Raw genomic sequence first — 54,997 nt, 5'->3', positions numbered from 1 at the left:
TCGAGCGCCTTTGCGCTTACGAAGCTGCCGTAGAGCAGGAACAGGCTGACCAACACGACAATGGTGCCTGCCTGGTGGAGGTAATACTGAACCTTGGCCAGACTACTGGTCAGGTTGCCCAGCCAGACTTTATGGCACAGGGCGTAGGCCATGGAGATCACAAACCCGATCAGCATGATATGCGCGTGGGTGACGTGTTGAATGTGGTTATGACTGGCCGCCATATGAATGCCCAGCAGCATGCCAACGATGGCATAGCCCAGGGCTGTCATCATGAATTTCCGGTCCATGTTTCATCCTTCCCTGAAAAATAAAAAGCATAATCCGCTTTAGGAAGAATGGGTATAACCGCATTTTTCAATAGGCCCAAACGGTTGTATTGCCGCCCCGGGACAAAGTACAGCAACATTGATCTGTGTCTATACCCCCCCTTTCGAGCGCTGTTAGCGTGAAGCATGAATTAATCCCGGAGGTGGATCATGCGTATCGTTTGGGGTCCGCAATACGAACTGGATATCCTGGTCATCGACCAGCAGCACAAACGCATAGTGGAATTCATCAATGCGCTGGATAAATTGGTTGGTCAGCCCGATGCCTACCTGGGCGTAGCCCGGATTCTGTATGATCTGGTCGACTACACTGAATCGCATTTCAGCTTTGAAGAAGCGCTCATGGAACGGGCGGGCTATAAGGAGCTGGACGACCATCACAATGTGCACCGCAAATTTACCATGCGGATTGAATCGCTACTGCGAAGTACGGAGAAAGGGGAAGATGTGGCCGAAGCCCTGCTGCAGTTGCTGGAAAAGTGGTTGTTGCATCATATCCTGGAAGAGGATCGCGCTTACGCCGATGAAGTGCGCGACTTTATCAACAGCATCGGCCGTGAGCGGCTGGGAGGCTGGGTGAATGAGAATGTCCGCAAACACTTCCGGGTAACCTGACCGGGAAACGTTTGCGGAGTGTTATTACCCCTTCTGCTTTGATGCCCAGATCGCCAGTTTGTGCTGGATGGCAGGTTGCGAAACCTGATCTTCCGGCAGGGGCTGGATCACCCCGTCATGCACCAGCAATCGATAGATATACAACAGTTTCTCCGATGCTGAATCCGTGGCCTCAAACTCCACCACTCCCCTTCCCTCGGCGTAGGCCACGCCAATCTGCATGGCCTTCTTCACCAGTTCCTTCTCATTCTTGAGCTTCTTCATGGTGCGCCTCACACGTGGTTCCCTGGGTAGAGACTGACACAAAGCGGCCGGCGTAGTAAGACGGCGAATCTTCACCTGCAACCGCACGCTTTCTGATAGCGTAACCTGATGCGAGCGCGGACATTTGTTTCCGCTGGGGGTTCGGTTATGCCTTTCAGACCAATCATCGTGATACGCAGTGCGCTGGCCTTCGTGCTGCCCCCCATCGTAGGCATGCTGCTGTTTGTGGTCTGCCTGCCGTTTGGCCGTCGCCGGGCCATCAACCTGGGGATTGGAGTGGTGACTCGCCTGGGGCTGGGCCTGGCCGGTATCCGTTTGCAGGTGGAGGGGGAAGCAGCGCTGCTGTCACAACGCCCCGCCGTATTCGTGATTAACCACCAGAGTGGCACCGACCCGATTATCGTTGCCTCACTGGTGCGCCGGGATATGGTGGCCATCGGCAAGCACGAACTCCAGTTCCATCCCCTCCTTGGCCCCCTGATGAAAATGTTCGGTACGGTATTCGTGAAGCGGGAACAGGGCATCGGTCCCCAGGTACTGGCGCCCTTGCTGCCCGCGCTGGCGGCGGGCGATGCGGTGGTGCTGGCCCCGGAAGGCCGGCGCAGCCGCGATGGCCAGCTGCAACCGTTCAAGCCCGGTGCGCTGTGGCTGGCACAACAATCCGGAGCGCCCCTGATCCCGATCGTGCTGCATAACAGCGGCGAGATTCTCCCCGCCAAAGGGCTGCTGATGAAGCCGGGTACGGTACGCATCACCGTGTTGCCACCTCAGCCAGCCACATTGACAACCGAACAACTCCGGCAGGTGTTCGCCCGTGCGCTGGCTTAGGTGCGGGCTGGCACTGCTGTGGTGGCTGCCGGCCAGTGTGCTGGCCGAAGGGGTGATGCGTACGCCGCTGCCGGGACCGGACCGGTTTGAGCTGCAGGCAGCGTTGCCTGTCCCCCTTGCTGAATTGCTGCCCATTCTGGAACGGCCTTGCCATGTAAGGCAGTGGATGCCGGGTATTGAAACTCTGACAGTGCTTGAGCGCCCTTCCGCCACACAGACTCTGGTGTACATGGCTCGCAAGGCGCCCTGGCCGTTGAGCGGCCGTGATGCGGTGACGTTGTTTGAGCGCCACCCCGGAGAGCCACTGGTACTGACCATGTCGGGCAAGCCTGACGCCTGGCCTGACCAACCGGGGCATGTGCGCGTACCCTATACAGAAGGTAGCTGGACCTTGCAGGCGCAGGGTGACATTACCCGCGTGGTGTATCGGCAACAAGTTGACCCAGGCGGTGGCATCCCGCAGTGGCTGGCGGACCGGCTGGCACCGGGACAAATGGAAGCGGCACTGGCCGCACTGGAGGCGTATGTACGCGATCCGCAACGGACTGGCTGCCCTGCTGATTAGCCTGATGCCCATCGGGCAGCTGGCAGCACAAACTGACACCGACTGTGAGCAGGCTGTCTTTGCCCTGCATCAGGCATTGAATCGCGCTGGCATCAAGGATGCCCAGGCGAATACCCTGCCGGGTTACCCGCACCTGGGCATTGATCGCTGGCTGGCCTATCAGCAGCAACAGGCCCGCTCACCGGCGCAACAGCAGCACTGGATTCGCCTGAGTACTGACAAAGCCTGGCAGGATCTGTCAGTGATGAGCTTGCGCCTGGCGGACAAGGGTGAACCCTTCACGCCTCAGTCGGCACATCAGATCATCGCTACCTGCTTACCGGTGCTGGCCGCCCGTACTGATTTCGATGCCCTGCCCCGCGCCGAGGTGGCGGATAGCTATGCCACCTGGTTACGTGTGGTGGGGCTGTATCCCGTTACCGCCTGGTTGGCGACGGGCTCAATCGATAACTACCACGATGAAATGACCGCCCGCTTCAGCGATCCGGCGCCCACGCCGCAACGGCAGTTCGTCCCCCCCACCGTGGTCGGGTTTCCGGTTGCTCCGGCAGCCCTGTCAGACAACCCACTGAAGATTCCCCTGCCCGATGCACAGCAACGTCAGGACCTGTTGTTGCACTACGCGCCCGTTGTGATGGTGGCGGATTCTCAGCGATGGAATCAGCCCGGCCGCGTGGCGCTGGATGAGAACGGAGAGCCGTTGCTCTCCACTCGAGAACCAGTCAGTTACACCTGGATCAGCTGGACCCGCTACCGTGGGCAAAACCTGCTGCAACTCAACTACCAGTTCTGGTTCAGTGAACGTCCCAGGACGGGGGTATTCGATGGTTACGGCGGCACATTGGATGGTGTGATCTGGCGGGTAACACTGAAGCCGGATGGCAAAGTGCTGTTCTATGACAGCATTCATCCCTGTGGTTGTTACCACAAGGTGTATCCGGTGGATGCCGAGCTGGTGGCTGCCGATATGCAAGGCGATAAACCCGTGTTTTATCCGCAGCAGGTAGCCGATGCGTACGCCGAGCGCATTGCGCTGCTGCTGGCCCCGGACACCCACTATGTTGTGCGCATCACCTCGCCCGAGGAGCATCTGCCCACCGACAGCTACGGTTTTGTGGATGCAGATGCACTCCGGGCCTTACCTCAGCCGAATGGCCAACACGGCAGCCTCTTTAATGGCAAAGGGCTGGTGCCGGTGTCAAAACGCGGTGAGCGTTTTTATCTCTGGCCCATGGGCGTGCCGTCCGCCGGGGCCATGCGCCAGCCGGGGGAACACGCCATTGCCTTCAAGGGGCGCCGGCATTTTGATGATCCGGGTTTAGTGAACATTTTGTTTGAATGACATCGCCTGGCGAGTGGATCAGGACGACAACAGATGAATGATGTTGTTCGGGCTGGCGATCCAGAAGGCAGCAAAACCTTCCGGCAATGGCTCGATTTCATCACGACGCTGCACGCCTTGCGCCTCAAGGTAGGCCGCGGCGGCGTCAATATCGCTCGCCACTACTTCCAGCCAGATCTCGGACTGACTCAGACCCGCTACACAATCCAGCCAGAGGACCTTGTCGCCAAACTGAAAGCGGGGCGTATCACCCGGTTCGCTACCGGTAATGTCGGTGAACCGCAGCACCTCCCGATAAAAGCGAACGGTCGCCTCGTATTCATGCGAGGGAATCTTCATGGCAATGTTGTTGCCGGGGGTAAAGGTGGGCTCCATGCCGCTGTCCTCTGTCATCAGTAAAGGCGATCAGTCCCTGCTCTTCAGTGCACGAAAGGCATGGCGACACTGATTGCCCAGCATCCACCAGCCCACACCGGAAAACAGTAAGGCAATCAGGCCGATCATGAAATACATGCCCCAGCGGATATCCCGATAGAGCAAGGCGTCTTTGGGGTAGTCCGGGTCCACAAAACACCGGAACGGCTGCTGGCTGTCTCGGTATTCTTCCAACTCGCGCACAATCACCCGGTGATAACTGGTGCCATCCTCCGGCCCATACAGCGACACCCGATCGCCCAGATACTCTTGCCCATCAAACTGATAGCGATATCGCGCGGTACTTTCATAGGTAATGCTGCCGCTACTGCGATGCTCCTGCAGCTTCACCGTCTCAATGATGGCGGGCACTTCCACCCAGTGCTGTGTGATCCGCCACTGCTGGATGGGCAGGCCTATCAGGTACCAGGCAGCCAGGAGCGGAATCGCAATAAAAGCCAGGGCGATGATGACGATTTGGTGGTCGAAGTTGTGTTGGTTTAGGGGCATGCTGTAACCGTATTGAGGTGTACGAAAATGGTGATCAATAATATTGGAGAGAGAGGTTGTGGGGTCCCTCTCTCTCAGCGCATAATAATCACATTATCGAAATCGCTAGCCCTTTTTGTTCCTGCTTTTTAGAAATACTGAGTGATTCCCGATACTCAGCTGCTTCAGCCTTCATTGTCCAGTGAACATTCTTGTAACCTGCTGCTTCAACCTCAGAACGAATATCAGCAATTGAAACCTCGAAGAACTCTTTTCTTGGATTAACTTTATTTACAGATTGCAGGTCAAATGCCTTATGCATTTCTCTTTCAAGGGCTGGTGCATCCTCACTGTAAATCATCGCATGAATATCAAAATCAAATGGTACAGAAGCATCGCCAAGTTCCTTGACTCTATCTTTGGGCTCTAATCGACGAGTCATGCCAACTTTGTAAATGTTTTCACCAAAGCTGCCGATGTTGCTTATTACATACACATGGCCACGCCTGGTTTGCTGTGCCATTGACAAGGCTCGCTGCCCGCGCTCCTCGGCTTCTTTTAATTTCTCCTTAAGAGAAAGTAATTGATCTTCGTACTTCTGTCTCTGCGCATCTGATGCTCCTTCAAGCTCTTTCCTGGCCTTTTCCATGGCCTCTTGTAATAAGCGCTCCTCCTTTTCAGCTGCTTTTATTGCTTTTTCCATTTCACGCTGTGCTCGTTCTTCTTCACGGATTTGGTCCCGTATCTCTTTCTGTTCTTCTTTTTCCTGCTTTTGTAGTTCATAAGTGGCAACAGCCCATTTAAGTTCTTCAAGCCGGGCGTCTAAGTACTCCCTGCGAATACGGGCATTACGAAAAGGTGCGCCATTGTGGTTAACGAGAGCGAAAGCATCGATAATTTCTTGCTTAATTTTTCCGAAATTATCGTGTTTTACCTTTGAAAGAGCTGAATCAACTTTTCCGTTAAAAGCATCTACTGCAAAATGTATAGCGTATGTTCTTCGAGTGTTCTCAGAGTAGTCACATTCGCCAGCTTCATTGGCTTTTACCATGTTCCTTACTTGTGAACGCGCGAATTTTAGCTTTTCACCCGCATCTTTGTGCCCGAAATCTTCAGCCAGGTCGTCCAACACCGATAGGTTGGGTACAATGTAATCATCCTTGTAGCCTTCAATGGCATTCTTCATTGCCTTTATTGCAGATTCGTAGGAATCAGCCTTCTCTTTGGCCTCTATAGCTGAACCGGCAATTTCAAAGGCTCTGGCATTGGCGTCCTCTACTATTCTATGGGCAGCATCCTTTGCTTGAGATACATGTAGCTCTGCATCTGATTTCGCTTTTGCTAGCGTGGACTTAGCACTTTTTTGTAAAGATTCAGCTTCCGCTACTATGCGGTCTGCTTCGGATTTGGCATCGGTTACGGGTTTGTACTTTTCAATTAATTCACTATGCTCTTCTGATAATCCAGAAAATTTAGTTTCTAGGACAGAGAGCTGCTTTAAGGCTTTATCCTTTTTGATCTTTTCTATTAGTCCCCAGATTATGGGCGCCACAAAGATTGCAAAAAGAAAAAATATGCCTATCCATTCGTTTGCGTTTTCACCGTCCATGGGATTCCCTTATTAAATCTCAGATGTTTTTTATATTGGGTTTGGAGCTAATGTTCTCGGTTTAATATATTAAATGCAAAAAAAATCCGATAACGGGATTGGGTATGAAGGGCACGGATTCAAGCTCAGGAGTGATTGATGGCTTAGTGTGCCACGACGAGGTATTACCTCAGAACAAGGCCTGACTCTAAAGCGTAAACCCATGATGCTGCCCATCAGGTAGCTCGATATCCAGTCGTACTTTGCCTCCAGCTGCCTCGATATAGCGTTTCAGGGTCGAGAGTTTCAGGTCCTGCCCCGCTTTTTCCATGCCGGCTATGGTAGGTTGCTTCACCCCAAGGGCTGCTGCCATTTCTGCCTGGGTTTTGTTCATCAGGTTGCGGATTTCTGCCAGATGAATATCCAGCAGAATGGCGTCTGCCTTCTTTCTGGCCTGTTCGACCACCTCGGGCTTTTCTGCTTCGAGTATCTGTTTCAGTGTTCTTGCCATATCAGCCACCCTGTTTGAGTTTCTGGAGATGCGCTGTGAATTCGCGGTCAGCCACCGGAATCATCTCGTCGTAGAACCGTTTGCCTTTACCTGTCTTCTCCCCAGCACACAGCAGAATCCCTGTGCGTTCCGGATCGAAGGCAAAGAATGCCCTGATGGGGTTACCTTTGCTTTGGACTCGAAGTTCCTTCATGTTCGGATGCACAGATCCCTTTAGCGTGTCGGCATAAGGGCGGGACAGGAGCGGTCCCTTTTGTTCCAGCACCAGCATGCCGGCGAGTACATTTGCCCGGTCTGTGTCATTGAGCGCATCGAACCATTCATCAAACCTGTCCGTGGTTTGAATGTGCCACATTGTTAATCCTTCATCCTTGAATAGGTTTCAAGCTATATAGGTTTTAACCTATAGTCAATCTTAAGCGGATGAGTGGAGTCTGCCAGGAATGGGATCTCTCTTTAGAGGGGTTTACCTTCCCCGTAGAGTGAGTCGAGGAACGGAAGGATCTGGCGGCGAAGAGCAAAAAACCTGTCTGAGCGGAGCGAGTCTTTTTTGCGTCCGCCAGATCGTGAGTACCGGAGTGTGCCTGCGGAGCAGGCCGAACGGAGTCGGGGCGCGGGGGAGTCCAGAGGGGTGTCGCGGAGCACCCCTTTGGGCCGGCCCGGCGAGGGCAAGTTTGTTTTAGAACGGGAAAGCTTAGGGATGGTGGCGGCAGGCCTTGAAGGCAGGTGCCGCCAACATCAGGGGGATTCGCGCCTCAAGCGGCGCTCCTGCAGCAGTTCCAGATCAGGCTATATGCCCAAACACCTGAATAATGTTGCCCAGCCGCGCGGTGAACTTGTCGCCACTGTTCAGCGGGCCGACGCCGGCGGGGGTGCCGGTGAAGACCACATCGCCCGGTTCCAGGGTGAAGGTCTGGCTGATTTCGGCCACCAGCTCGAAGGTGGGAAACAGCATCAGGCCGGTGTGGCCGTGCTGTTTCACTTCGGCGTTGATCTCCAGGGTCACGTCCAGGTTCTGGCGCACGGAGATGCCGCGGGCGTCGATGAAGCCGGACACGGGGGCGGCGCCGTCGAAGGCCTTGGCGCGCTCCCAGGGGTGGCCTTTTTCCTTGAGCTGGTTCTGCAATTCGCGCAGGGTCAGGTCCAGGCCCACGCCGTAGGCAGCGATGCTGAAGCGGATGTTTTCCAGATCGGTTTCCTTGCGGATTCGCTTGCCGATCAGCACCACCATTTCCACTTCATGATGCACCGGCCCCTGCCCTGCCGGGATCACCACCGGTTCGTGCAGGCTGGCCAGCGCGGTGGCGGGTTTCATGAACAGGATCGGGGACTCTGGCACTTCGTTGCCCAGCTCGCGGGCGTGGTCGGCGTAGTTGCGGCCTACGCAGACCACCTTGCCCACCGGGATGTCGATGGGCGAGCCGTCGATCCAGCGGTGAACGTAATCGTCTTCGCCGCTGTTGAGAGTGATGGCGTCATCAAACATCGAACAGTTTCCCCGGGTTCATCACATTGTTGGGATCGAACACCTGCTTCACGGCTTTCATGCAGGCAATTTCTTCCGGGCTGCGCGAGTATTCCAGGTAGGGCTTCTTGGTCATGCCCACGCCGTGTTCGGCAGAGATAGACCCGTTGTACTTCTCGACGATCTCGAACACCCACTTGGAGACGTTGTTGCACTTGGCAAAGAAGTCTTCCTTGGGCAGGTCGGCGGGCTTGAGGATGTTCAGGTGCATGTTGCCGTCGCCGATGTGGCCGAACCAGACGATTTCGAAATCCGGGTAGGCGTCCTGTACTACGGTGTCCACGTCTTCCACGAAGTCCGGCACCTTGGCGATGCTCACGGAGATGTCGTTCTTGTACGGGGTGTGCGGCGCAATGGATTCGGAGATGCGCTCACGCAGCTGCCAGAGCTGGTCGAGCTGCTGCAGGGACTGGCTCATGACGCCGTCCAGTACCCAGCCTTCTTCCACGCATTTTTCGAAGATGGCCATGGCCTGTTCACCGACTTGCTCGGAGAGCTGTTCGAATTCCAGCAGACAGTAGAACGGGCACTCGGTGTCGAAGGGCTTCGGCACGCCGTGGGCCAGCACGTGCGCCATGGCCTTGTCGGAGAAGAATTCGAAGGCGGTGAGGTCGATGTCCTGCTGGAAGGCGTGCAGGATGCTCATCACTTCACGGAAACCCGGCGCGCCCAGTACCAGGGCGGTCAGGTCTTTCGGCTGGCGGGTGAGTTTGACCGTGGCTTCCACGACAAAGCCCAGGGTGCCTTCCGAGCCGATAAACAGATGACGGAAATCGTAGCCGGTGGCGTTCTTGATCAGGCCCTTGTTCAGTTCCAGCAGTTCGCCCTTGCCGGTGACGACTTTCAGGCCGGTGATCCAGTCACGGGTCATGCCGTAGCGAATCACCTTGATGCCGCCAGCATTGGTGCCGATGTTGCCGCCGATCTGGCTGGAGCCCGCTGAGGCGAAATCCACCGGGTAGAACAGGCCTTTCTCTTCGGCGAATTCCTGCAGCTGCTGGGTGACGACGCCGGGCTGTACGGTAACAGCGCGATCGAATTCGTTGAAATCGAGCACCTTGTTCATGCGATCAAAGGCGACCACCAGCTCGTTGTTGGCGGCCACGGCACCGGCAGACAGGCCGGTGCGGCCTCCGGACGGCACCAGATGCAAACCGTGCTCATTGGCGATTTCCACGATCTGCTGCACTTCATCGATGGTTTCCGGCAGGGCCACGGCGCAGGGCGACGGTGCCCAGACCTTGGTCCAGTCGACCCCGTAGCGCTCCGCGCTTTCCTGGTCGGTAAGCAGGCGTTTGCCAAGCAAATCAGTCAGTTGCTCCATTGCGGCGTGGGCAAAAGCGGTCATCAAGGGTCTCCTGAACGGGGTAAATCGCGCGATCTTGAGGCGTTCTCACGCCAACTTGAGCAATCCGACGGCGGGACTGCTCTCAATTTGAGCGCGCTATGTTACCATACGCGCCCATTTCACAGGCTACCGAGACTTCAATCATGGCCGATACTTCTCTTGAGAAGGACAAGATCCGCGTTCTCCTGCTCGAGGGCATCCACGAAAATGCCGTGGAGAACCTGAAGGCACACGGTTACTCCAACGTGGAGCTGCTGCCCACCGCACTGACGGGCAGCGACCTGACCGACAAGATCAAGGATGCGCACTTTGTGGGTATCCGTTCCCGTACCCAGCTCACCGAAGAGGTGTTCGAGGCGGCGGACAAGCTGATCGGCGTCGGTTGTTTCTGTATCGGTACCAATCAGGTAGACCTGAAGGCAGCCCTGAAGCGCGGTATTCCCGTGTTCAATGCTCCCTACTCTAACACCCGTTCCGTAGCGGAACTGGTGATTGCCCACACCATCAACCTGATGCGCGGCATTCCCGAGAAGAATGCGTCTGCCCATAACGGTGGCTGGCTGAAGACCGCCAAGGATAGCTACGAGATCCGTGGCAAGACCCTGGGCCTGGTGGGTTACGGCAACATCGGTGCGCAAGTGTCCGTGCTGGCCGAAGCCATGGGCATGAAAGTGAAGTTCTACGACGTGATCCCCAAGCTGCCGCTGGGTAACGCCGAACAGGTGTCCGACCTGAACGAGCTGCTGGGCATGTCTGACGTGGTCAGCCTGCACGTGCCGGATACCGCCGAAACCCGCTGGATGATCAAGGAAGAGCAGATCCGTGCCATCAAGCCGAAGGGTTATCTGATCAACTATGCTCGCGGCAAGGTTGTCGACATCGACGCCCTGGCGGCGGCGCTGGAAGACGGTCACCTGCTGGGTGCTGCCATCGATGTATTCCCGGAAGAGCCGAAAGGTAACGACGACGAATTCGTCAGCCCGCTGCGCAAGTTCGACAACGTGATCCTGACCCCGCACATTGGCGGCTCTACCCAGGAAGCGCAGGTGAACATTGGCACCGAAGTGTCCGAGAAGCTGGCTCGTTACTCTGATAACGGCGCGACCCTCGGTGCGGTGAACTTCCCGGAAGTGGCCCTGCCCGCACACCCGGACAATCACCGTCTGCTGCACATTCACAAGAACGTGCCCGGCGTGATGACCCAGATCAACTCCATTTTCTCTGATAATGGCATCAACATTGCCGGTCAGTACCTGCAGACCAATGAAGAAATTGGTTATGTGGTGATCGACGTGAACAAGGAATACAGCCAGCTTGCGCTGGAAAAACTGCGCACCATCGATGGGACGATCCGTACCCGCGTATTGTTCTAATCGCGCAGTGAACTGAGCGCCTCGGCGCTCGACAAAAAGCCGGAGCCGGACTACCTTGTCTGCTCCGGCTTTTTTGTCCGTCATAAAAATTCGACACGGCCTGTGAGTGGGTGGGGAGCGGCTCGGAACCGTTTGTAAAATGGGCGGTCTCACTGTCATGGCCACAGGCTTTGAAAGGGAACACAACACCTCTTATGGATGGGATCAGAAAAGGATGTCTGGCGCTGGCCTGTATGGCCTTGTTGTCCGGTTGCGCCAGCAACTCGATGTTTGTGTCCTATCCCAGTCAGGCAGCCAAGTGGAAAGCGGAATTGTCCAGGGCACCTGCGGTGACGGTCGCGCCGGAAGCGGGTACCTCAGATCCTGATACGGTCGATCATGAAGATGAAGCGGCGGAATCCGCCGGACCGGATAACGACCAGAACACCGCCAGCCTGAAACCCGTCAACGCCACCCCCGCCGATACCCGCGTCAGCCCGGTGATCAGCAAACTGGAATCGGCTACCAGTAGCGCGGACGGCGTGCTGTATCTGCAGGAGTTGGGTCGGGTCAGCCAGTTACAGGGGCAGCGGGAAGCGAGCCGTAATGCCTTTGCCGGTGCGGTGGCGGCCTATGATGCGGAAGACAACAGTGCCCGCATTCAGGTGTCATCACTGGCGGCCACCGGCTCTGCCATGCTCACCAATGATAACGCCCGCGCCTACATTGCCCCGGATTACGAACGCATCTTTACCCGTGCCTATCAGGCCCTGAACTACTGGGCGGCGGATGACGCCTCCGGTGCGGCCGTGGAGCTGCGGGCGGCGGCGCTGGAACAGCAGGTGGCGGCCAACAAGCGCGACAAGGAAATTGCCAAAGCCGAAGAAGACGCGGAAGAAAACGATATCGATGTGAGCCAGTTTGATGGCTACTTCGAAGGGCTCAATGCGGTGGCAGGGGATGTGAAGTCCAGCTTCCAGAATGCCTGGACCTTCTATCTCTCTGCCCTGTTCTGGGAAGCGCACCGCGAATATAACGATGCGTTGGTGGACTACAAAAAGGCCCTGGAGATTCACCCGGAATCCACCATGCTGAAAGAAGACGTGGAGCGGGTATCCGCAGCCATGAATGGCCAGCGTGTCGATGGCGGCCTGGTGGCAGTGATCTATGAGCAGGGCTTTGTCCAGCCCCGTGCCGAATTCAGCCTGCCGATACCGACCATCCATGGTTACTTCTCCGTGGCATTTCCCACCTATTCCCTGGAAGACAAGCCCCGCCGGGATAGCCTGCGCGTACTGGATACCGGTATGCAGCCATTGGGGGAAACCCAGGTGATGGCCGATGTGGGCGCACTGGCCGCCAAGGATCTCAAGGAACGTATGCCCGGCATGCTGGTGCGTCAGACCTTGCGTGCCACCACCAAGTACAACCTGCAGAAACAGGCCAACGACAATTATGGTGTGCTGGGTGCCTTTGCAACCCAGATTTATAACCTGGTCAGTGAGCAGGCCGACCGGCGCAGCTGGCTTACCCTGCCTGCCTATGCCCAGGCCACCCGATTTTCCCTGCCACAGGGTGAACATACCCTGTTGTTGAGCACCCCGCAGGGCGATGCTACGTTGACGGTACCGGTGGTAAACCGGGGCCTCACTGTGATCCATGCCGTGGCCGTCCCCGGCCGCTTGATTACTCGCGTGTTACCCGTTCAGGAGGGACCCTTATGAGTATTTTCCGCCCGATGATGGCGTTGCTGGTGGCTGTGCTGCTGGCGGCGTGCTCGGCCAGCAACATGGGCCAGATGGAAGTGGATGAAAACGGTGAGACCGTTACCAAGGTGTATTCCAACAACAGCCTGTTGGGCAGCCGCATCTCCATTGCCGATCTGAAACAGAAAAAAGTGGGCGATCTGCTGTATGTGCAGGCCACTCTGGAAAACGACTGGAAGTTCCAGCTCGACTTCCAGTACAAGATCAAGTTTTTCGACGCCGATGGCTTTGAACTGGAGCCGGAAGCCCAGCCGTGGCGGCAGGTCGTCATGGCCGGTCGTAGCATGAACAGTGTAAAAGCCATCGCCCCGAACCCCAGTGCTGTCCGCTTTGAAGTCTGGGTTCAGGAGTAATTTGACGATTTGAGCGGTCCAACCCGCTAACAAGGAGAAAAAGATGCGACGTGTACTCTCAATGATGATGCTGGGCGCGGTTGTGGCGCTGTCCGGTTGTGCGTCCAAGGTAGATTACGGCGATGCCCAGGCTCGTGAGACGGTGAATACCGATTTCGGCTCCACCGACCTGCAGATGATCGCCGCCAAGATGGTGGACGACATGCTGGTGTTCCCGCCCATTGTGCAGCTGACTCAGAACCGTCGTCCGGTGGTGTTTGTGGACAGCATCAAGAACAAGACCACCGAGCATGTGGATACGGAATCCATCACTGACACCATCCAGTCCAAGCTGCTCAACTCCGGCAAGTTCCGTTTTGTGGATATGACCAAGGTGGAGAGCGTACGTCAGCAGCTGGATTACCAGAGCGAATCCGGCCTGGTGGATCCGTCTACCGCCGCGCAGATGGGTCGTCAGATTGGTGCCGAGTTCATGATGTACGGCAACTTCTCTTCCATTGTAAAGCGCGACGGTAGCACCAAGGACGTGTACTACAAGTTCACTCTGAAGCTGATGAACATCCAGACCGGCATCATCGAGTGGGCCAACGAAAAAGAAATCCGCAAGACCAAAACCAAGAGTCTGTTTGGGCTGTAACAGAGACGCAGCACGCTCGCACGACGGGAAAAGTGTCGAGAAGCGAGTAACGAGTTTCGAAAGGCAAACCCGAGCCGCCTCTTGTTGAGGTTTTCGCAACTCGAAACTCGTTACTCGCAACCGGCCCTGGTCTCGCGCCCAATGCCGTTCCTGTGGCGATAACTGGAAATTCGGGTGTTGCCCAGGCACAACAAGGAGGTCACATGATTAAACGTCTATTTGCTCCAGTGGTAGTGGTGCTGATGCTGTTCTCTTCGCTGAGCCATGCGCTCACCGAGACTGTATCGGTTTCCTCCCGAGGCTTCGGTGATACCCCGGAACAGGCCATGACCAATGCGCTGGTGGCGGCGGTGCGTCAGGGGGGCGGCGTGACTCTGGCGGTGGATCCCAACTTCCGTACCGATGTGTATGAGTGGGTGATTCAGCAGCAAGGCGATGTGTCCACCTGGATGGGCAAGGAAACCTCGGTGCCGGAACCGCAGTTACCAACGCTGGGCAACATCAAGACCTACCAGGTGCAGTCGGTGAAGAAAGTGGACGACGGCATGTGGCAGGCGGATGTGCAGGCCGAGATCCTGCGTCCCAAATCCCTCGGCCCGGACCGCTCGCATCTCCCCGGCATTGCCATTGCCACCTTCGATACCCGCGCCAGCAGTTACGACCTGGGTGACGTAAAGGTGCCGGCCAATGAAGTGCAGCGTGATCTGGCGGAAAACCTGTCCATGGCCTTCACCCAGTCCGGACGTTTCCGGGTACTGGATCGTGCCTATCTGGCGGATATCGAGAAGGAACTGGCAACCGTGTCCGAAGGCAGCGTGGCGCCGGAAGAAATGGCGCGCCTGGGCCAGCGCAAAGGGGCCGACCTGTTGCTGGTGGGTACCATTGAGGACTTCCAGATCGGTGACAGTGATCGGGAATTCTATGGCGCCAAGATGGGCGGCTATGAGCCCTATGTGCGCGTGCGCTATCGCCTGATTGATACCACGACCACGGAGATCCTGTGGAGTGACCTGTACGTGTGGGACAAGCCGGAAGCCACCATCCGGGCCCTGGCCCGCGAACAAAAGATTGATGACCGCAACCATCCCGAACGCCTTGCCGACATTCTCTATCCGGAAATCGCCCGCGCCATCGCCGGTGATGCCACCGATGTGCTCTACCCGGTGCAGGTGATCAAGGTGGATGGCAACAACGTGTTTCTGACCCAGGGCGAAGGCCGTCTGGAGCAGGACGGGATCCTGAAGGTGTACCGCCCTGCGGGTGAGATGAAGGATCCGGATACGGGCATGACCATCAAGATGGAAGGGGCGGCACTGGCTACATTGAAAGTGACGGATGTGCGCCCGGATTACGGCATTGCCCAAATCGAAGGCACCGCCAGTGGCGCGCTCAAGGTGGGTGATCGGGTTCGCCCGGACAAACAGGCCAGAGCCCTGTCCGCGCAACCCGCCGGACAGCAAGCCAGTCCGGGCTCATCGGAAGCACCGATCCAGTGGTAAACGCCAACCCCGCGCAAGCGGGGTTTTTGTTAAGGGGCATTCCCGGCGATGATGCTTGAGTCCGCCGCGTCGCTGCTGCAGACATTGATGAACCGGACGTTTGATAACAGGGAGAAAAGGATGACAACGGAACTGACGCTCTACACCAACCCCATGTCCCGTGGTCGAATTGCACGCTGGATGCTGGAAGAGGTCGGTGTGCCCTATCACACAGAAATCCTCGAATACGATGGCAGCATGAAGGCGCCGGCGTACCTGGCCATTAACCCGCTGGGCAAGGTGCCGACGGTGGTCCATGGTGATCAGGTGGTGACCGAATGCGCAGCCATTTGTGCGTATCTTGCCGAGGCGTTTCCGGACGCGGGCCTGGCGCCCACCGCGGCAGAGCGTGGCGCCTATTACCGCTGGCTTTTCTTTACGGCAGGTCCGTTGGAGGCGGCGGTCACCGACAGCAAGGTGCTGGGCATAGAGGTACCCACGGACAAGCAGCGCATGGTGGGTTATGGCTCTTACCAGGCCGTGATGGAGGCGTTGGCAGGGGCATTGCAGGCAAACCCGTATATCGCGGGTGACCGGTTTACGGCGGCAGACGTGTACGTCGGCGCGCAGGTGGCCTGGGGGCTACAGTTCGGTTCGTTTGAGTCGCGTCCGGAGTTTGCCGCCTATGCGGAACGGGTGACGCAACGGCCAGCGTTTGTCCGCGCCACACAAATGGATGAAGGCTGAGGACAGGTATGGAGCAGTCTGGCTGATTTACTGAAACAAAAAAGCCACCGCATTGAATGCGGTGGCTTTATCATTCGAGTCAGCCGCTAAGGGATGATTAGAATGAAGCACCTACATTCAGGTAGTAGCCGCTGGTTCCCAGACTCTGCTGGCTGCGAGACAATGAGCCATTGACCACATCATCAGGGAAGTGAATGAAGTCGGACAGGCCATCAATGCTGGAGTATTGAAGACCAAGGCCTACATCCAGGTTCAGGCTGTCGGACTCCAGCGCGGCAAAGACCACGCCGAGCTTGGCATTGGTCATGGTGGCGGTTTCTGCAAAGTCATCACCGGTGTTTACGGCAATGTCGCCACCGTCATTGATGGTCTCAAGATTGGTACGTGATGCATCAGCCTGCATGATGCCGAGGTCAACACGACCCTCGATCCCAACCAGCTTGTTGAATTTCCATTGACCTTCAACCCCAGCGTAGAGCCCCATCAAGTCGTGATCTACGCTTTCTGTAACGTTGGTACCGCTGGTGTTTGCGGTGTCATCGTAATAGGTTGCCATGCTCTGCTCGATAGAGGTTGAGCGAATACCGAACAGAGGAGCCAGTGCCCCCTTGTCGCCACCGAAATCAAAGTTATAGGCAAGTTCAAGCTCTATGGTTGTTTGATCCAGCTCATATTTTGAAGTGCCCTGATCCCAGTCATTTTCGGCAACATCATTCCAGTCGGAATGAACCCGGCTGGCAACGAGTTCGTCATTGGTGGTGACAGAGTCCTTTTCACTGAAGTCGATGGCGCTGTAGCGGATGGTGCCGGTCCAGTTGCTGCCCAAATCCATGCCCAGGCCCAAAGACAGGCCGGTTTCGGCTGACGGCTCAACGTATTCATAATCGCCTGCGCCTACATCATCGGTGTTATCGGTGCCGTGAGGTGCGTACCAGTCCAGGCCGCTACGATTCAGATCGCTCTGGTTTGCCTGAAGATCAACGTAAAGGCCTGCCATAGCCTGAGAGGTGGCTGCAGAAATGGCGGCAACCAGCAGCGTTTTTTTCATGTTTTTCATTTTAAGTCCCTGTGTGTTTTTCCATTACCTCTTCCCCCCCGGGAAGAGATGCTCGGTGTGCATAACACACAACAAGCCTGAGGGGTTATAAAGAGTCCCAAGAAATATTGCAAACGTATTGCAGGTAAGGCTTGTTGACGTGGGGGTCACAATTAATTGCGGTGGTGTATACCCGCCCGACAGTGAAATAACTGTTGGGCGAGTTTTGCGGGCGCAAGAGTGCCGACACTCAATGGGATGATGACAGGAGATGGTTGTGGAAGCGCTTGAGTTTTGTCGCTACCCTCGCCTTGCGTTTCTTCCACCAGATCACGATGCCGGTAAATGACAGCATGGCCACGGCGATGCCCATCAAGGAGATGATGATACGTCCGGGCAGGCCGGCAATGCGCCCGGAATGCAGCGGGAACTGTAACTGGTTGAAGACATCAGCGGCGGTGCCGCTCCAGGGCACTTCATCGCCGATCAGCTCGCCGCTGACGCCATCGTAGTAGAGGCTTTTCACTTTCATGCCGCCACTGTCGTGGTCTTCGCCGGGGTAGTAAAAGCGCGCCCCATAAACGGCAAAGTTGTCACTGTAGAAGCCATCCCCGATGGGCTCGGCCCAGCCGCGAGCCTCTGCCTCGCTGCGTGCCTTGGCTAAGAGTTCGGGCCAGCCCAGCTGTGGCTCTACCGGTTCATGCAGCGCCGTGGGGGTACGAGTCTCAAAGGGCCCGGGGGTGGTCTCCGATACGGTGGACATGATCGGGTAAAACACTTCCCGGTAGAGGTTGAGGGAGAAGGAAGTAAACGCGAGCATGAGCAGCAGGCCAAACACCCACAGGCCCACAGCCCGGTGCAGGTCAAAATTGAGTTTGTAGGCCCCTGCCCCGCGGCGTACTTTCCACGCCGGCTTCCAGCGCTGCAGCCATGGCTTGCTGCTGGCCGTGCGGCGTTTACGCGGCAGGGTGAGCACCATGGCGATCACCGTATCGAACAGCCACACCAGTGCGGCGATGCCCATCAGCCAGATGCCCCAGCGATTGGTGCCGTTCCACTCCGGCAGGTGAAGTGAGAAGTGGAGCTTGTAGAGAAATGACATCAGGTGCTCTGGGTGCAGGGATATCTGGCCCCACAATCGTTTGCCGACAATCTCGCCGGTGACCGGATCCACGAAGGCGTGATCATAGTCCAGCTCATAGCGTCGCCCGGTATCCGGATTCACCTTGGCATCCACCCAGATCTCCAGGTTGTGACCCGGCTCGGCCTGTAGCGGGAAGAAGCTGGCGCGCACCCGCGGATCGGCAGCTTCGACACGGGCCACCAGCTCCATGATCGGCATGGGTTCACCGACGCTCTGGCTTTCAAACAGATGAGGGTTGAGCCACTCGTCCAGTTCGTGATCCCAGGAAATGATGGCGCCGGTCAGTCCGGCAATGATCAGGAAGGCGGCAATAAACAGGCCGAACCAGCGATGAAGAAGCACGAGCAGTGGGCGCATGAAGAAGGCTCCAGAGGAAAAACGACGCCAGCCTATCATTAATGAAAATGATTCGCATTAAGCAATTGCAGGATTGGCAGGCTATCTATCGAAGCTGCTCCTGAATACCCCCATGAGCGATACCGGGAAGGGGAAATACGCTAGCATCCCCGATGAGCGACAAGGAGATCACCGTGGACGGATTTTTCGCCCAGGCTCTGGTGCTGTTAGGCGCCACCCTGATTTTGTTACCCCTGTTTCAGAAGCTGGGGCTAGGCAGCATCCTGGGTTACCTGGCCGCCGGTGTTGCTGTGGGGCCCTTGGGGCTGGCACTGATTAGTGACGGCACCGCTGTGCTGCACTTTGCCGAGTTGGGCGTGGTGTTGATGCTGTTTCTGGTAGGTCTGGAGCTGGCTCCCCAGCACCTTTGGGCGCAGCGGCGCAGTCTGGTGGGGCTGGGAGCGACCCAGATGGTCGCCAGCACCCTGCTGCTGGCCGGGGCTTTCCTGTTGTTGGGCTTCGAATCCCGTGTCAGCCTGGCGGTGGGGGCCATCCTTGCGCTCTCCTCCACGGCGTTTGTGATCCAGATGCTGGTGGAAACCAATCAGCTGGGCACCCCCCATGGTCGCTCGGCGTTTTCCATCCTGTTGTTTCAGGACTTGGCGGTGATTCCCATCCTGTTGTTGTTGCCGGTGCTGGCGGGCACCGGCGGTACAGAGGATGGCCCACAGTTACTGGCCGGTGTGGTGGCGCTGGTGGGCATGGTGCTGGCGGGTCGTTATCTGCTCAACCCCTGGCTGGGATGGCTGGCCAAGCTGCGCAATCGTGAGCTGATGAGCGCCAGTGCCCTGATGCTGGTGCTGGGGTCGGCAGCATTAATGGAGCATCTGGGTCTGTCCATGGGGCTGGGTGCCTTTGTGGCTGGCGTGTTGCTGGCCAACTCGCCTTACCGCGAGCAACTGGAAACGGATATTCAGCCCTTTAAGGGGCTGCTGTTAGGGCTGTTTTTCCTGGCCATCGGCATGACCATGGACCTGCGGCTGTTACGTGATTACCCCGGTGAGATCGGTGTCTATCTGCTGGTGTTGCTGGCGGTGAAGGCGGCGGTATTGATGGTGATCAGCCGGATTCGAAAGGCGGACTGGCGTGGCACACTGATGTTCGGAATGTTGCTGAGTCAGGGTGGGGAGTTTGCTTTTGTGCTGCTGACCCAGGCCGTTACGCTGAATCTCATGGAGACAACCCTGGCTGGGCAATTGAATCTGGTTGTTGCCTTGTCCATGGCCTGCACCCCGCTGTTGCTGAAAGCCGTGGTGGCGCTCTGGCCTGAAGCGCAGCAGCCAGCACGTCGTGACCTGGAAGAAGAAACCATGCCCAGCCACCATCCCCGGGTCGTGATTGCGGGCCTGGGGCGCTTTGGCCAGATCACCGCTCGTATCCTGGTAGGACGGCAGATCCCGTTCACTGCGCTAGATTCAGATCCGGATGAAATCGACATGCTGCGGCGTTTTGGCAACGAGGTGTACTTTGGTGATGTGACACGGCTGGACCTGCTGCGTACGGCGGGGCTGGAACATGCCCGGGTGCTGGTGGTGGCGGTGGATGATGCCGAGGCTGCGCTGAAAACGGTGGAGCTGGTGCGCGATCATTTTCCCCAGGTCGCCATCATTGCCCGTGCACGGGACCGTTTCCACGCGTTCAAATTACGTGCCCTCGGCGTGACAGTTATCCGGGAAACCTTCGAGTCCGCTCTGCTGACCGCGCGCCTGACCCTGACCGAGCTGGGAGTGCCGGAATCCACGGCCATCGAACTGGTACGCAGCTTCAAGGAGCTGGATGAGCGCATGCTTGAGTCACAGGTGGAGCATCGCGATGACCATGACAAATTGTTGGAGGCCAATGCCCGCGGGCGGGCGGAGCTCAGCTCTTTGCTACAGGGAGACGAATAACAGAATAATAATCGTATTGAGAACCATTATCATTATATGTAGTATGCAAGCCCAGTGACCGGCTCGTTAGAGTGCCTTGGGGAGAGGTGGAGCCGGTGTGTGTCTAACCGAACTGGGCTTAGTTATGAAATTCCGTCTGTTTGCCGGAGCCGTGAGCGCCTCGCTCCTGCTCCAGCCTCATCTTGCGCTGGCTGAAGAGCCTGACGCCAATAACGACAGCATTGTCCTGGAGACTGTCGAGGTCGGCGGTAAAACCCAGGGTCGCCTTGCCGACAACAGTGAAAGCTACACTCCCAAGACGTCCGTCAGCGCCCCGACGGGGCTGTCGCTGAGTCGTCGGGAAACCCCGCAATCCGTTTCCGTGATTACCGAAACCCAGATGGATGATTTCCAGATGAACGGGGTCAGCGATGTGCTGGCGTCTACCCCGGGCGTGGCGGTGGATCGCGTAGAAACAGATCGTATTTACTACAACGCGCGTGGCTTCGAGATCACCAATTTCCAGTTTGATGGCCTGGGTCAGCCATTGCCCTATGAAACGGTAAGTGGCGATATGGACACAGCTCAGTTTGAGCGTGTGGAAGTGATTCGCGGATCCAATGGGCTGATGACCGGTCTGGGCAACCCCTCGGCTACCGTCAACTATGTCCGCAAGCGTCCGACTGCTGACACCAGTGGCAGCCTGGCATTGACCTACGGTTCGTGGAATGCGGCCCGTGTTGAAGGGGATCTGTCCGGTGCGATTAACAAGAGTGGTTCAGTGCGGGGGCGCGTTGTAGCAGCCTACGACGACAAGGAGTCGTATCTCGATCGCTATGAGAAAGAGAGTGGGCTCTTCTACGGTGTAGTGGAAGCTGACATTACCGAGAATACCCTGCTGACGATTGGGTATTCGCAGCAAAATGAAAACGCCGACAGCCCGCTCTGGGGATCATTACCGCTGTTCTATAAAGACGGTGCCCCTACCGACTATGATGTGGAAACCAGTACGTCCGCAGATTGGTCCTACTGGGATAACGACACCACCATGGCTTTTGCCGAACTGCAGCAACGTTTTGAGAATGGCTGGGAAGCGAAAGGGGTTTTCACTTACCGAAAGCTGAAGGGAGACTCCGAACTGCTTTATGTTTTTGGCGCGCCTGACCGCAATGATGCGGGGCTCTTTGCTTATCCAAGTCTTTACGATAACGAGACAACGGAGCGAGTCTATGATCTTTATGCCCGCGGCCCCTTCGAAGTGGGTGGCCGGGTTCATGAGATGATTGTGGGTGTGAATTACGCCAAGGGTCGGAATGTTGAGAATTCGCAATATATTGCTGGAAATTTCGTACAGTTCGCTCCTGACCAGTCGCCATTCGATGGCAGTTTTCCACGCCCAACCGCCTATGAGGGCACACCAAGAGGCAGCAAATGGGATGACCGATACCGCAGTGGTTATCTTGCTACACGGTTGAGCCTGGCGGATCCGCTAACGGTGATCGCGGGCGGTCGTTATGTCGATGTCCTCAGTAAGGGCGAGGGGTATGGCTCCAGCAAGGATGCCAGTGCTAGTGAGTTGGTTCCTTATGCGGGCATCGTTTTCGACCTCAACGAGGTGCACTCCGTTTACGCCAGCTATACCGAAATTTTCAATCCACAGACCGAAGAGAATAGTGAAGGGCAACGGGTGGATCCGGTAACGGGTGAGACCTACGAGGCGGGCTTGAAATCCGAGTGGCAGGAAGGTCGTGTATATACCCAGCTTACTGCTTTCTGGACTGACCAAAAGGATCTTGCTGAAGCGGTTAATGCTTCTCCGGATACATTCTTCAATGGTCAGGATTACGAAAGCAGCGGTTATGAAGCGGAAATCAGTGGCGAACTGTTGCCTGGCTGGCAGTTGAGTGGTGGCTATACCTTCCTGGATATTGAAAAGAATGATGAAGGTATCGAGCAGCGCACCTACACGCCACGTGAAATCATTCGCCTGACCACCAGCTATCGTCCGAGTGGACTGGAGAAATTGAAGGTCGGTGCGCGGGTAAGCTGGCAGGACAGTATCTATCGCGGCACGGCACCGGCAAAACGCACCCAGGAAGCCTACACCCTGGTTGATCTGATGGCCGGCTATGACTGGACCAGACAATTCTCCACCACGCTGAACGTGAACAACGTGAGCGACGAGAAATACCTGAACTCATTGTATGTGGGGCAGGCTTTCTACGGTGCACCGCGAAACGCCAGCATCCGCTTCGACTATAAATTCTGATTCTGCCCTTTCAGGTTGTGTGCAACCTTTGACGCCGGGTCTTGTGCAAGCAAGAGGCCCGGCGTTTTTTTGGCCGCTCTGCGGCTGCATCATGCTGCACACAACACGCCCAACCCCGTAGAGAAGCCAGCGGTTTTGTAGGAGAGCCAACTTGTTGGCCGAATGAGGCCTTGACCATTCTGCCGAGGCGACAGCAACCTGAAAGCCCTTCGGCCAACAAGTTGGCTTTATTCGCTACCCTCACCCTTCGGGCCAGCCTGCGCTGTTACCTCCGTTGCACTTCGGTTCCTGCCGGGAGGCAGTTTTCGTATGCTCTGGAATCCTTACCTCGCTTGGGCTCGGATCGCGAGCAGGCTCGCTCCTACAGGGAAGGCACGTTGGGGCTTACAGCTTGAGCTTCTTCAAGCCACGACGAATGCCTTGATCCAGCACGGCTTTGACTACCGGGCCAATCAGCGGCAATTTGCCTTCGAACTCAATGGTGTAGTGCAGCATGCTGCCGCCATTGCCGGTTTCGGAAAAATGCATCACGCCCTGATGATTCTTCAGCGGGCTACCTTTGCTGATCGCATAGCGAATCAGCTTGTTGGGCTCTACTTCGGTCACCGTCTCGTGGAAGGCCGGGGCCAGCGGCAGCTTCATCCAGCGAGTGGAGCCCACGCCGTTGACGCTGTCCTGGCCATCCTTGATGCGCTTGATCTTGGCCGGGGCAAAGATCAGCTCCAGGTTGTGATGGTCACTGAGAAAGTCGAACAACTTGTCCACGGAAAACGGAAAGGACTGGATGATTTCAATACGTTGCATGGTCACTCCTGGGGCGGCCCGCTTGATCGGGAAAGCCGCGCTGGCACGGCGGTAAACAGGATGTTGATTCTGCCTAATGCGGCGCGGGCGACAAGGTTAATTTGAGCCAGAGGATAGTCTGGGGAGGCGGCGACAGCAAAGTAAAACCCGTCACGGTAATCCGCTACACTGCCCTTTCAGACAAGGACCAGGAGTCACCCGCATCATGGAATTGATCGTATCACCCACCTCACCGTTTGCCCGCAAGGTGCAAATACTGGCCCAGGAGCAGGGGCTGGCTGATGACATCACGTTAAGAAAGCTGCACCCCATCGAGAATGCGGATGAGCTGGCGGCCATCAACCCATTGGGACGGGTGCCGGCGTTGCGCACGGACAACGGACAGCTGGTGGTGGATAGCTCCGTGATCTGTGCCTGGCTGGATAATCTGGCGGTGTCCCGAGGCAAGGCCACGCTGTTGGGGGAAGGGCCGTCGGCCTGTCTCGCTATTCAGCAGTTGCAGGCCCTGGCGGATGGGATCATGGAGTCGGCGTTTCTGATGGTGATGGAGCGCGGGCGTCCGCCGGCACTACAGTCGGGATTCTGGCAGGAGCGGCGGCAAGCGGCCGTTACCCGGACACTGGATTATCTGGAGAGCGGTGATGTTGAACTGATGCCGACTGACCTTCACCTTGGCAGTATCGCTCTTGCCTGTGCACTGGGTTATCTGGATTTTCGCCATGACGACATGCAGTGGCGAGCGGGACGCCCGTTGCTGACCGCCTGGTTCAGCCATTGGGAAGCGCGCGAGAGCTTCCTCGCCACCCAGCCTCCCGGTTAATAGCCCAAGGGGATCAGCTACTCCCTTCCTTGACGCTCAGGGTGTTTGCCATGTGCCGGGAAAAGGCGTCTGAAAGCGGTTCGTCTTTCAGGGCGCTCAGGAGAGAAGACCGATTGGCAGAGGGTTGATTCTGGCTGGCCTTGTTTTTCCCCTCCATGCGATGGATACGAATCTCCAGGCCCACCAGCGCGCCGGCTAACCTGTCGATGTAATCCGAAGGGGCATCGTCCACCGCCCAGGGCAGGTCCCTGCCCTGTTCCTGCTGCCTGGTGAGCTGGCGAATCTGGCGCAGTACCCACTGCGCATCATCTCTCACCCGCAATACGCCATGCACATGCGTCACGGCGTAGTTCCAGGTCGGCACCACCTGGCCATGCTCGGCCTTGGTGGCATACCAGGATGGGGTGATGTAACCCTGCGTGCCGTGGAAGATGACCAACGCGGGGTGGCTGCCGGTGAGCTGGCTGAGCGGGTTGGCGCGGGGAACGTGGGCATGGAGTTGCTCGCCCTGTTCATCACTGGCGAGCACGAAGGGGATGTGGTTCGCCTCCAGCCCATCGCCATGTTGTATCACTAAAGTGCCAAGGGGGTGCCCCTTGATGCGCGCTCGCAGTGAGTCGGGATCGTTATCCCTGAAGATATCGGGGCAATACATGACGGGGTTGTCCATCCTTCGTTTTGGTGCTTCCCTGCGCATGACGTTGCGACCCGGGTAGCTCCGTGCTCAGTCGCGCGGTGCCTCATCTTCCAGCACTTGCTGGCGTTGGCGTTGGTACGCTTCATATGACATGCCGGCCCGCTCTCTACAGGCCTCATACTCAGACAGAGGCGCGCGGTCGCATTCCTGCAACTGGTTGTGTTGCAGGTTGTCGTAAACCGCCTGGTTGCTGCATGCCGATAGCAACAGGCCAGAAATGATCAGGAGCCAGGGTTTCGTCATTGTCGTGCCCGGGAATGCCCAGTGATCATGGCAGTGTTTGCAACAGTCTTTCCATTTCGGGGTTGGATGCCTGCCCATCCCCTGCCGCCCTTACTTCTGCGCTACCAATGCCGCGGGGATCGCTGGCGGCGCTAACGGCATTGATGTCGCGGCGCCACAGGATGGCCTGCATGTTGCCGTAGTCACGGCCAGTGGAGACCACCTTGTGGCCCAGCAGCATCAGCTGTTTGGCAGCTTCGCTGCCGACAAACTCCGGTTCTGCCTGGACTTCATCGGGCAGGTACTGGTGGTGGTAACGCACGCGGCTGACCCAGTCTTCCACCGGCTTGTTGTCCGCGGCCTCCAGCAATCCCAGCATCACCATGGAAATAATACGGCTACCGCCGGGTGTACCGAGAATCGCTACCCGGTCGTCAAATTCCACGAAGGTGGGTGTCATGGAAGACAGCGGTCGCTTGCCCGGAGCAATGGCGTTGGCCTCACTGCCCACCAGGCCATAGGCATTGGGGCTGCCCGGTTTGGCAGAGAAATCGTCCATTTCGTTGTTGAGCAGTACGCCGGTGCCCGGCGGCACGAAGCCGCTGCCGAAGGGCAGGTTGATACTGAGCGTGGCGGCCACCCGGTTGCCCTCCATGTCGAGGACGGACAAGTGGGTGGTATGGAAGCCCTCTTCCACGCTCACCGGCTTGCCAAGACTGGCACTGGGGGTTGCCTTGTCCAGAGTAATGCTGGCGGCGCGCTGCTCGGCGTAGTCCATGCTCAACAGCTTATCCACAGGCATATCCACAAAGTCCGGGTCACCCAGATAGCGGGCGCGATCCTGGTAGGCACGGCGCATGGCTTCAATGGTGATGTGCGGGGTCATGTCGCCGGTGTGGCCGTTATTGAACTGGCTGAGAATATTCAGGGCATTGGCCATGACGATACCGCCGGAGGACGGTGGTGGCGCAGAAACCACCCGGGCTCCGCGGAACTGGCTGACAACGGGGGTGCGTTCCACCACCTTGTAGTCGGCCAGGTCTTTGAGGGTCCAAAGGCCGCCGGTCTGCTGGACGCCATCCACCAACTTTTGGGCCACGTCGCCCTGGTAGAAACCGTCGTTGCCGTGCTCGGCGATGGCGGTGAGCACCCGGGCCAGGTCGGGCTGGCGGATCACATGGTTACTTGGTGGCACTTTGCCATTATGTAGAAAGATGCCCGCAGACTCCGGGAAGCGATTGAGCACTTCTTCCCGGTAGCTGGCCAGCTTGCGGTATTTTTCGTCCACCGGGAAGCCGTTCTTAGCCAGCTTAATTGCTGGGCTCAGGGTGGTAGTAAGTGGCAACTTACCGTATTTCTCTGCGACATGAACAAAGGCGGCGGCTTGGCCGGGAATACCGGCTGCACTGGGGCCATTCACGGCCCAGTCGCGCATCACCTTGCCGTCCTTGTCCTGATACATGGTTGGGCTAGCGGCACCAGGGGCCGTTTCGCGGGCATCCACGAAGGTCTGGAAACCATCCTGCTCGCGATGCAGCAACCAGAAACCGCCACCGCCCATGCCGGCGGAATACGGTTCCACCACCGCCAGTGCCGCCGCCACGGCAATGGCCGCATCAAAGGCATTACCGCCCTGATCCAGAATCTCCATACCGGCCTGGGTGGCCAGAGGGTGAGCACTGGCCACCGCATTCTGACCGGGCCCGGCGGCCTGGGCGGTGAGGGTGAAGAGCAGTAGTAACGGGATCAGGGTGCGCATGGGTTTCCTCCTTGAAGGCCGGTGTGTGTCGAGCGGTGTCCGGCGTTGTTGTTATAAGAGCTGCAAGCCACAAGCTTCAAGCTACAACGCGGCTCAATACCTGATTGTACGGAAAGGGGGTGTCCGCGCCGCGAAAAATGGAGCGCGGGCACGGCGTAAAATAAAACCCTGTCCTTATCCGTGCTTTAGCTTGAAGCTTGCTGCTTGTAGCTGCTTTTATTTCTGCCGTGCCTTGCGTTTTGCTTCCAGCGCCTCGGCCACCAGCGGCGGCACGAAGTTGCTGACATCTCCGTCCAGCAGGGCGATTTCGCGGATCAGGGAGCTGGAGATGAAGGACAGATGTTCGGCCGGGGTCAGGAAGACGGTTTCCAGATCCGGAGCCAGCTGACGATTCATGTTGGCCAGCTGGAATTCGTATTCGAAGTCGGACACGGCGCGCAGGCCGCGCAGCAGGATGTTGCCTTCTTCTTCCTGGCAGAAGTGTGCCAGTAGCTTGGAGAAACCTTTCACCTTCACATTGGGCAGATGAGAGAGGACCTGCTCGGTGAGATCCACTCGTTCTTCCAGGGTGAACAGCGGGCCTTTCTTTTCGCTGGCAGCAATGCCCACCACCACTTCATCGAACATCTTGGCGGCCCGCTCCACCAGGTCCAGATGGCCATTGGTGATGGGGTCGAAGGTGCCGGGATAAATTACGCGGTTGGTCATACGGGCCTTGCCTCTGTTGCAGTCAACACTGTGCCCGGGCTCGATCCCGGGCACCACATGGCCGCAAGGATACCCCAAGCAGCCGCTGTCGTGCAGGGGCTGGGGGGGTCGGGGAGTGACCGTAGGTCATGCCGGCTGTTGCGTGCCCTGCCCTTGTTGCTGCTGGCGATAGTGGCGGGTGCTGGCGGCAATGACCGGGAGTATGCCCGGATGGGCCAGCCCCTGACCAGCCAGAAAATCCTCCGTGACGCTGGTATCAAAGCGAGTGGTCTGGATGAAATGCAGGGCCTCCGGCCAGGTATTCAGTAATCGGGGCAAGCCGGGTATCCGCAAAAGTGTGGCCAGCACCGCCATGGGCAGGAACCGTCGCGGCGGGCGTTGGCCCAGCCCTTCTGCGGCTTTGCCAAGCAGCCCTTGCAGGCTTGGCGTGTTGGTATCCAGGGCGAGTAACCGGGACGGCACGTCCTCCGCGACGGCAGCGCGGGCAATGAGCGCGGCCAGCAGATCCACAGCGACGAGGGGCAGCCAGTGATCCGGGGTACCGGGAATGGCGGCCATGCGTCCGTTGGCCAGGTTGTCAATCAACTGATAGAGCGGCTGTTGCGAATCCAGTTGGCCGCTGTGGCTGTGACCGGCCACGGTGGCAGGCTGGACCTCGACCAGGTCCAGCCCCTGTTCGCAGGCGAATTCACGTACCCGAATGGCGGCCTCCAGCTTGCTGGCCTCATAGCCCCCGGCGCGGCGATAGACTTGCTGCCATTGGGTTTGGCTGCTGTCCACGAGATCAATGCCCAGTCGGGTCAGGTGCTCATGATTTTCCAGCATGAAGCCACTGATAAATACCAGTCGTGCCTGCTGGCGGAGTGCCAGTCTGGCCACCGCCAGTGCGCCGTCCACGTTGGTACGGCGGGCCTCCTTCATCGGCAGCTGCCAGGCAAAGCGGGCGCCCAGATGAATGATCGCCTGTAGTTCGGGCAGGGGGGCGTTGAGTCCCAGTTCGGCCTGGTCCAGGTCGCCCTGCAGGGCCTGAACAAGACTACCCTGCCCACCCAGCGCATCGACCTGTTGGCGCAGCACGGCCAGTTGCTGTTGAGGTTGGCGGAGCATGGCCAGAACAGGCAGTTGTTCACGGGTGAGTTGTGCACAGACATGGCTGCCAATAAAGCCACTGGCACCGGTGATCAGAATGGTCATGAGATTCTCCTTTTCTTGAGGAAGTACTGATTTACAGACAGGCTAAGGTGTAGAGTAGACTCAAAGGTCAAGCCCCTTTTGATGCCTGTTGGAGGAGAGTCATGCGCATCGCTGAACTGGAACAGCGCACCGGAGTCAACCGCCACACCCTGCGTTATTACGAAAAGGAAGGCCTGCTGCTGGAGGTGATCCGTGGGGAGAACAACTACCGGGATTATCCGGAAAAAGCGGTAGAAAGGGTCACCATGGTCAGCCAGCTAAAAGAGCTGGGTTTTTCCCTGCGGGAAATCCGCGATCTGCTGAATGCGTTGCGCAGTGACAGTCTTGACTGTGAGCAAGGAGCCAGGCTGATGGCAGAAAAGAAGACAGCAGTAGATCAGCGCATCCGTGAACTGAAACAGGTGAGCCGGATGTTGGGCGCGGAGCAGAAGCGCCTGGAAGAGAGCGCTGAGGCGCAACGGTTGCGCGGTAATTGTACCCGCTAGGTCGTTGATACAAGCGATCCGGTCAATTCTGGTGTTTTTGGTCTATCCGCTTGCCAGACAATCACGATCTCGCGCTGGTGGTTGCCAGTCACCCCCACTAATGTTGTGGCCTCGATCATTGGCCTTCAAGGAGCTCGGCATGGGTGCTTCAAGCAAAGAAACACAGGGTATGCAGGAAATCAGTTTTGCCGCTGCGCAGGCGCAGGGGGAGGTCACCTGTGATGATGCCCTGGCCATTTTCGATGCACTTGAACCGGTGGAAACCGATTTCATGCTGGGGGCCTGGAAAGGTGAAGGGTTTGACACCGGCCATCCCATGGACGGCATGCTGGAGCGCTGCCACTGGCACGGAAAGCGTTTCGAGACCACCGAGCATGTGCATCCGCTGGTGTTTCGCAAGCGCAACGGCGAGCTGGCCAGCGTCAAGCCACTGCTGGCCATGCCGGGTCTGGGACTGCTGGATAAATGGGCGTTCCTGAAGTCCGCTGCTGTCGGCACGGCCTTCCAGATATTGATTCCGCTGTTGGCGGGAAACCGGTCTGCTGCCCGGCTTCGCATGACCACCTACCGGGGCAAGCCTTCGGCCACCATGGTGTACGACAACTTGCCGATCAACGATGTGTTTCGCAAAGTGGATGAAGACACAGTGCTGGGGGTGATGGATTTGAAAGGGATGAAGAAGCCGTTCTTCTTTGTGCTGCGTCGGGAAAAGTAACGCCAGGCGCGTGATGCTTGATCCCAAATGCTGAAAACAACCCTGGGCCAATCAAACAAATACTGAAAAATCTGTCACACTTTTGCTGAGTATTTCTCGGGGGAACCGGATGGATCAGTGGGCACCACAGTATTCCCGCCATGAGCGGCTCAAGCTGCTGGCCTTTCATGGGGCCTGGGCGTTGCCGTTGTTGCTGGTGACCCAGTTGGTGTTTTTTCCCTGGTTTGAAACCTTCGTTGAGACGGCCCCCTGCCGTCAGCTGGGCCCGTTCAGTGCGATGGAGCTGGTGATCTACGGCATCTTCGTGGGCCTGCCTGGTAGTTTTGTTCTGCTCGCTCTGGCCATTGAAGGAAAGCATAGCCTGCGGGTGTGGCAGCTGGCCCAGCACCCGCTGCCGAACGAAAAAGTGCTCAAGCCCACCCGCTACGTTTACGGTCGTCGTGCACGGGTTCGGCCTGTGCTGTTCCTGCTGGTGATACTGTGTGTCGCTGGCTTAACCGTGCAAGGTGTGTTCTGGGCCGGCGAGTTTCTGGTGCAAATTGAGCCTGTGGAGGGCTGTTGAGCGCCAGAAAACCTCGAAAAGGTTGCTGCAGCAGATCTGTCCTCAAGAACACAGAGCCCGCCCCCAGCGGGCAATTTGCACTAAGTCGCAATGTGTTGTTTTCCCCTTTGCTACTATCCTGCCTTTGTCAGGGGGAAGGAGCTTGCCATGTCGCCAGTTCAATGGGCGCTCACCGGCGTGTTGCTGGTGGCGGTGCCGTTTGGGCTCAGTCTGTTGGGCAGCGGTATTGCCGCGCTGAAAGGAACCCGGCTGGATGCCGGTAGTGCAGAACCTTGCCTGTTGCTTGGCGTGGATATCAGCGGCCTGCTTTACACCCTCTTCATGTGCTATTGGCTGGTGCTGTTGACTGCGCCCGTGGCCATGGGCTGCCTGATCTGGGCGGCCATCAAGGCCTGGTGGTAGCCAGCGGCGTTGTGCTGTTTCAGGGGAGGGAGTAAGGGCTGCCTGCCCGAAGGCAGACAGCCGGGCCGATCAGGCGGTGAGGGAATCCGCCAGGGCGGTGGCATTGCGGGCGCTCATGCCGTAGATGGTCAGCTGCGGGTTGACCCCGAGGCTGGTGGGGAACACAGAGCCATCGATGACATAAAGACCATTGAGGTGCTTGTAGCTGCCGTCGCTGTTGACGGTGCAGCGCTGGTCGTCCTGACCCATGGTCAGGCCACCCATCACATGGGCACTGCCGAGACCGGTGATGGTCGGTGCGTACTCCAGGTTCTCGATGCCGACCCGGGCTTCTTTCCAGTTCTTGTAATAGGGCGCATGGGCATGGCCAGGGCGCACTCTCTTTGCGCCAGCAGCAAACTGCATTTCCAGCATGCTCAGGTGAGCCTGCTTGGTGCCTTCGAGCAGGTACTCGTTGACCGGGTAATCCAGCAGCGGCTCGCCGTTGTCGCGCAGTTCCACCGTGCCACCCACGCTGTCTTCGTGGAAGCCATCGCGCAGCAGGGCAATGGAGGCGGCCAGGTTCGGTAGCAGTCTGGCGTCATCAAACGCGCTTTGCCCGTAGCCACCCACCAGGGCGGTGTTCAGGCCGGGGTGCATGGGCATCATTTCCAGCTTGAAGCCAGCAGGGCCATCCACGCCGCGCTTGAACACGAATTCGTCGGAGTACATGGACTGAGGCGCGCCGTAGTAGGGGGCGATTTCCTTGTCATAGATGCCGTAGGCGAAGTTGGTGGGGTGCAGGAAGGTGCGGGTACCGACCAGGCCGTGGGGATCCGGGGCGCCGGAACGCATCAGCAGGGCCGGGCTCTGCATGCTGCCGCCCGAGGTGACCACCACGCGGGCTTTGAGCGTCAGTTTGGCGCCGGTGGGGGTCTTGTCATCCTTGAGCGGACGCACGTTGACGCCAGTGACGGTATCGCCCTCAATGATCAGGGTGTCGGCCTGGGCACTGTGGATCAGGGTCGCGCCGCTGCTCAGGGCACCGGGTAGTGTGGTGACCAGCATGGATTTCTTGGCATTGGTGGGGCAGCCCATGCCGCAATAACCAATATTCCAGCAGCCACTCACGTTACGGGGGATGACATCGGCGTGCCAGCCCAGGGAGTCACAGCCGCGTTTGAGCACATCGTTGTTGGCATTGGGGGGCATCAGCCATTTCTCGATGTCGAGGCGCTTTTCCATGATGTCGAACCAGGGGTTCAATTCTTCACGGCTGAGACCTTCCACCGCAAACTGGTCACGCCAGAAGTTCAGGGTCTCATCGGGGGTACGGAAGGAGCTGGTCCAGTTCACCACGGTGGTGCCGCCAACGGCACGGCCCTGGAGAATGGTCATGCCGGCGTCCTTGGTGGCACGCATGGCTCCTTCCTGATAGAGGTCGCGGTAGGCCGCGCCTTCGTCCATGTCGAACTGGTCGGAGGTTTTCAGCTTGGCTGCTTCCAGCACGATGACCTTGAGGCCGCGCTGGCTGAGAATTTCGGCGCTGACACCGCCGCCAGCACCACTGCCAACGATAATGACGTCAGCTTCCAGGGTGCGGTTGTCGGTAATGGTGCGCCCGTCGATCACGTTCCAGCCGTTTTCGGCCGGGTTTTTCCACGGGTCTTGTACCTTGATCTGGAGTGTTGTCAGGTCCTGCATGTCGATTCCTTGTTCTTGTGTGCGGGCGCGTCAGCGGATCAGGCGAGCACTTTGGCCGGTGGGCCAGGGTAGCCTGTGGTACTGGCGGCGGCCGGTTTGACATACCAGGCCATGAACATGGGTTGGGTGAGCCCCTTGATCGCCATGCGGGCAATGCTGTTGCTCTTGGCCGCCCAGGCATCCAGGGTTTGCAGCAGTTGCTCTTCGCTTTGCTCTGCAAAGTGTGCCCAGGTACCGGTGAGGAACCAGCGGGCGGCACCCAGCTGCATCAGATCAAGTAATTGAAAGAGGGTATCGCGGGTGCCGGGCATGGCCCCTTCGAGCAGGTCGTCATAGGCTTTCATGCCGTCGGCAGCGGTGGCGCCAGCAGCAGCCAAGGCGGGGCCAAGCACCGCTCCCACCAATGGGGTCAACAGATCCACGTCCTGTTGGCGGAAATGACGATAACCCTGGGCGGGGCCATCATTGCTGGAACATCCGGAAAGCAGTGCGACACCGGAACCGGTTGCCAACAAGGCAGCACCGGCCGTGCCCAGCTTGAGAAAGCCGCGGCGGTTAATTCCCTGGTCCATAAAGGTTCCTATTCTTGTTCTGACTAGCCTGCTGCAAGCATTGAGCAGGTAAAGGCCGACCACAAGCCCGTCTTTGTAAACGGGCTGTGGTGAGGCCGGGTGGTGCTTACTTGATCATGTGTTTTTGAATCAGCTTGTGCATGCCGCGACCATAGGGCGGCAGGATGAAGCGGGTGGCGTTGAATTTGCCTTTCTTGTAAATGCCCTTGGCCTTGGAGAAGGTCTTGAAACCTTCCGGGCCGTGGTAGGCGCCCATGCCGGAATCGCCAACACCGCCGAAGGGGATGTCATCCACGCCCACATGGGAGATGGTGTCGTTGATACACACACCGCCGGAGTGGGTGTTCTTCAGCACATAGTCGCCGTTGGCGCTGTTCCAGTCGAAGTAATACAGGGCCAGCGGACGGGGGCGGTCATTCACGTAGTTGATGGCATCGTCCAGGGTCTTGTAGGGCACCACGATCATCAGCGGGCCAAAGATTTCGTCCTTGGCGATCTGCATCTCCTCGGTCACGTTCAGCACCAGGGTATGCGGAATCTTCTGGCTGTTGCTGAAGTCTTCGTTGGCCGGGTTGATTTCAATGACCTCGGCACCCTTCTCGCGGGCATCCTTCAGGTAGCCGAGCAGGCGCTGCTGCTGACGACCGTTAACGATGGACGTGAAGTCCGGGTTGTCGAGCATGGTCGGGTAAGACTGGGTCACCTGGGCTTTCCAGGCGTCCACGAATTCCTGCACGCGATTTTCCGGGCAGAGAATATAGTCCGGGGCCACACAGGTCTGGCCGGAGTTCAGGCACTTGCCGAAGGCTATCCGCTCGCAGGCGTCCTTCATGGGGAAGTCCTGCCCAATGATGCAGGGGCTCTTGCCGCCCAGCTCCAGGGTGACCGGAGTCAGGTTCTCGGCAGCAGCGCGCATGATATGGCGGCCTACCGCAGTGGAGCCGGTGAACATCAGATGATCAAACGGCAGCTGGGAGAAGGCCTGGCCCACTTCCACCTCGCCGTTGAAGATGGCGACCTGGTCTTCCGGGAAAGATTCGCCGATCAGTTTTTCCAGCAGTGCGCCCGCTTTCGGGGTCGCTTCGCTCATCTTCACCATCACCCGGTTACCGGCGGCCAGGGCGGTAATGATGGGCACCACGGCCAGCTGAATCGGGTAGTTCCAGGGCACGATCACCCCGACGACGCCCAGCGGCTGGTATTCCACCCAGGTCTTGCCGGGCCAGCTCAGTGCACTGACGCTACGCTTGCTGGGCTTCATCCACTTGCGCAGTTTGCGGGTGGTGTACTTGAGGCCTTCAAGGGTGATGAGGATTTCTGCCAGCCGGGTTTCATCGGCTGCACGGTTGGTAAAGTCCTCGTTGATCGCCTGGACCCAGTCGTCGGCGTGGTTGGCCAGCAGCGGGCGAATCCGGTTGATCAGCTCGATACGCTGTTCGGCTGTCGGATAGGGGTGCTGGCGGAACGCAGCCTTCTGGGCAGCAAATACGCGCTTCATGCGCTCGATGTCGGTGTTGCTCTGATGTAGCTCTTTCACTTCGGCGACCATGGTCTTCGCCTCCCGAGTATGTTTGTTATGTAAGATAGGCGGCCGGGCCGAGAACAGCCCGCTTGTAATTTAGCCTTGATGAGGATTTTTAGAGTAATTACTCTAGGAGTCAACTCAACGTATCAAAATCACAACAGTTGGCCCGAAATGACCAGCACAAAACAGAGAATACTCGATACCAGCCTGGCCCTGTTCAACCGGCAGGGCGAACGCAATGTGACCACCAATCACATTGCCGAGGCGTTGGGAATCAGCCCCGGTAATCTGTATTACCACTATCGCAACAAGGGCATGATTGTGTCGGCCCTGTTCGATCGTTATCAGGCCCAGTTGCTGGGGTCCCTGGAAGCACCCCAGGAAGCCATGAACTGGCGGGTGAAGGTGTACTACTTTGAAAGCCTGCTGGCCTCCATGTGGCAATTTCGTTTTTTCCATCGCGACCTGTCGCACCTGCTGCATGCGGATCCGGAACTGGCGCAGAGCTACCGGAATTTTGTTCAGGCGGTGACCGAACGCGGGGCGTTGATCTTTGGTGCCTTGCGCGACAGCGGCATCATCAAGGTGGACGACGAACAGCTTCAGGGGTTGATGGTGAATACCTGGATCATCATGTCCTCCTGGGCGTCCCTGGTACATGGCTTGCGCCCGGACGCGGCCGGTGATGAAGCGCTGGATGAGCGTCTCATGCGCCATGGCATCTACCAGATGATCTGCCTGGAAGAGCCCTTCCTCACCGGCGAAGCCCGCGAACACCTGGAAGAAATGCGTGCCCGTTATCGCGGGGCCGAAGTGACCACATCGTTGTTGCTGGGGTTGCCGGAGGAAGCGGCGGAAGAAAAGGCAGGCTGAATCGGAGCTCCCGTAGGAGCTTGCCTGCAAGCGATCCGAGCCTCGGCGAGGTAATGAGTTTCGAGTTACGAGAAGCGAGTTTCGAAAGGCAAACCTCAACCCCAAATCTGGCCACCGGTTTTTGGATTTTCGAAACTCGTTACTCGTCACTCGCTTCTGGAATCCATACCTCGCCAAGGCTCGGATCGCTTGCAGGCAAGCTCCTACAAGGGAGGGTGCTGGCCCTGTTGCCCCTACCGAAACCCGTAGCCCTGCACGAACGCCAGCAGTCGCTGCTCCAGCCAGTAACGATTGGCTGCCCCGCCGACAAACCCCACATGGCCACCATGCTGGCTGACTTCCACCGTCACCGCTGGCCCCAGTTCAGCTTTTCTCGGTAGCGTGGCCGGCGTCATAAAGGGGTCATCCAGGTTCTGCAGCACCAGGGTCGGAGTGCGAATCTGCAACAGCCGTGGTCCGGCGGAACATTCTGCGTAGTAATGGCTGGCTCCGCGGAAACCGTAGAGGGGCGCGATGATCTGGTCGTCGTAGCGCCAGAACGATCGGATGCCACTCATGTTCAGCCGATAAAGCCGTTTGGCTTCGGGTGGATTGACCTTATCCAGGTGGGGTTTCTTGCGATCAAAGCTGGCCAGCAGCTCGGTAATCAGGTGCTTGCGGTAGATGCGTGACATCCCCTTGTCCAGCCGGTTGGCACAGATATCCAGCCGCAGGGGGGAGCACACCGTGGCCACACCGGACAGCCGCCCGCTGTTGCGGTGGACCAGCCAGTTGAGCAAACGACTGCCGCCCAACGAGACACCAATGGCCAGGCGGTGGCCGCTGGGATCCTGCTGAAAGACATGCTCAATGACGGCGTCCACATCGTCGGTTTCCCCCGCGTGGTAACACAGGGCGGTATCGTTGGGCTGCTTGGCGCCACGGCTGTTGATGGCCACGGAACGAATACCGGCATCGGCAAAGGTTTTTTGAAAACCACGAATGTAATGAGAGTCGCTGCAGCCAGACAGGCCGTGCAGCAGAATCACCGTCAGCTGGCCGGGCCGCGCTGCCGGGCCAGCCCAGTCCAGCAGCAGATAATCACCGTCCGGCAGCTGCAGCCGTTCCTGCTGGCGCTCTACTTCTGGCAGCTTGCGGCCCAGTGGCCCCCACAGGGTTTGCAGGTGCGGGTTGCGTAGTAACAACGGTGGGCGAAATGAAGAATGGATGATCTCACCCATGGGCGGCTCTCATTGCAAGATTCTCGGAAGGCGTCAGCGCGCCTATGGTAGCCTTTTGCCTTTGCCGCGACATCCCCGAACCCTGGAGCTTTCATGTCACGTCGCTTTTTTGATGATCAGGATTTTGCCGCCGGCCAGGTGGTTGAGTTGGGCACCGCCGCCAGCCATCACATTGGCAAGGTGCTGCGCATGGCCGAGGGCGATGCCATCGAGGTGTTCAACGGTCGGGGTGGGGAGTGGCAGGCGCGCATCCAAAGCATCAGCAAGAAAGCGGTAACGGTGCAGCTTTTATCGTTCAACGCGGACAACCGCACCCCGCCGCTGGCGGTGACGGTGGCGCTGCCGATGATCAAGGGCGACCGCATGGACTACGCGATCCAGAAAGCCACTGAAATGGGCGCGGCGCGTATCGTGGTGCTGGATACCGAGCGCTGTGAAGTGCGCCTGAAAGGGGAGCGAGCCGACAAGAAGCTGGCCCAGTGGCAGGCCATTGCCATCAGTGCCTGTGAACAATGCGGGCTGAATATCCCGCCCGTCGTAGCAGGGGTTGAGAGCCTGAAAAGCTGGCTGGACAGTGAGCTACCCGGGCAGAAACTGATTGCGCATCCAGGCGAACAGCCATTTGACCCTGGCACCCTGCTGCGGGACCAGCCGCTGGTGTTGCTGAGCGGACCGGAAGGGGGCTTTTCCGATGAGGAACTGGATGCGGCCCGGGGGGCGGGTTTCACCTCTTTCGCGCTGGGTGAGAGGGTGCTGCGGGCGGAAACGGCGCCGGTGGCTCTGCTGGCGGCACTCTGGGCCTGGCTGGGATAAGCGGCGTACGCGATGCGAAAAAAAGAATTGCCGCTGGCCTGTGGCATTGCCCTGGTCTACCTGGTGGCACTGTACTGGTTGAGCCGTGACTACACCTTTTTCCCTTTCCTGCTCGGCGCGGTCGGGCTACTGAGCCTGATTACCCTGCTGTGCTATGGTTTCGACAAGCGCGCCGCCGCCCGTCAGGCGCAGCGTACTCCGGAAAAGACCCTGCACCTGCTGGCAGTGGCTGGCGGCTGGCCCGGTGCCCTGATCGCCCGCCCCCTGTTCCGCCACAAGACCCGCAAGCAACCCTTCACTGGCATCTTCTGGACCACCGTGCTGGTCAGTAGTGGCCTGCTTGGCAGTTTTCTGCTGCTGGAACAAACCGCGGCGGCCCGGGACTGGCTGGACGTGGAAGCCCTGCAATGGCGCTTTTTTGTGCAGCAGTACCTGTCGGCATAACGCCCGGCCGCTAAGCTGGATCCGGTCACCCGTCCGCAAGAAACACCGTTCGCCGCCGGCGCCTTGAACGTCGAGGCGGATGTCGTATTACTCAGGGGTTTGGTGCTGGCGGTGTTGCTGGCCTGGCGAACAGAAACGAAAGTTTCGAGTTGCGAGAAGCGAGTTTTGAAAGGCAAAAACCCGGGCGCTCCGATTGCCGGTTTTCGCAACTCGAAACTCGCCTCTCATAACTAAAAAACAAGGGACTGTACATGCTCGATACTATGGCCATCAGCAACTACCGGTCGGCGCTGGACCTGGCCTTGCCGCTGGGGCCGTTGAATGTGATCACCGGCGCCAACGGCAGCGGTAAATCCAACCTTTATAGGTCGCTGCGTTTGCTGGCGGCCACCGCCCGCGACGATGTGATTGCCGCGCTGGCCAGTGAAGGCGGACTGGAATCCACCTTCTGGGCCGGACCGGAGACCCTGACCACCGCCATGCGCCGGGGGCTGGTGCCTGTTCAGGGCGGCCCCCGCCAGAACAGTCGCCGATTACGCCTGGGATTCACGGGTGAAGACTTTGGCTACCTGATCGAACTGGGCCTGCCCAAGCCGGATAGCACCACGGCCTTCAATCTGGATCCGGAGATCAAACGCGAGATCATCTGGGCGGGCGGGGAGTTTCGCCCGGCGTCGGTGCTGGTGGATCGCCGCGGGCCCATGGTCAAGGTACGTAGCGATAGCGGCTGGAAACTGATTGCCGCCCATCTGAACAATTTCGACAGCCTGTTCAGCCAGGTAGCGGATGCCAACAGTGCCCCGGAAGTGCTGACGCTGCGTGAGCGCATTCGTGGCTGGCGGTTCTATGATCATTTCCGCACCGATCGCGATGCGCCGGCCCGGCAGGTGCAGATCGGCACCCGCACCCCGGTGCTGAATCATGACGGCCATGATCTGGCCGCGGCGTTGCAAACCATTCGTGAAATCGGTGACAGCCACGCGCTCGACGTGGCCATCGAGGACGCCTTCCCGGGGGCACGGCTGGAAATCGCCCCGCTCCCTGACGGGCGTCTCAAGCTGGAATTCCACCAGCATGGTTTGCTGCGTCCGCTCACTGCGGCAGAACTCTCCGATGGCACCCTGCGTTACCTGCTGCTGATCGCTGCCTTGCTGACGCCGCGCCCGCCGACCATGATGGTATTGAACGAACCGGAAAACAGCCTCCATCCGGATCTGTTGCCCGCCCTGGCGCGGCTCATCGAAAAGGCCTGCGAGCACAGTCAGCTGTGGGTGGTCAGCCACGCCAACGAACTGGTGGAAGCCCTCAAGGCACATCCCCATTGTCAGCATACCGAGCTCACCAAGGAGCTGGGGGAAACCCGGGTGCTGGGTCAGGGCATTCTGGATACGCCGCGCTGGCATTGGCCGGAAGCGGGTTAACGGGCCCGGTCCCCAGCCAGAGATTGGCCTGATTTACGGGCTGTCTGCGTTCAGCCCAATGGTATAAACAGGGACCCCAACCAAGGAGAGTCCGCGTGCCGATTACTACACTGTCCACTCCGATCCTTACCCCTCTGGTCGTCCTGGTGGCCTGGTCCATGGTCATGTGGCTATGGATGTACATCACCCGTTTGCCGGCCATGAAGGCGGCGAACATGAAGCCGGACCCCAACGCCCCCAGTGGCGAACAGATGAGTACTCTGCCTGCCAACGTCCGTTGGAAAGCGGATAACTATAACCACCTGATGGAGCAGCCCACGGTCTTCTACGCCATTGTGTTGGCGCTGGCACTGTTGGGTCAGGGTGACGGCATTAACCTGACGCTGGCGTGGGCGTATGTGGGCATTCGCATCGTGCACTCCCTGCTGCAGGCGTTGGTGAACAAGATCGAAGTGCGCTTTGTGCTGTTCTTCCTGTCCTCGCTGGCACTGATTGGCCTGACTATCAACGCCCTGCGCGTTGTGTTCGCTTGATAGCGGGCGCGTTGAGGCTGGACGGGCGGGCCAAAGGCTGATGGCGGGAGGCGGCGAGCATGGCGTTTGATGCCGAATTAGCGCAACGGGTTCGGGAGGGACTCTACCGGGTGTCTGGCGGGTTGCCGGATGAGAAACGCATGTTTGGCGGTTTGTGCTTCATGATCGCCGGCAACATGTGCTGCGGCATACTCGGTGATGATCTGCTGGCTCGGGTAGGCGCCGATGCTTATCCGTCACTGCTGAAGGAGCCGGGTGCGGCAGAAATGGATTTTACCGGCAGGCCCTTGAAAGGCATGATCATGGTAGATGCAGCGGCAGTGGCCGAGGACGATGCGCTCCAGCAATGGTTGTCCCGGTGTCTGGCGTTTGTCATGACGCTGCCACCGAAATAACCCCACAACACCTTGATGGAGTATGCATGCGAACCATCGGCATCGTGATTTATGACGAAGCGGAAGTGCTGGATTTCGCCGGTCCCTTCGAAGTGTTTTCCACCGCGGCACGACTCAGCGAGAACAAGCCCTGGTCGGTGTGCCTGATCAGTGAGCGGCAGACCGTGAACGCCCGGGGCGGCTTTTCAGTGCAAAGCCATTTCACCCTCGATAATCACCCTCCCCTGGATGTGTTGCTGGTCAGCGGAGGGGTACATACCTGGGCCATGAACAACCGCAAATTGTTGGCGGCTATCCGCAAGGCCGGAGAGTCGGCCATGTGGGTGACCTCGGTGTGCACTGGCGCCTTCCTGCTGGCCGAGGCGGGCTTGCTCAGCCATGAAAAAGTCACCACCCACTGGGAAGACCTGCCTGACCTGCATCGTCGTTTTCCCAGTTTGCAGGTGCACGAAACCGTGCGCTGGGTGGAAGACGGCAACCGCATTACTTCCGCGGGGATCTCTGCGGGTATCGATATGAGCCTGCATCTGGTAGAGAAACTGCACAGCCGCGAATTGGCCGAAAAAACCGCACGGCAGATGGATTACGAATGGCTGCAGATTGCTAGCGAATAGCCGGAAGGCTGGTTATATTGCGAGCGGGAACGATGTTGGGGATCACTATGAAAGTTTCACAGGCAGCCGCGGGGCTGTTGGTCTGTCTGGGTCTGGTGCCTTTGGCTCAGGCGGATGTGGTGTGCAGCATGGAGCGCTGTCAGGACGTGGGCATGCAGGAGCTGGATGCCTACCCGGCGCAAAACGGGTTTACCCCGGATGCGATCTTTGCCATCGTCGAAAACATCATTCAGCTTTCCGGTCTGACACCCAACTTCCAGATTCTGGAAACCCCTCGTGTTGGCAATGCGGCAGCCACCGTCATGGATGGCCAGCGTTACCTGCTTTACAACCGCAACTGGATGGATGGGCTGCGCGGGGATGAAGAAACCTGGAAGTTGTATGGTGTGGTGGCCCATGAAGTGGGGCACCACTTGCAGGGGCATACTCTGGATGGCCTGGGGAGTCAGCCAGCCAAGGAGCTGGAAGCGGATGAGTATGCTGGTTTTGTGCTGGCGGCCATGGGGGCCAGTCTTGGTGATGCCCAGCAGCTCTGGCAAGGGTTGAATGCGGGCGCCTCGTCCACCCATCCGGCACGCCGTGATCGTCTGGTAGCGGTAGAAAAGGGCTGGGATCGCTGGCAGCGGCAAGTGGCGGCCATTCGCGGCAGCAGCCGTCCCGTAGCAGTACCGTCCTCGCGCGACACCCAACCCGCCTCACGCAGTTCAGCGTCGTCTCCGTATCTTATTGCCGATAGCGCCCGACGGGTGTTGTCCGATAGTGATGTACGCAGTCTGGATGCCCAGGCCTTGCGCGTGGCCCGTAACGAAATCTTTGCCCGCCACGGTTACACGTTCAACTCGGCCGATCTGCGTCGCCACTTTTCCCGTCAGCCCTGGTACGAGCCCACGGGAAAACAGGTATCACTGAATGCAGTAGAGCAAGCCAATGTGGCCTTCCTGCTGGGACGTGAGCGGGTGCTGGAGAACAGTGGCCAGAGCTTGATGGCCATGACCAGTGAAGACTACCTGTTGCCGGACTCCCATCGCCGCAAGCTCAGCTATGCGGATATTGATGGGCTGGATAAAAGCACCCTGCGACTGGCAAGGAACGAGATCTTTGCGCGACATGGCTATGTGTTCAAATCCGAGGACCTTAACCGGTACTTCAAGCGCTACAGCTGGTACAAGCCGCACGGTGGTGCGGTGTCGCTCTCCGGCGTTGAACAGTACAACGTGGGGTTTATTAAACAGTACGAATAAAAAAGGGCGCCACTGGCGCCCTTTGTTTTGGCAGAAACCACGTTGCTGATAATGACGATGACTTCCGCCATGAACGTTGCGATAGCTGCTCACGGCCCTCCGCCGGCTGCCTCAGCGCCGGGTCCGGCTGTGGCCCCAGTACACCACGGCCAGGGTAGCGGCTAACGCGGCGGGTACCATCAGCGCCACAAAGTGCAGCCCGCGGAACAGCAGTGTGCCAATCACCCCGCCACAGATAAAGCCACCAATCAGCAGTAGGAACAGCAGCAGGCGGCGTCCATCCAGAGTGCCGCCTCGAAGCCGGTTGCCCAGCATGATGCCCAGATCGGTAAAGATCCCGGACAGGTGTGTCGTTCGAATGATGGAGCCACTGTAGGTGGTCACCATGGCGTTCTGCAGGCCACATGCCATGGAGGCGAGATAAATCCCCCACGTCGCTTCCTCGCTGCAGGGCCAGCATGGCCAGCGTGAGTAGCAGCGCCTCAATCAGCAGGGAAAACCCATAGTGTCGGCCCAGTTTCAGCGCCGTGCTGGTGATCAGCAGACCACTGAGCATGGCGCCGGCAAGAAAACTGAACAGGGTGAGGAGTAGATGCCCGGCTTCAGCCAGCGCCAGGTCGGCCAGCGCCAGCCCCAGCAGGGAAGAACTGCCAGTGAGGTGCGACACGGACTGGTGACTGAAACCCAGCAGGCCCACCGCATTGACGCTGCCGGCCAGAAAGGCGAGCAGAAAGGCCCCGACTTCTACCCAGGGCGGCAAACGTGTTAGCACCACATTCCCCCAATGCCTGATGATCAAAACCGCAGTCTAGCACGGGGGTATCGGGGTGGTGCTGCAAGCCAACGCCTAAACCCCTAAACCCGGAAAACCGTTTCGAGTTTCGAGTCACGAGTTTCGAAAATCAAAACCGCTTGCCGTGCCAGGCTGCAGGAATTGCCTTTCGTAACTCGTGACTCATCACCCGCTTCTGACATCCTTGGCTTCAGGCTTCAGGCTTCAGCTTGCTGCTTCTCCAGCATGTTGGCCTGGAGGATTTCGATCCAGTAACCGTCCGGGTCCTTGATGAACGCCAGGCCTTTCATGTTGCCGTCATCGGGACGCTTCACAAAGGTCACGCCAAGCTCCTCGAAGCGTTCTGCCGCGGCATACACATCCGGCACGGTGATGCCGATATGGCCAAAGCCCTGGGGCTGGGCATTGCCGTCGTGGTAAGCGAAATCCGCATCGTCTTCCGTGCCCCAGTTATGGGTCAGCTCCAGCATGGCCTCGCGACCGAAGGTGTAGGTGAGACGTTTGACATCATCTTCCGGTACCTGGCTGGCTTCCTCGTCATTCAGGTAGGCAAGAAAGTAGAGGCTGAATCTCATCTCCGGGAAGTCCAGCTTGCGCACCAGTCGCATGCCCAGCACCCGGGTATAGAAATCGAGACTGCGGCTCGGCTCCTTGATACGCAGCATGGTCTGGTTGAACAGAAAGTCTTGGGTGGCAGCGTCGGGCTGTTCGCAAAGGCCGTCAGCCTGTTCGAAATGACGTGACATGTGAGCTCCTGGTTCTGCGGAAAAGGGGGAGCTTCAGGATATTGGGATGCAAAGGAGTGATTACAAGGTGGGTATGAAGGGCGTAGCGGTAGGAGCCAGCCTGCTGGCGATGTTCGCTTGCAGGCAAGCTCCTGCAGGAGCTGTCTCTCCTTAGCCCGGGGTTTTTTCCACGGTTTTGAGCACTTTCTGCAAGCCCGCTACGGCAGCGCCAATGTCGCTCAGGCCGTTGGGCAGCAGCATGGTGGTGGATTCCTTGGCCACTTTCTCGAAGGCGGCCACATACTGCTCGGCGATGCGCAGGCTGACAGCTTCTTCGCCGCCGTCTTCGCGTACCGCACGGCCCACCATTTGCAGACCCTTGGCAGTCGCCAGTGCCACCAGCTCGATCTGCTTGGCACGACCTTCCGCTTCGTTGATCTGCTTCATCTTTTCACCTTCGGAGATGTTGATCATCTCCTGCTTCTCACCTTCCGAACGGTTGATAGCCGCCTGGCGGTCACCCTCGGAACGGTTGATGGCGGCCTGACGTTCACCCTCAGACTCGGCGACCACAGCACGCCGTTCCCGCTCGGCGCGAACCTGTTTCTCCATGGCGTCCTTGATGGACACCGGCAGGTTGATATCGGCCACTTCGTAACGCAGTACTTTCACGCCCCAGGGCTGAGCGGCTTCGTCAACGGCTTCTACCACTTCCATATTGATCTCGCCGCGTTCCTCAAAGGTCTTGTCCAGATCGATCTTGCCGATCACGGAACGCAGGGTGGTTTGCGCCAGCTGCTGGGCGGCCATCACATAATCATCCACGCCGTAGCTGGCGGCTTTCGGGTCGACCACCTGCAGATACATGACACCGTCGATGGAGACTTCAATGTTGTCTTTTGTGATACAGCTCTGACGCGGCACGTCACGCACAATTTCCTTCAGGGAATGCTTGTAGGCCACGCGATCGATAAAGGGCATCAGGAAATGCATGCCTGCTTCCAGGGACGTTTGGTACTTGCCCAGACGTTCCACTACATAAACCTGCCTCTGGGGCACGATACGGATGACCATGAACAGCAGAACGACAGCCAGTGCTGCAAGGAATCCGGAAATAATCAAACCTTCCATGTGAATTGTGTCCTTATAGTCGAGTGATTCAGGAGGAGGAGTTGGTCCAGGGCTCAACGGTGAGCCACAAACCGTCGTGTTGGGTAATACGTACAATCTGACCGGCTTCAAGAGTCTGGTCGCTTTGTGCCTGCCAGCGGGCGCCGCGATAGGTGACGGAACCGGTTCCATTGGTGAAGGGGGCCACCACTGTGGCGCGCTGGCCAATCAGCCCGGCGCTGTCTTCTTCACCGGCACTGACGTTTTCCTTGCCCATAAGCTTGTCGCTCAAGAAGCGGCGCACAAACACCAGGGAAAGAATGCTGAGCACAGCGAACAGGGTGAGTTCCCAGACGGTGTCGTCCAGCAAACCGAGATACTTGAGACTGCCCACAATCAGCGCGGCAACGCCGAAGAAAATCACCACCAGTCCGGAGACCACGAACTCGGCAATCACCAGCGCCAGCCCGGCAATAATCCAGTAACTGTATTCCGGCATTCCTGTGCCCTCTTCTCATGCTTTTGGATTGGTACGATAGCACGAAAAATGGATTAAGTAGGTAGGAAATGGCTGAAAATGAGGAGGAGTTGAAAGTTAAAAGTTCAAAGTTGAAAAGCGCGGTGCAGGGTGTTTAGTAAGGGGCGGTTGTGCCCGCGAAGGGGTGTGGGAAGAAGCAAGATTCAAGTTGCAAGTTTCAACGCGGGAAAGCTGTTCGCTGGCTGAGATGCCAGAGTCGCGCACGCAGGCCTTGCGGCTGCGGCGCGGGGACGGCGGTCTCGATTACCGCCTGTTCCCCGGTCGCGCTTTTCAACTTTGAACTTTTAACTTTCAACTCAGTGATGATGCCCGCCTACCCCGTGGGCATGTTTGTGGGCGATTTCTTCTTCGCTGGCGTCTCGGATGTCAGTGATGTCGACCACGAAGCGCAGGGCCTTGCCGGCCAGCGGGTGGTTGGCATCCACGTCCACGGTTTTCAGGCCGACTTTCAGCACGGTGAGCATGCGCGGGCCTTCTTCGGTGCTGACAGTCACCACCTTGCCGGGGGTCAGTTTGCCCGCGTGCTTGAGGTACTTGCGGGAGATGCGCTGGAACAGGGTGTTGTCGTATTCGCCATAGGCATCCTTGGCGTCAATGGTCGCATCCACCTGCTCGCCCACATCCTTGCCTTCCAGGGCTTTCTCCAGGCCGGCGATGATGTTGTTGTAGCCATGCAGATAGGCCATGGGTTCGCCGGTTTCACTGGAGTTTTCAATTTCGCTGCCGTCTTCGGCGTTGAACAGTTGGTAATGCAGGGTAACGACCTTGCCTTTTTCGATGGTCATGGATGTCTCCGGAGGTGGGCCTGATGGTGTCGCTCAGCAATGGCGATGCATTGTGCCGCCCCGATAGGTAGGGGGCAATGGTTTGGTGTGACAGGCATTGCCGGGAGCGCGTTACCTTGATTGAGTTACGAGTTACGAGTTACGAGTTACGAAAAGCGAAAACAGAACGCATGGGATTTGCCTTTCGTAACTCGTACCTCGTCACTCGCTTCTGATCCTGCTGCGTCACTCCTGTCACAGCATCCTTCGTAGCGTTTCATCCTTGTCGATAAAATGATGCCAGAGCGCACCCGCCACATGGATGACCACCAGTGTCAGCAGGGCAGTCCACAGGAACTCCTTGTGGATCCAGGCGACCTGTTTGGCCAGATCCGTATTCACGGTCGTGATTTGGGGAAGTTCAAACAGCCAGAGCAGCTCGGTGTGCTTGCCCGCCAACTGGCGCATGCCCATGCCGGTCAGCGGCATGGCCAGCAGCACCAGATAGAGCAGCACATGGACGACTTTGGAGGCCAGCGTCTGCCAGGGAGAGGCAATCAGTGCGGGCCGCGCAAAGTGGGCCCGGCCATAGAGGCGTAGCACGATGGTCAGCAGCAGGGTGAAGCCAAGGCTGAAATGCAGTAGCTCCCACCACTCGCGCCACGGGTCACCTTTGGCAAATTGTTCATGCAGTTCCACGGCGGCCCAGGCGGCAATCACCAGCGCCAGTGTCAGCCAGTGAAGTCCTTTATGCAGCGGATGCCAGCGTTCAGTCTGATTCATGGCGGTGTTTTCCTTTCCGTTTCAGACATCTTCCCTGGTGCAGATTAAAGCAACCTTAACCGCGGGCTATTGATGCTTGTCAGCATCCGGGTGCAGCCCCAGTGCCTTGCGGTCAGCGCCTTTGCGGATTTCGCGAAGCAGCGGCAAGGACTGGCGATACCAGTTGCGCCGACCGTCCGAACTCCATTTAAAGCGTTTGTAGGTCCACTGGTACTGGGGCAGGTTGCGATCAATGCAGCGCTGCAGGGCTGCATTCATTTGGGTCAGGATCTCGGTACAGTCACTGGCCTGCTCGATTTCCGGCGCGGGCTCAAAGTGCACATGGATATCCTTTACGCCACCTTTGCCGCGATGACAGGAAACGATAAAGACATGGGGGCGGTAACGCTGCACCAGTTTGTCGATGAGTGCCGGGGTGGGTACGTCATAGCCAAAGAAGGGCACGCAGGGGTTGCTGCGGTTGCCGGGGTTATGGTCGGAGAGGATGCCCAGGGTGCCACCGTTTTTCATGGCGGCCAGCGCCTGTTTGACGCCCTGGCTATTGGTGGGGATCAACACCGAACCGGTACGTTCGCGGGCGGCCTTGACCATGGCATCCATCAGGGTAGCCGGGTGCGGCTGATACATGATCAGGGTCTTGCCTGCTTCGGTCTTGTTGCCCAGATACAGGTTGCTGATTTCCCAGCTGCCCTGATGCAGTGACAGCAACAGTACCGGTTTGTCACTGGCGGTGGCGTCGAGAAAAGCCTCCTCGCCATGCAGGTGGGTGACCCGTGCCAGGGTTTCTTCCACCGGCCGATGCCAGACATGGCTGAACTCGGTCAGGGTGCGCCCCAGTTCTGCCATGCTGCGGCGGCCAATCCGTTTGGCGTCGGCAAAGCTCATGTCCGGATGAGTGGCGAGCAGATTGATCAGCACGACACGAAAAGCGCTGGCATAGCGCAGCGGCACCAGGGTGATCAGGGTGGCAATGAAGGCGCCGAATGCCGTCACCAGCGGCAGCGGAAGCCAGGCCAGTAGACGAACCAGCATCCACGTGCGGCGGCCTTGGGATTGTTTGCTCATGATGATGTCTTGTTAATCCTGCTGCAGGATCAGGGTTTCGCCATGTTGGGGTACGCGAAACTGATCCGGGTGAATCGAATGGCTTTCCATGGCCAGGGCCAGCGCCTTGGGCGGCGCATCCATGGGCTCATCCGTCAGCACAAAGGTGCCCCAGTGCATGGCCACAGACTGGCGGGACTGGATATCCAGGTGGATACGCACCGCTTCGGCCGGGTTGATATGCACTGGCGACATGAACCAGCGAGGTTCGTAGGCACCGATGGGCAACAATGCCAGATCCACCGGACCGAACAGTTCGCCAATCTCGCCAAACAACGGCGCATAGCCTGTGTCGCCGGCAAAATACAGGGAGAAGTCGGGAAATTCCAGACGCCAGCTGCACCACTGGCTGCGATTGTGGTCGCCGGGGCCACGGCCGCTGAAATGTTGTGCGGGCAGGCAGAAGGCTTCCACCTGACCGTGGAATTCACTTTGCCACCAGCCGAGCTCGATGATCCGCTCCACGCCCAGCTTGCGTAGCCAGCTGGCTACCCCCTGTGGAGCGAACCAGAGAATGTCACGACCAAAGCGCGCCTGTAGCTGTTTTACCGAGGCCTTGTCCAGGTGATCGTAATGGTTGTGGGAGACGAGTACCGCATTGATCGGGGGCAGTGCATCGATGGTCAGGGCCGGGGGCACGGCCCGTTTCGGGCCGGCAAAAGTAAAAGGCGAGCAGCGTTCGGAAAATACCGGGTCGGTGAGCAGATTCCAGCCCTTGTACTGAAACAGGAAGGTGGAATGTCCGATCCAGGTCAGCTGCGGCGCAGCACCAGGCTCCGCCAGCTGTGCTGCATCCGGTTTTTGCTGGGGGAAGGACAGGTGGCGAGGGAACTGGCCGCGGCTGTCCCACTGCCAGCGCAGGAATTCGCGCAGGCCATGGTGGGGCGTCTCGTAGAGGTTGCGATAGACGCCCGGGCTGACAGGCTGTTGCGCCGCCAGGGCGGCAAGGCGCTCCCGATCGATCATATCTGCAGACCGGAGACCGCGCCTTCAATGGCATCCAGATCCGGAATCACGGCCAGATCGCCGGCAACCTGAATGTACATGGATTCTGCCGGGCCGGTGTCTACCGGTTCTTCCACGGGGTCGTCCTTGCCGACCTTGATCAGCCTGGGGATCCCCTGAACAATCACGGCATAAAAGGGGCGCTTGCCGGTCACGGTGTTGAGTACCGCGATCCGCGCATCCTGACCAATAGTGATCTGGCCGGACTCATTGAGCCGCTCGAAGGACACCAGCGGAATATTCTGGTCACGCCAGCTGAGCCAGCCCAGTAACCATTCCGGACCATGGCCGGGGCGGTCCGGCTGACGCAGCGGGATCACTTCCGCCACGACGATATTGGGTACCAGCCAGGGACGACCCTGCATGGGGATTAGCAGGCTGGAAATTTCCGTGGGCAAACTGCTCATAACTAACCTCAAATGACGCTGGACGCCTGAGGCCGGACATAATCCGGCGGATCAGGTGGTCGAGCTTTCGACGTTCTTCAGTTCTCTTCTTACCTGTTCTACCAGCTGCTGTGCAAGTTGCTCCGGTGAGCCACTGAAGGTGACACAGCCGGTTTCGCGCACTGAATCCGGCTGGCTGCTGCAGGCACAGGTATCGCTGCTCTGAGCCCATACCGGGTGGCCACTGGCCGCCAGTTTGGGGGCGGCAATGGCACCGTCGTTACCCATGCCTGAGAACAGGATGGCGCCGCCTACCTGCGGGCCGAATCCGTCGCTGACATTCTGGATGACCTGATCAATGGAGGGCGCGTAAGGGCCCTCCCACGCTTCGCCAGTAGACTGAATACGGCCGTCATGCCGGAAGCGGATGGCGTAATCCACCGGGGCAATGGCCACTTCGCCGTGGCGCAGGGCCTCGCCATCGACGGCCACCTTGCATTGAATATGATTGTCGCGGGCCAGCACGCCACACAGGGTATCCAGAAAACTGCCATCAATATGCTGGGCCAGCACAAAGGCCACCGGCAGATTGGCGGGCAGGCAGTCGAGAAACTCCTTCACGGCGGCCGGGCCGCCCAGGCTGGCACCCAGCACCCACACCCGCTGGGGGCGATTGGCGGGCATAATGGCCTGAAACTCTCTCGGCTCGGGGATGCGTACCTTGGCAACCCGCTGCGGAATGATATCCAGCCGTTCCTGCACCTGGGGTTTGCCGATGTAGTCCACCAGCTTGGTGACCAGGCGGCGCTCCCAGCGCGGGTAGAGGGCGTCGGTGCGGGCAGGTGCCTGGCCGTCACAAAACAGGATGGGAGCGCTGGCGTTTTCCAGCAGGTGATCAAGGAAATCCTGCCAGCGGTCTTCGCTGGATAAATCGACTACCCACAGGTCCAGGCTATCTTCATCGAACCAGCGTTCTTCCAGGTTGCCGGGCTCGGTGTTGACTACCACCTGATAGCCCTGCCCCTTGACCGCGCTGGAGAGCAGGTGTCCCTGCAATGTGCTGTCGGCAATGACTCCGACGCGGCCCGGTGCGGTCATCCTTGCGTGGTTTCCTGCAGCTCGCCAAGCAGTTCACGAATGGTGGACAGCAGTTCGTTCTCCTGGAAGGGCTTGCCCATGTAGCAGTTCACGCCAATATCGAATGCTCGGTCGCGGTGCTTCTCGCCGGTTCGGGAGGTGATCATGATGATCGGTACATCCTTCAGGCGGCTGTCGTGACGCACGTGCGTAGCCACTTCGAAGCCGTCCATGCGTGGCATCTCGATATCCAGCAGCATGACATCCGGGCGGATATCTTCCAGCTTGGCGATGGCGTCTATCCCGTCCTTGGCGGTGACCACTTCGTAGCCGTTCCGCTCCAGCAGGCGGGTGGTCACCTTGCGCACCGTTACCGAGTCGTCCGTCACCATGACCAACGGGGTTTCGCGCTTCGGTATTGCCGGCTCTTCCGGCAGCTTCGGCGTTGCCGCGGCGGTCTCTTCCACCGACAGGGTCGGCACCTGAACGTGAGCGGCACGGATCAGGGAGTGGATATCGAGAATGATCACCACAGAGCCATCCCCGAGGATGGTGGCACCGCTGATGCCCGCCACGCTGGCCAGCTGCGGACCCACGGACTTCACAACCACTTCGCGGGAACCCACCAGATCGTCTACGACGATGGCTACGGTGTGCTCGGCGCTGCGAATCAGCAGCACCGGCATGGGCGTGCTCTGGTTTTCCAGATGCGGCGCGCGAATGCCGTGAACAAAGTTACCCAGATACTCCAGCTCGTAATCCTGGCCCACGTAGGTATAAACCGGGTTTTCTTCGCTGAAATAGTGCTGCAGCTCGAACGGGCTGATACGCACGATACCTTCGATCTGGTTCAGCGGAATGGCATAGCTGTCTTCGCCCGCCTTCACCATCAGGGCGCGGTTCATGGCCAGGGTAAATGGCAGGCGAATGATGAAGCGGGTGCCTTGTCCCTTGTGGGAGTCAATGGTCACCGAGCCGCCCATCTGCTTGATCTCGCTGGCCACCACGTCCATGCCCACGCCCCGGCCGGAAATCTGGGTCACGGCGGCGGCAGTGGAGAAGCCGGCGTGGAAAATGAACTGCTGGATTTCCTGCTCGGAAAGCTGGGCGTCTTCGGTGATCAGGCCGCGCTCGATGGCCTTCTTGCGTACCGCGTCGGTGTCGATCCCCTTGCCGTCGTCGGACAGGGTAATGACCACCTCGCCCCCTTCCCGGCCCAGCTCAAGATTGATGCGGCCGGTGTTGTCCTTGCCGGCGCTCTGGCGGCCTTCGGCGGTTTCGATACCGTGGTCCACTGCGTTACGAAGCATGTGCTCCAGCGGCGCCACCACGCGCTCCATCAGGGAGCGGTCCAGTTCGCCTTCGGGGTTGAGCACGTCGAATTCCACACGCTTGCCCACCTCGCCGGAAATCTGCCGGACGATACGGCGCAGTCGTGGCACCAGGCGAGTGAACGGCACCATGCGCGTACGCATGAGCTTTTCCTGCAGCTCGGTGTTGATTCGCGATTGCTGCAGCAACAGGGTTTCTGTGTCCTTGGTGCGGTCCAGCAGGGTGTTCTTCAAATCCAGCAAGTCAGAGGCAGACTCCGACAGCTGCTTGGTGATCTGGTGGAGTTCGGAGTACTGGTCCATTTCCAGCGGATCGAAATCCTCGTCGAACTCACCGCGGTCCACGCCCTGCTGATAGTTGGACATGATCTGCGCTTCGGTTTCTGAATCGAGACGGCGCAGCTGTTCGTAGAGACGCTGAATGGTGTTACCCATTTCCTCTACGTTGAAAGTGAACTCGGTGAGCCCCTGCTCCACCCGGCCACGGTTGATGGAGGTTTCCCCGGCCAGGTTAACCAGCGCTTCCAGTACATCGGCGCCCACCCGCACCATTTCCTGGGGCTGGGCCTGGTTCTGGCGCTGGCGGCGGTCATCTTTCCGGGGCTGCTGCTCGGCTTGCGGGGCCGGCATCAGCTCGCCGCTAACGGCTTCAGGTTCAGCTGCCGGAGCGGGTTTGGCCGCCTGGCTGGCGCGGGCGCCCTTGGCCACGGTTTCCATGCCTTTGCTGATCTGGTCGTGCCAGTCGAGCATGGGCTGGAAGTCTTCCTGGCTGGGTGCGCCGGTGCGCTTTTCCAGTTCCAGCAGGTAGGTTTCGAAGTCGTGGCTGATGTCACCCAGCTGCTTCAGGCCGGCCAGACGGGCACCGCCCTTGAGGGTGTGCAGGGCGCGTTTGATATCGTCGACAAAATCGCGGCTCTCCGGGTGGTCTTTCCAGGAGCTCAGATTACCGTCGATGATCTCGGACAGTTCTTCGGATTCTTCCAGGAAAATTTCCAGGATTTCCGGGTCCGTATCCGGCTGCCAATGTTCATCGGTCGATTCGGTCGACTCGCCGGCGGCAGCGGAGGTTTCTTCTTCCGGGGCGCTGGCTTCTGCTGGTGCCGGGGCCTCTTGCGGAGCTGGGGCTGCGGGTGCCGCAGCAGACAGGGCAGGCAGAGTGAAGCCTGCCGGATCGGCCACGTAGCCATTGATCGCGTCGATCAGCTGCTCGCCGCCGGGCAATGGACGATTGGCGCGCAGCGCCTCGACCATTTCCGCCAGACGGTCATGGCAGCGATGCAGCAGATCAAACAGGGCCGGCTGCACTGCCAGCTGGCTCTGGGCCAGACCTTCATAAAGGGTTTCCAGTTCATGGCCGAGATCGCCCAACTCGGGTACTTCGGCCATGCGTGCACCGCCCTTGAGGGTGTGCAGATCGCGCTGCAGGGACTGCAGCTCAATCAGGTTGTCCTGCTCGCCGATCCACAGGTCCAGGCTGTTGCCAGCGGACTCGAGAATTTCGTCAGCCTCTTCCAGGAAGATCTCGACCAGCTCCGGGTCTCGCTCCGGTTGAGGGGGAGCCTCTGTGGCGGGCGCGTCCTCAACCGCAACGGGCGCGGGAGTAACCGGTTCGGGCTCCGGGATCGGCTCCTGAATGATCGGCGAGGCGGGTGCTGCCGCGACGGGAGCGGCCGGCTCGCCTTTGATGTAGGCCTGGATGGCGCTGACCAGTTCTGGCGCGTCCTGCGGGCTGGCATTGCTGCGCAGGGCATCGATCATGTCGGCAAGGCTATCGTGGCAGCGATGCAACAGCCCGAACAGGTCGCCGTTGGCTTCCAGTTGGCCTGCGTTGTAGCCCTCATAGAGGTTTTCCAGCTCGTGAGCCAGATCTCCCACCGGCGCTACACCCGCCATGCGCGCGCCGCCCTTGAGGGTGTGCAGATCGCGCTGCAGGCTGTCTACATTGCTGCTGTCGCCTTGCTCCCACTGGTCCAGGGCGTTGCTGGCGGTTTCCAGGATTTCTTCGGCTTCTTCCAGGAACAGGGAGACCAGCTCCGGATCCAGATGAGCCTGATAATCGCCATTGTCATTGGTGGGGACATCAATGGGTTCAGCGATGCTCTCGCTGGTGGGCTCGGACATCTCCAGCGGCGCGGGCTTGCCACCATCGGGGCCATTATCATCCGGGCCTCCTTCGGTCAGTTCCCGCAGGGAATCCACCAGACCCAGTTCCGGGCGCACTGTCTGGCCGGCGGCCAGGCAGTCCATCATGTTCATGAGGGCATCCTGCCCCTCACTGACCAGTCCAAACAGCACATCGCTATAGGCCAGATGCCTGTTCTCGACGGCACTGTAAGTATCGGCCAGGGCGGCTGCCAACTGATGGATTTCGGTCAGCCCTGCGGTGGCGGCGCTGTTGGAGAGCAGCTTCAGCTCATCACGCAGGCGCACCAGCTCTTCGGTTTTTTCAGGGTGCTGAGCCCACTGGGCCAGTAGTTGTTCGGCGTCCACGATCAGATCCATGCCCTCAGAGAGGAACACGGACAGGATGTGCGGATCCGTATTGGGCGCCGGGGTGTCGTTGCCGGTGAGGCCGTCGCGTTGTTGCTGCAGGGCAACGATCAAGGGCTCGGCACCGGGCAAGTGAGCCAGGTCCAGATTGTCCAGATTGCGTTCAATCAACTGGCAGGATTGGCGCACCAGCTCGGCCTGTTCGGTGGTGGCACGGCGGTTGTTGCTGATCAGGTCACGGATCAGTTTCTCAGCCGGTTCGGCCACTTCCGCCACGGCTTCGATCTCGGCCATACGCGCGCTGCCCTTCAGGGTATGCAGGGCG

At 58.6% G+C, this 54,997-nt stretch carries 57 protein-coding genes and 1 pseudogene (2 of these 58 only partly in view); 25 read left to right on the top strand and 33 right to left on the bottom strand.

All coding sequences use genetic code 11. The annotated features are described in order from the left end of the window. A protein-coding gene (locus GFN93_RS02715) for a TonB-dependent receptor (protein ID WP_153498886.1) crosses the window boundary here: on the bottom strand, positions 1-290 show its 5' portion. 88 nt of this gene lie to the left of the window's left edge; the window shows 290 of its 378 coding nt (coding positions 1-290); its start codon is at positions 288-290; its stop codon lies beyond the left edge, outside the window. 189 nt (positions 291-479) lie between these two features. On the opposite strand from GFN93_RS02715, the gene GFN93_RS02710 reads away from it, so the two are divergent. Next, positions 480-944, top strand: coding sequence for a bacteriohemerythrin (locus GFN93_RS02710; RefSeq protein ID WP_153498885.1), 465 nt, complete (start codon positions 480-482; stop codon positions 942-944). A 24-nt stretch (positions 945-968) separates the two neighbouring features. Here GFN93_RS02710 and GFN93_RS02705 read toward each other — a convergent pair whose 3' ends face one another. Beyond that, a complete protein-coding gene (locus GFN93_RS02705) occupies positions 969-1,208 on the bottom strand; it encodes a DUF5062 family protein (RefSeq protein ID WP_153498884.1) in 240 nt (79 codons plus the stop codon). A 147-nt stretch (positions 1,209-1,355) separates the two neighbouring features. Here GFN93_RS02705 and GFN93_RS02700 point away from each other — a divergent pair, with 147 nt between their 5' ends. Genes GFN93_RS02700 through GFN93_RS02690 form a run of 3 tightly spaced genes read left to right on the top strand, consistent with a single transcriptional unit; the run spans position 1,356 to position 3,943 of the window. Next, entirely contained in the window at positions 1,356-2,036 is a 681-nt protein-coding gene (locus GFN93_RS02700) for a lysophospholipid acyltransferase family protein (protein WP_194285733.1), read from the top strand. Then, positions 2,023-2,601 (top strand): START domain-containing protein, encoded by a 579-nt coding sequence (locus tag GFN93_RS02695; protein ID WP_153498882.1) that lies wholly within the window; start codon positions 2,023-2,025, stop codon positions 2,599-2,601. Before GFN93_RS02700 ends, GFN93_RS02695 begins: the two co-directional genes overlap by 14 nt. Continuing rightward, complete coding sequence (locus tag GFN93_RS02690; RefSeq protein ID WP_153498881.1) at positions 2,561-3,943, top strand: hypothetical protein; 1,383 nt, start codon at positions 2,561-2,563, stop codon at positions 3,941-3,943. Before GFN93_RS02695 ends, GFN93_RS02690 begins: the two co-directional genes overlap by 41 nt. Positions 3,944-3,961: 18 nt before the next feature. Here the strand turns inward: GFN93_RS02690 and GFN93_RS02685 are convergent, their stop codons facing one another. From GFN93_RS02685 to GFN93_RS02655, 7 genes are all read right to left on the bottom strand, one after another. Next, positions 3,962-4,336: a VOC family protein gene (locus GFN93_RS02685; protein ID WP_235901627.1), complete on the bottom strand. Its 375-nt coding sequence runs from the start codon at positions 4,334-4,336 to the stop codon at positions 3,962-3,964. A 12-nt stretch (positions 4,337-4,348) separates the two neighbouring features. Further along, a complete protein-coding gene (locus GFN93_RS02680) occupies positions 4,349-4,867 on the bottom strand; it encodes a DUF3592 domain-containing protein (protein ID WP_153498880.1) in 519 nt (172 codons plus the stop codon). A gap of 88 nt (positions 4,868-4,955) precedes the next feature. Next, positions 4,956-6,455: a DUF4041 domain-containing protein gene (locus GFN93_RS02675; protein WP_153498879.1), complete on the bottom strand. Its 1,500-nt coding sequence runs from the start codon at positions 6,453-6,455 to the stop codon at positions 4,956-4,958. A gap of 187 nt (positions 6,456-6,642) precedes the next feature. Further along, positions 6,643-6,945, bottom strand: coding sequence for a helix-turn-helix domain-containing protein (locus GFN93_RS02670; protein ID WP_153498878.1), 303 nt, complete (start codon positions 6,943-6,945; stop codon positions 6,643-6,645). Position 6,946: 1 nt separating this feature from the next. Continuing rightward, positions 6,947-7,300, bottom strand: coding sequence for a type II toxin-antitoxin system RelE/ParE family toxin (locus GFN93_RS02665; RefSeq protein WP_153498877.1), 354 nt, complete (start codon positions 7,298-7,300; stop codon positions 6,947-6,949). A 429-nt stretch (positions 7,301-7,729) separates the two neighbouring features. After that, entirely contained in the window at positions 7,730-8,431 is a 702-nt protein-coding gene (locus GFN93_RS02660) for a fumarylacetoacetate hydrolase family protein (RefSeq protein ID WP_153498876.1), read from the bottom strand. Further along, positions 8,424-9,818 (bottom strand): FAD-binding oxidoreductase, encoded by a 1,395-nt coding sequence (locus tag GFN93_RS02655; protein ID WP_153498875.1) that lies wholly within the window; start codon positions 9,816-9,818, stop codon positions 8,424-8,426. Before GFN93_RS02655 ends, GFN93_RS02660 begins: the two co-directional genes overlap by 8 nt. Positions 9,819-9,961: 143 nt before the next feature. On the opposite strand from GFN93_RS02655, the gene serA reads away from it, so the two are divergent. From serA to GFN93_RS02625, 6 genes are all read left to right on the top strand, one after another. Further along, a complete protein-coding gene (gene serA, locus GFN93_RS02650) occupies positions 9,962-11,191 on the top strand; it encodes a phosphoglycerate dehydrogenase (RefSeq protein ID WP_153498874.1) in 1,230 nt (409 codons plus the stop codon). Between the two features lie 194 nt (positions 11,192-11,385). Then, positions 11,386-12,894 carry a COG3014 family protein gene (locus tag GFN93_RS02645; protein WP_235901626.1) on the top strand — a complete coding sequence of 503 codons (1,509 nt, stop codon included), beginning with the start codon at positions 11,386-11,388 and terminating at the stop codon, positions 12,892-12,894. Next, positions 12,891-13,289, top strand: a complete 399-nt coding sequence (locus GFN93_RS02640; protein WP_153498873.1) for a YcfL family protein — start codon at positions 12,891-12,893, stop codon at positions 13,287-13,289. The genes GFN93_RS02645 and GFN93_RS02640 overlap by 4 nt, the downstream gene beginning before the upstream one ends. A gap of 43 nt (positions 13,290-13,332) precedes the next feature. Then, entirely contained in the window at positions 13,333-13,926 is a 594-nt protein-coding gene (gene lpoB, locus GFN93_RS02635; RefSeq protein WP_153498872.1) for a penicillin-binding protein activator LpoB, read from the top strand. Between the two features lie 203 nt (positions 13,927-14,129). After that, positions 14,130-15,425, top strand: coding sequence for a CsgG/HfaB family protein (locus tag GFN93_RS02630; RefSeq protein ID WP_153498871.1), 1,296 nt, complete (start codon positions 14,130-14,132; stop codon positions 15,423-15,425). A 120-nt stretch (positions 15,426-15,545) separates the two neighbouring features. Then, positions 15,546-16,151 (top strand): glutathione S-transferase family protein, encoded by a 606-nt coding sequence (locus tag GFN93_RS02625; RefSeq protein WP_153498870.1) that lies wholly within the window; start codon positions 15,546-15,548, stop codon positions 16,149-16,151. A gap of 97 nt (positions 16,152-16,248) precedes the next feature. On the opposite strand, the gene GFN93_RS02620 is transcribed toward GFN93_RS02625, so the two are convergent. Continuing rightward, positions 16,249-17,208, bottom strand: a complete 960-nt coding sequence (locus GFN93_RS02620; protein WP_153498869.1) for an Lpg1974 family pore-forming outer membrane protein — start codon at positions 17,206-17,208, stop codon at positions 16,249-16,251. Between the two features lie 229 nt (positions 17,209-17,437). Beyond that, positions 17,438-18,688, bottom strand: coding sequence for a PepSY-associated TM helix domain-containing protein (locus GFN93_RS02615; RefSeq protein ID WP_153498868.1), 1,251 nt, complete (start codon positions 18,686-18,688; stop codon positions 17,438-17,440). A 173-nt stretch (positions 18,689-18,861) separates the two neighbouring features. Here GFN93_RS02615 and GFN93_RS02610 point away from each other — a divergent pair, with 173 nt between their 5' ends. Continuing rightward, the gene (locus tag GFN93_RS02610) at positions 18,862-20,616 is read left to right on the top strand and encodes a monovalent cation:proton antiporter-2 (CPA2) family protein (protein ID WP_328594151.1); all 1,755 of its coding nucleotides are present in this window, start codon (positions 18,862-18,864) and stop codon (positions 20,614-20,616) included. A 124-nt stretch (positions 20,617-20,740) separates the two neighbouring features. Further along, on the top strand, positions 20,741-22,864 hold the full coding sequence (locus GFN93_RS02605; protein WP_153498866.1) for a TonB-dependent siderophore receptor: 2,124 nt from the start codon (positions 20,741-20,743) through the stop codon (positions 22,862-22,864). A 384-nt stretch (positions 22,865-23,248) separates the two neighbouring features. On the opposite strand, the gene GFN93_RS02600 is transcribed toward GFN93_RS02605, so the two are convergent. Beyond that, complete coding sequence (locus GFN93_RS02600) at positions 23,249-23,668, bottom strand: SRPBCC family protein (RefSeq protein ID WP_153498865.1); 420 nt, start codon at positions 23,666-23,668, stop codon at positions 23,249-23,251. A 205-nt stretch (positions 23,669-23,873) separates the two neighbouring features. Here GFN93_RS02600 and GFN93_RS02595 point away from each other — a divergent pair, with 205 nt between their 5' ends. After that, entirely contained in the window at positions 23,874-24,488 is a 615-nt protein-coding gene (locus GFN93_RS02595; protein ID WP_153498864.1) for a glutathione S-transferase N-terminal domain-containing protein, read from the top strand. Between the two features lie 13 nt (positions 24,489-24,501). On the opposite strand, the gene GFN93_RS02590 is transcribed toward GFN93_RS02595, so the two are convergent. From GFN93_RS02590 to GFN93_RS02570, 5 genes are all read right to left on the bottom strand, one after another. Next, the gene (locus GFN93_RS02590; RefSeq protein ID WP_208993713.1) at positions 24,502-25,158 is read right to left on the bottom strand and encodes an FMN-binding negative transcriptional regulator; all 657 of its coding nucleotides are present in this window, start codon (positions 25,156-25,158) and stop codon (positions 24,502-24,504) included. Positions 25,159-25,212: 54 nt separating this feature from the next. After that, positions 25,213-25,428, bottom strand: coding sequence for a hypothetical protein (locus GFN93_RS02585; protein ID WP_153498863.1), 216 nt, complete (start codon positions 25,426-25,428; stop codon positions 25,213-25,215). A 25-nt stretch (positions 25,429-25,453) separates the two neighbouring features. Then, a complete protein-coding gene (gene ggt, locus GFN93_RS02580) occupies positions 25,454-27,166 on the bottom strand; it encodes a gamma-glutamyltransferase (RefSeq protein ID WP_153498862.1) in 1,713 nt (570 codons plus the stop codon). A 216-nt stretch (positions 27,167-27,382) separates the two neighbouring features. Further along, a complete protein-coding gene (coaD, locus tag GFN93_RS02575) occupies positions 27,383-27,874 on the bottom strand; it encodes a pantetheine-phosphate adenylyltransferase (protein ID WP_153498861.1) in 492 nt (163 codons plus the stop codon). Between the two features lie 126 nt (positions 27,875-28,000). Beyond that, complete coding sequence (locus tag GFN93_RS02570) at positions 28,001-29,068, bottom strand: SDR family oxidoreductase (RefSeq protein WP_153498860.1); 1,068 nt, start codon at positions 29,066-29,068, stop codon at positions 28,001-28,003. A 101-nt stretch (positions 29,069-29,169) separates the two neighbouring features. On the opposite strand from GFN93_RS02570, the gene GFN93_RS02565 reads away from it, so the two are divergent. The 4 genes from GFN93_RS02565 (at position 29,170) to GFN93_RS02550 (ending at position 31,232) form a co-directional block, all read left to right on the top strand. Beyond that, positions 29,170-29,553, top strand: coding sequence for a MerR family transcriptional regulator (locus GFN93_RS02565; protein WP_153498859.1), 384 nt, complete (start codon positions 29,170-29,172; stop codon positions 29,551-29,553). Positions 29,554-29,692: 139 nt separating this feature from the next. Continuing rightward, complete coding sequence (locus GFN93_RS02560; RefSeq protein ID WP_153498858.1) at positions 29,693-30,268, top strand: DUF4334 domain-containing protein; 576 nt, start codon at positions 29,693-29,695, stop codon at positions 30,266-30,268. Positions 30,269-30,377: 109 nt separating this feature from the next. Next, a complete protein-coding gene (locus GFN93_RS02555) occupies positions 30,378-30,830 on the top strand; it encodes a hypothetical protein (protein ID WP_153498857.1) in 453 nt (150 codons plus the stop codon). A 147-nt stretch (positions 30,831-30,977) separates the two neighbouring features. Further along, on the top strand, positions 30,978-31,232 hold the full coding sequence (locus tag GFN93_RS02550) for a hypothetical protein (protein ID WP_208993712.1): 255 nt from the start codon (positions 30,978-30,980) through the stop codon (positions 31,230-31,232). A 69-nt stretch (positions 31,233-31,301) separates the two neighbouring features. On the opposite strand, the gene GFN93_RS02545 is transcribed toward GFN93_RS02550, so the two are convergent. From GFN93_RS02545 to GFN93_RS02535, 3 genes are all read right to left on the bottom strand, one after another. Beyond that, on the bottom strand, positions 31,302-32,915 hold the full coding sequence (locus tag GFN93_RS02545) for a GMC family oxidoreductase (protein WP_153498856.1): 1,614 nt from the start codon (positions 32,913-32,915) through the stop codon (positions 31,302-31,304). 38 nt (positions 32,916-32,953) lie between these two features. Beyond that, the gene (locus GFN93_RS02540) at positions 32,954-33,487 is read right to left on the bottom strand and encodes a twin-arginine translocation signal domain-containing protein (protein ID WP_153498855.1); all 534 of its coding nucleotides are present in this window, start codon (positions 33,485-33,487) and stop codon (positions 32,954-32,956) included. A gap of 106 nt (positions 33,488-33,593) precedes the next feature. After that, the gene (locus tag GFN93_RS02535) at positions 33,594-35,036 is read right to left on the bottom strand and encodes a coniferyl aldehyde dehydrogenase (protein ID WP_153498854.1); all 1,443 of its coding nucleotides are present in this window, start codon (positions 35,034-35,036) and stop codon (positions 33,594-33,596) included. A gap of 147 nt (positions 35,037-35,183) precedes the next feature. On the opposite strand from GFN93_RS02535, the gene GFN93_RS02530 reads away from it, so the two are divergent. Then, on the top strand, positions 35,184-35,885 hold the full coding sequence (locus GFN93_RS02530; RefSeq protein ID WP_153498853.1) for a TetR/AcrR family transcriptional regulator: 702 nt from the start codon (positions 35,184-35,186) through the stop codon (positions 35,883-35,885). Positions 35,886-36,118: 233 nt separating this feature from the next. Here GFN93_RS02530 and GFN93_RS02525 read toward each other — a convergent pair whose 3' ends face one another. Continuing rightward, a complete protein-coding gene (locus GFN93_RS02525) occupies positions 36,119-37,105 on the bottom strand; it encodes a YheT family hydrolase (protein ID WP_153498852.1) in 987 nt (328 codons plus the stop codon). A 93-nt stretch (positions 37,106-37,198) separates the two neighbouring features. Here GFN93_RS02525 and GFN93_RS02520 point away from each other — a divergent pair, with 93 nt between their 5' ends. From GFN93_RS02520 to GFN93_RS02490, 7 genes are all read left to right on the top strand, one after another. Continuing rightward, entirely contained in the window at positions 37,199-37,918 is a 720-nt protein-coding gene (locus tag GFN93_RS02520; RefSeq protein ID WP_153498851.1) for a 16S rRNA (uracil(1498)-N(3))-methyltransferase, read from the top strand. A 12-nt stretch (positions 37,919-37,930) separates the two neighbouring features. After that, positions 37,931-38,362, top strand: a complete 432-nt coding sequence (locus GFN93_RS02515; protein ID WP_153498850.1) for a DUF1294 domain-containing protein — start codon at positions 37,931-37,933, stop codon at positions 38,360-38,362. Between the two features lie 251 nt (positions 38,363-38,613). Next, on the top strand, positions 38,614-39,783 hold the full coding sequence (locus GFN93_RS02510; RefSeq protein ID WP_153498849.1) for an AAA family ATPase: 1,170 nt from the start codon (positions 38,614-38,616) through the stop codon (positions 39,781-39,783). A gap of 95 nt (positions 39,784-39,878) precedes the next feature. After that, positions 39,879-40,316: an MAPEG family protein gene (locus GFN93_RS02505; protein ID WP_328594146.1), complete on the top strand. Its 438-nt coding sequence runs from the start codon at positions 39,879-39,881 to the stop codon at positions 40,314-40,316. Positions 40,317-40,375: 59 nt separating this feature from the next. Further along, the gene (locus GFN93_RS02500) at positions 40,376-40,711 is read left to right on the top strand and encodes a TfoX/Sxy family protein (RefSeq protein ID WP_153498848.1); all 336 of its coding nucleotides are present in this window, start codon (positions 40,376-40,378) and stop codon (positions 40,709-40,711) included. A 26-nt stretch (positions 40,712-40,737) separates the two neighbouring features. Then, positions 40,738-41,325, top strand: a complete 588-nt coding sequence (locus GFN93_RS02495; protein ID WP_153498847.1) for a DJ-1/PfpI family protein — start codon at positions 40,738-40,740, stop codon at positions 41,323-41,325. A 47-nt stretch (positions 41,326-41,372) separates the two neighbouring features. Then, positions 41,373-42,566 carry a YARHG domain-containing protein gene (locus GFN93_RS02490; RefSeq protein ID WP_194285732.1) on the top strand — a complete coding sequence of 398 codons (1,194 nt, stop codon included), beginning with the start codon at positions 41,373-41,375 and terminating at the stop codon, positions 42,564-42,566. A 111-nt stretch (positions 42,567-42,677) separates the two neighbouring features. Here the strand turns inward: GFN93_RS02490 and GFN93_RS17430 are convergent, their stop codons facing one another. From GFN93_RS17430 to GFN93_RS02435, 12 genes and pseudogenes are all read right to left on the bottom strand, one after another. Next, the gene (locus tag GFN93_RS17430) at positions 42,678-42,953 is read right to left on the bottom strand and encodes a DUF1275 family protein (RefSeq protein WP_268885538.1); all 276 of its coding nucleotides are present in this window, start codon (positions 42,951-42,953) and stop codon (positions 42,678-42,680) included. A 112-nt stretch (positions 42,954-43,065) separates the two neighbouring features. Beyond that, positions 43,066-43,263: pseudogene (locus GFN93_RS17425) on the bottom strand (DUF1275 family protein); the annotation flags it as partial. A gap of 293 nt (positions 43,264-43,556) precedes the next feature. Continuing rightward, a complete protein-coding gene (gene gloA / locus GFN93_RS02480) occupies positions 43,557-44,105 on the bottom strand; it encodes a lactoylglutathione lyase (RefSeq protein ID WP_153498845.1) in 549 nt (182 codons plus the stop codon). A 150-nt stretch (positions 44,106-44,255) separates the two neighbouring features. Then, complete coding sequence (locus GFN93_RS02475) at positions 44,256-45,215, bottom strand: SPFH domain-containing protein (protein WP_153498844.1); 960 nt, start codon at positions 45,213-45,215, stop codon at positions 44,256-44,258. Positions 45,216-45,243: 28 nt separating this feature from the next. Next, the gene (locus GFN93_RS02470) at positions 45,244-45,693 is read right to left on the bottom strand and encodes an NfeD family protein (RefSeq protein ID WP_153498843.1); all 450 of its coding nucleotides are present in this window, start codon (positions 45,691-45,693) and stop codon (positions 45,244-45,246) included. Between the two features lie 335 nt (positions 45,694-46,028). Then, positions 46,029-46,517 (bottom strand): FKBP-type peptidyl-prolyl cis-trans isomerase, encoded by a 489-nt coding sequence (locus GFN93_RS02465; RefSeq protein ID WP_153498842.1) that lies wholly within the window; start codon positions 46,515-46,517, stop codon positions 46,029-46,031. Between the two features lie 234 nt (positions 46,518-46,751). Next, positions 46,752-47,279 (bottom strand): cytochrome b, encoded by a 528-nt coding sequence (locus GFN93_RS02460; protein WP_153498841.1) that lies wholly within the window; start codon positions 47,277-47,279, stop codon positions 46,752-46,754. Between the two features lie 66 nt (positions 47,280-47,345). Beyond that, a complete protein-coding gene (locus tag GFN93_RS02455; protein WP_153498840.1) occupies positions 47,346-48,344 on the bottom strand; it encodes a lysophospholipid acyltransferase family protein in 999 nt (332 codons plus the stop codon). 12 nt (positions 48,345-48,356) lie between these two features. Continuing rightward, positions 48,357-49,349: an MBL fold metallo-hydrolase gene (locus GFN93_RS02450; protein WP_153498839.1), complete on the bottom strand. Its 993-nt coding sequence runs from the start codon at positions 49,347-49,349 to the stop codon at positions 48,357-48,359. Then, entirely contained in the window at positions 49,346-49,795 is a 450-nt protein-coding gene (locus tag GFN93_RS02445) for a chemotaxis protein CheW (protein ID WP_153498838.1), read from the bottom strand. The genes GFN93_RS02450 and GFN93_RS02445 overlap by 4 nt, the downstream gene beginning before the upstream one ends. 51 nt (positions 49,796-49,846) lie before the next feature. Beyond that, positions 49,847-50,872, bottom strand: coding sequence for a chemotaxis protein CheB (locus GFN93_RS02440; RefSeq protein WP_153498837.1), 1,026 nt, complete (start codon positions 50,870-50,872; stop codon positions 49,847-49,849). Then, positions 50,869-54,997, bottom strand: partial view of an Hpt domain-containing protein gene (locus tag GFN93_RS02435; RefSeq protein WP_153498836.1) — the 3' portion only. Its footprint extends 2,993 nt past the window's final position; 4,129 of the gene's 7,122 nt are visible here — the last part of the coding sequence; its start codon lies off the right edge, out of view — the gene reads right to left on this strand; the stop codon is at positions 50,869-50,871. The genes GFN93_RS02440 and GFN93_RS02435 overlap by 4 nt, the downstream gene beginning before the upstream one ends.

This window comes from Alcanivorax sediminis (genome assembly GCF_009601165.1).
GTDB lineage: Bacteria > Pseudomonadota > Gammaproteobacteria > Pseudomonadales > Alcanivoracaceae > Alcanivorax > Alcanivorax sediminis.
Note: the sequence above shows the minus strand (reverse complement) of the source record. Positions and strands in the feature narration are given on the sequence as shown.

Bases quoted from the DNA above. Each gene is read 5' to 3' on its own strand.
- GFN93_RS02710 (WP_153498885.1), top strand. From the start codon at position 480: ATGCGTATCGTTTGGGGTCCGCAATACGAACTGGATATCCTGGTCATC.
- GFN93_RS02705 (WP_153498884.1), bottom strand. From the start codon at position 1,208: ATGAAGAAGCTCAAGAATGAGAAGGAACTGGTGAAGAAGGCCATGCAG.
- GFN93_RS02700 (WP_194285733.1), top strand. From the start codon at position 1,356: ATGCCTTTCAGACCAATCATCGTGATACGCAGTGCGCTGGCCTTCGTG.
- GFN93_RS02690 (WP_153498881.1), top strand. From the start codon at position 2,561: ATGTACGCGATCCGCAACGGACTGGCTGCCCTGCTGATTAGCCTGATG.
- GFN93_RS02685 (WP_235901627.1), bottom strand. From the start codon at position 4,336: ATGACAGAGGACAGCGGCATGGAGCCCACCTTTACCCCCGGCAACAAC.
- GFN93_RS02680 (WP_153498880.1), bottom strand. From the start codon at position 4,867: ATGCCCCTAAACCAACACAACTTCGACCACCAAATCGTCATCATCGCC.
- GFN93_RS02675 (WP_153498879.1), bottom strand. From the start codon at position 6,455: ATGGACGGTGAAAACGCAAACGAATGGATAGGCATATTTTTTCTTTTT.
- GFN93_RS02670 (WP_153498878.1), bottom strand. From the start codon at position 6,945: ATGGCAAGAACACTGAAACAGATACTCGAAGCAGAAAAGCCCGAGGTG.
- GFN93_RS02665 (WP_153498877.1), bottom strand. From the start codon at position 7,300: ATGTGGCACATTCAAACCACGGACAGGTTTGATGAATGGTTCGATGCG.
- GFN93_RS02660 (WP_153498876.1), bottom strand. From the start codon at position 8,431: ATGTTTGATGACGCCATCACTCTCAACAGCGGCGAAGACGATTACGTT.
- GFN93_RS02655 (WP_153498875.1), bottom strand. From the start codon at position 9,818: ATGACCGCTTTTGCCCACGCCGCAATGGAGCAACTGACTGATTTGCTT.
- serA (WP_153498874.1), top strand. From the start codon at position 9,962: ATGGCCGATACTTCTCTTGAGAAGGACAAGATCCGCGTTCTCCTGCTC.
- GFN93_RS02645 (WP_235901626.1), top strand. From the start codon at position 11,386: ATGGATGGGATCAGAAAAGGATGTCTGGCGCTGGCCTGTATGGCCTTG.
- GFN93_RS02640 (WP_153498873.1), top strand. From the start codon at position 12,891: ATGAGTATTTTCCGCCCGATGATGGCGTTGCTGGTGGCTGTGCTGCTG.
- lpoB (WP_153498872.1), top strand. From the start codon at position 13,333: ATGCGACGTGTACTCTCAATGATGATGCTGGGCGCGGTTGTGGCGCTG.
- GFN93_RS02630 (WP_153498871.1), top strand. From the start codon at position 14,130: ATGATTAAACGTCTATTTGCTCCAGTGGTAGTGGTGCTGATGCTGTTC.
- GFN93_RS02625 (WP_153498870.1), top strand. From the start codon at position 15,546: ATGACAACGGAACTGACGCTCTACACCAACCCCATGTCCCGTGGTCGA.
- GFN93_RS02620 (WP_153498869.1), bottom strand. From the start codon at position 17,208: ATGAAAAACATGAAAAAAACGCTGCTGGTTGCCGCCATTTCTGCAGCC.
- GFN93_RS02615 (WP_153498868.1), bottom strand. From the start codon at position 18,688: ATGCGCCCACTGCTCGTGCTTCTTCATCGCTGGTTCGGCCTGTTTATT.
- GFN93_RS02605 (WP_153498866.1), top strand. From the start codon at position 20,741: ATGAAATTCCGTCTGTTTGCCGGAGCCGTGAGCGCCTCGCTCCTGCTC.
- GFN93_RS02600 (WP_153498865.1), bottom strand. From the start codon at position 23,668: ATGCAACGTATTGAAATCATCCAGTCCTTTCCGTTTTCCGTGGACAAG.
- GFN93_RS02595 (WP_153498864.1), top strand. From the start codon at position 23,874: ATGGAATTGATCGTATCACCCACCTCACCGTTTGCCCGCAAGGTGCAA.
- GFN93_RS02590 (WP_208993713.1), bottom strand. From the start codon at position 25,158: ATGGACAACCCCGTCATGTATTGCCCCGATATCTTCAGGGATAACGAT.
- GFN93_RS02585 (WP_153498863.1), bottom strand. From the start codon at position 25,428: ATGACGAAACCCTGGCTCCTGATCATTTCTGGCCTGTTGCTATCGGCA.
- ggt (WP_153498862.1), bottom strand. From the start codon at position 27,166: ATGCGCACCCTGATCCCGTTACTACTGCTCTTCACCCTCACCGCCCAG.
- coaD (WP_153498861.1), bottom strand. From the start codon at position 27,874: ATGACCAACCGCGTAATTTATCCCGGCACCTTCGACCCCATCACCAAT.
- GFN93_RS02570 (WP_153498860.1), bottom strand. From the start codon at position 29,068: ATGACCATTCTGATCACCGGTGCCAGTGGCTTTATTGGCAGCCATGTC.
- GFN93_RS02565 (WP_153498859.1), top strand. From the start codon at position 29,170: ATGCGCATCGCTGAACTGGAACAGCGCACCGGAGTCAACCGCCACACC.
- GFN93_RS02560 (WP_153498858.1), top strand. From the start codon at position 29,693: ATGGGTGCTTCAAGCAAAGAAACACAGGGTATGCAGGAAATCAGTTTT.
- GFN93_RS02555 (WP_153498857.1), top strand. From the start codon at position 30,378: ATGGATCAGTGGGCACCACAGTATTCCCGCCATGAGCGGCTCAAGCTG.
- GFN93_RS02550 (WP_208993712.1), top strand. From the start codon at position 30,978: ATGTCGCCAGTTCAATGGGCGCTCACCGGCGTGTTGCTGGTGGCGGTG.
- GFN93_RS02545 (WP_153498856.1), bottom strand. From the start codon at position 32,915: ATGCAGGACCTGACAACACTCCAGATCAAGGTACAAGACCCGTGGAAA.
- GFN93_RS02540 (WP_153498855.1), bottom strand. From the start codon at position 33,487: ATGGACCAGGGAATTAACCGCCGCGGCTTTCTCAAGCTGGGCACGGCC.
- GFN93_RS02535 (WP_153498854.1), bottom strand. From the start codon at position 35,036: ATGGTCGCCGAAGTGAAAGAGCTACATCAGAGCAACACCGACATCGAG.
- GFN93_RS02530 (WP_153498853.1), top strand. From the start codon at position 35,184: ATGACCAGCACAAAACAGAGAATACTCGATACCAGCCTGGCCCTGTTC.
- GFN93_RS02525 (WP_153498852.1), bottom strand. From the start codon at position 37,105: ATGGGTGAGATCATCCATTCTTCATTTCGCCCACCGTTGTTACTACGC.
- GFN93_RS02520 (WP_153498851.1), top strand. From the start codon at position 37,199: ATGTCACGTCGCTTTTTTGATGATCAGGATTTTGCCGCCGGCCAGGTG.
- GFN93_RS02515 (WP_153498850.1), top strand. From the start codon at position 37,931: ATGCGAAAAAAAGAATTGCCGCTGGCCTGTGGCATTGCCCTGGTCTAC.
- GFN93_RS02510 (WP_153498849.1), top strand. From the start codon at position 38,614: ATGCTCGATACTATGGCCATCAGCAACTACCGGTCGGCGCTGGACCTG.
- GFN93_RS02500 (WP_153498848.1), top strand. From the start codon at position 40,376: ATGGCGTTTGATGCCGAATTAGCGCAACGGGTTCGGGAGGGACTCTAC.
- GFN93_RS02495 (WP_153498847.1), top strand. From the start codon at position 40,738: ATGCGAACCATCGGCATCGTGATTTATGACGAAGCGGAAGTGCTGGAT.
- GFN93_RS02490 (WP_194285732.1), top strand. From the start codon at position 41,373: ATGAAAGTTTCACAGGCAGCCGCGGGGCTGTTGGTCTGTCTGGGTCTG.
- GFN93_RS17430 (WP_268885538.1), bottom strand. From the start codon at position 42,953: ATGGTGACCACCTACAGTGGCTCCATCATTCGAACGACACACCTGTCC.
- gloA (WP_153498845.1), bottom strand. From the start codon at position 44,105: ATGTCACGTCATTTCGAACAGGCTGACGGCCTTTGCGAACAGCCCGAC.
- GFN93_RS02475 (WP_153498844.1), bottom strand. From the start codon at position 45,215: ATGGAAGGTTTGATTATTTCCGGATTCCTTGCAGCACTGGCTGTCGTT.
- GFN93_RS02470 (WP_153498843.1), bottom strand. From the start codon at position 45,693: ATGCCGGAATACAGTTACTGGATTATTGCCGGGCTGGCGCTGGTGATT.
- GFN93_RS02465 (WP_153498842.1), bottom strand. From the start codon at position 46,517: ATGACCATCGAAAAAGGCAAGGTCGTTACCCTGCATTACCAACTGTTC.
- GFN93_RS02460 (WP_153498841.1), bottom strand. From the start codon at position 47,279: ATGAATCAGACTGAACGCTGGCATCCGCTGCATAAAGGACTTCACTGG.
- GFN93_RS02455 (WP_153498840.1), bottom strand. From the start codon at position 48,344: ATGAGCAAACAATCCCAAGGCCGCCGCACGTGGATGCTGGTTCGTCTA.
- GFN93_RS02450 (WP_153498839.1), bottom strand. From the start codon at position 49,349: ATGATCGATCGGGAGCGCCTTGCCGCCCTGGCGGCGCAACAGCCTGTC.
- GFN93_RS02445 (WP_153498838.1), bottom strand. From the start codon at position 49,795: ATGAGCAGTTTGCCCACGGAAATTTCCAGCCTGCTAATCCCCATGCAG.
- GFN93_RS02440 (WP_153498837.1), bottom strand. From the start codon at position 50,872: ATGACCGCACCGGGCCGCGTCGGAGTCATTGCCGACAGCACATTGCAG.